Consider the following 57,671-nt stretch of genomic DNA (forward strand, 5'->3'; position numbering starts at 1 on the left):
TAGTGTGAGTTGCCCAGTATCTTTATTGATTAACTGCCCATTGACGGTAATGGCGTTATTAGCGATCAGCTCCCGTGCCTGGCGTAAGGAACTGGCCAACTTACTGGTCACTAACAGCTGGCTAAGTGAATGCTGCCCCTCCTCGGTGAGCGTGGTAAAAGGCATGCCGTCTTGGGCTAACTGTGCTAACTCTGACAAGGTTAACGCGGTAAAATCTCCTGAAAATAAGGCCTCACTAATCCGCTGTGCGCCCTGTAAAGCAGCCTCGCCGTGTACTAATTGTGTCAACTCTTGCGCTAATAAGCGCTGCGCCTGAGGGCGACCTTGGCAATGTGCATCGGTGCGTTCAATCTCGGCGATTTTTTCTAGGCTTTGCAGGCTATAAAAGCGCAAGAAGTTATACACATCTGCATCTGCGGTATTGAGCCAAAACTGATAAAAGGCATAAGGTGAGGTTTTAGCGGCATCTAACCACACGGTGCCCGTTTCGGTTTTACCAAATTTAGTACCGTCGCTTTTAGTAATTAAAGGTAGCGTTAAGCCAAACACCTGCTGCTGATTAAGCCGACGGGTTAAGTCGATGCCACTGGTAATATTGCCCCATTGATCATTACCGCCAATTTGCAGTGTGCAATGATACGCAGCATTTAGCTCGGCAAAATCGTAAGCTTGCAATAATGAGTAGGCAAATTCGGTAAAAGACAGGCCGTGGTCGGGGCGAGCTAAACGCTGCTTAACTGAGTCTTTGGCAATCATGGCATTGACTGAAAAATGCTTACCGATATCGCGCAAAAAGCTAAATAAGTCGAGCTTATTCATCCACTTTGCATTATCGAGCAGCTTCACCTTGGCTTGTTGCTCGAAAGGTTGCGCTAGACTCATGCCCAATAAGGGCGCAATTTGGCCTTGTAAGTCGGTTACCCAATCTTGCACTTGGGCCTTGCTATTAAGGTTTCGCTCACCGTCTTTAAAGCTGGGGTCGCCTATCATACCGGTGGCGCCACCGACTAGCGCTATCACCTGATGCCCCGCCTCTTTAAAGCGGCGCAACATTAATAGCGGTACTAGGTGGCCAATGTGCAAACTGCCTGCCGTTGGGTCAAAGCCGCAATACAGCGTGCGCGGCGCTTGATTTAAGTGATGATGGAGCGCTTGGCCATTAGTGGTTTGGGCAATTAGCCCGCGCTGTTCAAGCTCAGTTAATAAAGGATTAGGGGTGAATAAGTCAGTCATGAGTCACTCAAGCATAAAAATAAAGTCTTATGCTTACTAATTCGTACTGGCTTGCCTATGTCCCTAAAGGGATAGTTTTCGATATAATGTCAGCGCCAAGTACCCAGCTTAAAAATAAAGACTAAAAACTTCTTTGCCACGAAAAAATTAAGCCAAGATAAGACCGACCAAGACCTAACATATTAATAGTAAGAGCTCGCCTCGTTTAGGCTGCATGTTGGCTCGTCCATTTACTCTTTACGCTTCACTCCTCATCACTCCTGTGCGCTGTAACTTAAGGACGCTTATGTCGATAGCCAATGAAAATAAACAGCAGGCTTTAACCGAAGCGGTGCAAGCCATAGGGCGTCCCAGCTTTGCTCGGTGTTTAGCAAACCTAGTACAAGCCCAAGTAGCCAGTGATTGTTGCCTAATACTAAGTTATCAAGACTCGGGCTCACCGCTTTATTTATATGATAATTTAAGTCAACAGCGAGACTTATTATTTAGTCAGTATTTAAGCGGCTTATATGCTCAAGACCCTTTTTACCGCGCCTTACGCCAAGGTTTGGGCGAGGGCGTTTATTCTCTCCAGCAAGTACTGCAGCATGCCGGTGCGCCTATGCCCGAATATGCAGCAGGCTTTTATCAAGCCACTGGCTGGCAACAAGAGTTAGGCTTGACCATCTGCTTACCCGCAGGCCAATGGCTAACGGTATTTTTAGGGCGCTTTACGCGCCAGTCCTTTAGCGCAAACGAACAAACCTCACTGCGCCACCTGCTGCCATTATTACGTGCGCTTTGTCACCAGCATTGGCAAGCGCCGCTTAGCTCTTTTGTCGTGCCCTCTCAAGACATAGCGGCTAATTCCAAACAGGCAAACGATATGTATAGTCGTGTGCACCATGCACTACATAGCTTTGGGCACGCGCGTCTTACCGCTCGTGAGCAACAAGTGGCCAGAGGACTATTGCAAGGCTTAGATAATGACGCCCTTGCACACCAGTTGGGCATAGGGCAGGGCACGGTTAAAAATCATCGCAAGCAGGTGTATCGAAAATTAGCCATCGACTCCCAGGCCGCTTTGTTTGCGCGCTTTCTTAATCATTTGATCTCTGAAGACACAGCACCCCGCACCTAACGCTTGGCGCCAAGCACGACCCTTAGCTTAAAATTTAACGTTTAGCTCTAGATTTAACATCTAGAGAGCAAGATGTTTTTTGCTTCGCGCTTGCTGCTAGGCGCGGGGCGCTATTATTCTGTATACTGGCTCTCACTCTGGGCGCACTTAATACCAATAACAGGGAACTGGCCGTTATGATCCCAAGGATAGATCTGCAAGCGCAGATAACTCCCCTCTATTTTGAATTTTTAGACGCACTCGCTAATAGTGGCTTTCGTGGCGATATTGAGCGCAGTTATGCGAGTCGCTTAAGTGTGGCCACCGATAACAGCGTTTATCAAATGCTGCCCCAAGCGGTGGTGTTTCCTCGTTCCACGCAAGACTTAAGTTTGTTATTAAGCTTGGGCACGCGTTCTGAATTTCAAGAAGTGAAGTTTGCTCCGCGCGGCGGTGGCACGGGCACTAACGGCCAGTCATTAACGCAAGCGCTGGTTATCGACAGCTCTCGCTATATGAAACAGTTACTGACCCTAGATGTGGCTAAGCGTCGGGTGCGCGTGCAAACCGGTATTGTAAAAGACAAGCTTAATCAATTAGTGGCGGGGCACGATTTATTTTTTTCACCGGATCTGTCTACCAGTAACCGCGCCACGCTTGGCGGCATGATCAACACCGATGCCTCAGGACAAGGCTCTTTAGTCTATGGCAAAACCTCTGATCACGTATTAGGTGTCACTGCGGTATTAGTCGATGGCAGTATTATTGAAACCGGCCCCGTCAGTGGTTCGAAACTGGATGCCAAATTAGAAGAAGACAGCCGCGAGGGCGAGTTATATCGCTGTGTGTATGCCAGCGTCACCGAGCATGCCGGCGAGATTAATAAGCGTTTTCCTAAGCTTAATCGCTTCTTAACCGGCTATGACTTAAAGCATGTTTATGACAAAGCCAGCCACACCCTAGATTTAACTCGCATCTTATGTGGCAGTGAGGGCTCCTTAGCTTTTATTGCCGAAGCTTGGCTAGATCTTACGCCCATCCCGCCTTATCGCACCTTGGTTAATGTTAAATACGACAGCTTTTTATCGGCGCTGCGTAATGCGCCTTTTATGGTAGAAGCTCAAGCGTTATCCGTAGAAACCGTTGACTCCAAAGTATTAGGGTTGGCGCGAGAAGATATTGTTTGGCACTCAGTGAGTGAGCTTATTCAAGATGTGCCCGGCAAAGTCATGGAAGGCTTAAATATTGTTGAGTATGCCGATCACGACCTTGAGACGCAGCAAGCAAAAGTTAATGCTCTTTGTGAGCAACTTGATGAGCTAATGGCGCGTAATGAGGCGGGCATTATTGGCTATCAAGTGTGTGATGACTTGGCTTCACTCAATCGTATTTATGGCATGCGTAAAAAAGCAGTAGGCTTATTGGGCAATACTAAAGGCCGGCAAAAACCCATCGCCTTTGTCGAAGACACGGCAGTACCACCAGAAAACTTGGCGGATTATATCGTGGAGTTTCGCACCTTGCTCGACGCCCACCAGCTGCAATATGGCATGTTTGGCCACGTCGATGCCGGCGTGTTGCATGTGCGCCCCGCGCTAGATATGACGGATCCGGCGCAAGAAGTCACCTTGCGCAAAATATCCGATCAGGTTAATGCGCTCACCGCTAAATATGGTGGCTTAATGTGGGGCGAGCATGGCAAAGGCTTTCGCTCTGAATATAGCCCCACCTTTTTTGGTGAAGTGTTATTTATGGAGCTGCGCCGCATTAAGTCGGCTTTTGATCCCTTTAACCGTTTAAATCCTGGCAAAATTTGCACGCCGCTCGATAGCCTAGATCAGCTCGTATCCGTGGATGCCACTAAGCGGGGCTTTTACGACCGACAAATCCCCATTAATGTGCGCGATAGCTACACACCGGCCATGGATTGTAACGGCAATGGTTTGTGCTTTGACTTTGATGTGAACTCGCCCATGTGCCCGTCGATGAAGCTGACTTCAGACCGTCGTCACTCTCCTAAAGGCCGCGCCGGTTTAACTCGGGAATGGTTGCGCCAACTTTCTGCTCAAGGCTTTGATCCTATGGCCGAAGAAGCGGCCATTATGAGCGGGCGCACCAGCATGAAAGCACTAGTGGAGCGCATTAAATTTACTTGGCAAAAACGCCGTGGCGACTATGACTTCTCCCATGAAGTGAAAGAGGCCATGGATGGCTGTTTGGCGTGTAAAGCCTGCTCTAGCCAGTGTCCCGTTAAGGTGGATGTGCCAACCTTTAGAGCGCGTTTTTTACAGCTTTATCACCAGCGTTATCAGCGCCCGCCAAAAGATTATTTAGTGTCAATGGTGGAGTCTTACACGCCGTGGATGGCAAAAATGCCCAAGCTGATTAATCCACTCATGAACAATCGATTAGTCAAAGCCAGTGCCAGCTCGTTATTGGGTATGGTGGACATGCCATTGGTGAGTGAGCCAAGTCTTGCCAAGCAGTTAGAAGAAGGGGGCCATTCTCGGTTTGATTTAGCCGAACTTAGCCGCTTAAGTGACAGTGAAAAAACCAAAACCGTACTTATTATCCAAGATCCTTTTACTTCATTTTATGATGCTAAGGTGGTGTTCGACTTGGCAGAGCTGGCACGCCGTTTAGGCTTTAATCCAATAGTCTTACCCTTTAAACCTAACGGTAAACCGGCGCACGTTAAAGGCTTCTTGCGCCGCTTTGCCAATATGGCCGCCGACAGTGCTCAGTTTTTAAATAATTTGGCACGCTTAAACATTCCTATGATGGGTGTGGACCCGTCACTGGTGCTGTGTTATCGCGATGAATATAACAAAATCTTAGGCGCGGCAAGGGGCGAGTTTGAAGTACTCTTGCCTCAAGAGTGGTTATTACAGCAATTGGCGACCATTCCAGTGCGTGACAAAGCGGGGGAGCCTTGGTACCTATTTGCTCATTGCACCGAAAAAACCGCTAAGCCCACCACTCATCAAGACTGGGCTGGTATTTTTGCGCACTTAGGTGCTGAGCTTGAAGCGGTACCGGTGGGTTGCTGTGGTATGGCCGGCACGTATGGTCATGAGCGCGAACATGTGGAAGGCTCAAAACAGTTATACACCATGAGCTGGGCCGAGCCATTACGCAAACGCCCCACCGAGCGCTGTTTAGCCACCGGTTTTTCTTGTCGTTCACAAGTAAAACGTATCGAAGGGCAAGGTATTCAACATCCGGTGCAGGCGCTGTTGCATTTATTAAGGAGCGCCCAGCCACAATCACCCAGCACCGAAGTACCATAAAGAGCGCTGTTTGTTGTTTAGCCTTCATCCTGATAAGGCTCTGGTTTAAGGTTTGTATTAGCTAGGCGCTAGTGAGTTGTACATATTATCAACAATATTTTAAGGGAATAACATGGGGTTAATTTTAGGGTTAATTATTGGTGGCTTGGCCGGTTGGATTGCTGGCAAGCTCATGAAAGGCGAAGGTTATGGGGTATTAGGTAATATTTTACTGGGTTTAGTGGGCGGCTTTGTTGGCAGTATCGTCTTTAGGTTAGTCGGCATTGCCACTACTGGTGTAATTGGCTCTTTGATGATGTCCACTCTAGGCGCTGTGTTGCTTATCTATATTGCGAAAAAATTTAGAAGCTAATAATGAAAAAAAGAAGGGGGAATAGTGAGGAGTTAGCGGCCAAGAGGGGGCTGGCAACATTTAGGTATGACCTTAGTTCATGCCGTCCTTGAGCTATTCACCCCTTATGCTATAAGAGTGAGATGCTTTCACTACTCGCGAATGTCATGCTGTGATGTTTCACATCCCCAATCCCCAATAGACAAATAATGCTGGACATTCTGTGTCGTTTGACAGAGAATGCGCCCTCAGCCCAGAAGGGCATGACCTTTTGTGATGTGGGTCACGATAATTTAGCTATATGTAATAGCGCTAACTATCGTTATAACCCGCCTATTCGGCATGCTACAGATGAAGCATGGTTTAAATAAACCAGTTTCATTAAACCCTGGGTTTACGTAGCTGCCAAAGTATGTGCGTTGAAGCGGGTTATATTGCGTTTTTTAGGAACATAACGCATCACGTCCGCGCCAAACGACGCGACCCTTATCGGGTTGCCCGTCCCCTCCATTGGGCGCGACGACACAAGTCTGGCAGATCGACATTCATGATGAGAAAGACGCGCTGATAGTTAATCAGTACGTTCACCATGGCGGTGTTGAGACAAAAATGGCCAGATTAGCCTTGTGAATCTCAGTGTGTCACACACTCTGTAAAGGGAAGCCCTCACTTATGTGAGATGGGTTGTCCCTGGCCTTTTACTGTATCAGTCCGCCGACATTCTATTTATTCGGAACTGTTAAATGACAAATTCTACACTTGTACTTGCTGAAAATGCCCCTGCCTTTACTGAACTAGGTTTAGCTCCTGAAGTATTAAAAGCACTTGCCGATGCCGGCTATGTGAAGCCTTCTGCTATTCAGGCTGCTGCTATTCCTACTTTGCTGGAAGGCCGTGACGTTTTAGGCTTGGCACAAACCGGTACCGGTAAAACTGCAGCGTTTGCACTGCCGCTGTTAAGCACCATTACTGGTGGCAACGCCACTCCTCAAGTATTGGTATTAGCCCCCACTCGCGAGCTGGCTATCCAGGTTGCCGAGTCGTTTGAAGGCTATGCAAAATATCGTAAAGACATTCGTATTATGTCCATCTATGGTGGCCAAGCTTACGACACACAAATCCGCTCGTTAAAGCGCGGCGTTGATATTGTAGTTGGTACCCCAGGTCGCGTTATGGACCATATGCGCCGTGGCACTCTTAAATTGGATAATCTGAAAGCCTTAGTGCTGGATGAGGCCGATGAAATGTTGCGCATGGGCTTTATCGACGACGTTGAGTGGATTTTGGAGCAAACGCCTGCTACTCGCCAAATTGCTCTGTTCTCTGCCACCATGCCACCCGTTATTCAGCGTGTTGCTCAAAAGTACCTGAACAACCCGAAAGAAGTGCGCATTGAGAATAAAACTCGCACTAACTCCAGTATTCGCCAGCGTTACTGGTTTGTACGTGGCATGAATAAGCACGAGGGTTTATGCCGTTTGGTAGAAACCGAACAAATGGATGCCATGTTGGTGTTTGTGCGCACGCGTAAAGACGCCGAAGATTTGGCCGACATGATGAGCCGCGAAGGCCACGCCTGTGAAGCCTTGCACGGTGATATTCCACAAAAATTACGTGAAAAAGTGATTGAGCGTCTTAAAAATGGTCGCTTAAACATCTTGGTGGCAACTGACGTAGTCGCCCGTGGTCTAGACGTAGAGCGTATTAGCCACGTAGTTAACTTTGATATGCCACACGATAACGAGTCTTACGTACACCGTATTGGTCGTACCGGTCGTGCGGGTCGTGAAGGTGATGCCATCTTGTTTGTAACCGGTCGTGAAAAGCGCGGTCTGTTTAACCTTGAGCGCCACACTCGCCAACCTATCGAAGAAATGCAGATGCCATCAGCGGATGAGATCAATAAGATCCGCGCAGAGCGCTTTAAGAATAAACTGCGTGTAAGCGTAGAAGCCGATGAAAAATCATTAGCACCGTTCGCTGAAATGATCGCTTCTTTAGAAGAAGAAGGGCTCGACAGCTCGCAGTTAGCCGCCGGTTTAGCACGCTTGTTACAAGGCGACCGTCCATTATTTATGGAAGACCGCCCACAGGCAGCACGTCGTCCTGATGTTCGTGACAGCCGCGAGCGCAGTGATCGTCCTGCTCGTAGCCCACGTTCTGGTCGTGATAGTGTTGCCATGGAAACGTTTCGCGTTGAAGTAGGTCGTGTACACGGTGTTAAGCCAGGTCACTTAGTGGGTGCGATTGCTAACGAAGCCGATCTTGAGTCACGCTTTATTGGTCAAATTCAAATTCATGATGACTTCTCAACTGTTGATCTGCCACAAGGCATGACCTCAGAAGTACACAAAGTATTGCAAAACGTGCGTGTTTGTCAGCGCCCGTTAAACTTAGCTAAATACGAAGGTGGCCCACTGCCTCGTCGTGGTGCTGCTCCTCGTGGCGATGATCGCAAGCCGCGCTCACCTCGTCGTACCGAGCGCTTAAACGGCTAATACCGTTTAGCACGCACTAAAAAAGGCCTGTCAGCAATGACAGGCCTTTTTGTTTAGGTTGTTTGCAATACGTTCCTTAAGCCGGAACGTCAGGATCTCGCTGTTGCTCTTAATGACTGCTCTGCAACGAAGCCCGCTAAACCCATAAAAAAATGCCGCCCTCAAAGAGTGCGGCGTTTATTATTTAGCTGGGCGCTGGGCGCTGGGCGCTGGGCTCAAGCTTACTGAGAAAGTGACTCAGGTAAGTGCTCACGAATACCAGCTAGCATAATTTTTAATACTTTAGGATTCGCGCATACTAAGTTACCGCTGCGCTCAAAGTTATGGCCACCGGCAAAGTCGGTAACAATAGCACCGGCCTCACGAGCAATTAAGCTGCCAGCGGCAAAGTCCCAAGGTTTTAAGCCTAATTCCCAATAGCCATCAACGCGTCCCGCGGCGACATAAACCAAATCTAGGCTAGCAGCACCGGCGCGGCGAATGTCAGAGCATTGCACAAATAAGTCTTTAAACATGCCCATATAAGCATCGAGATGGTGTTTTTGCTTAAAAGGAAAGCCAGTGGCTAATACCGCATTGCTTAAGTCTTTGGCCTTACCTGTACGAATGCGATAACCGTTTAATTGCGCGCCTGCGCCGCGGCTAGCAGTAAAAAGCTCATCACGAATAGGATCGTAAACTACCGCTTGTTCGGTGCGACCTTTTACGCGCAACGCAATAGAAATGGCAAAATGCGGAATGCCTTTAACGAAGTTGGTGGTGCCATCAAGGGAGTCAACAACCCACTGATAATCAGGGTTGCTGCCGGTGAGCTCACCGCACTCTTCACCAATAATGGTATGCTCTGGGTAGGATTTACGCAGCGTGTTAACCACGGCGTTTTCTGCTTCTAAATCGATATTAGTAACAAAATCGTTCTGGCCTTTTCGACTAATTTCTACGTTATCGGGGTTGGCGAAACCTTTGACGATAACTTGACCAGCGTTACGCGCAGCGCGTATCGCGATATTGAGCATCGGATGCATATGAGTGAACTCACTTGATGTTAAAGAACGAAATTTGAGCGCCATATTATACCTGTGAACGAAAACTAGGCAAGATATAAATCCCGCTCGCTAAGCTGTCTTAATCAAGCACGCTTACATATTCTTAGAAAAAATTCTTATAGTCATTTTATCGAAAAAATAAGAAAAAAAGCCTAGCAGTTACTATCTTTAAAGCGTTGATAAATGACTAAATTATTAAGTGTTTGTTGAGTAACAACTAAGGAGTGGCTATGACCTTAGAAAATAATACTTCCTTATTAACTGCACGCTGGCAACGAGGAGCACGCTCAAGAAGACTGAGCGCGCTGGTTATTGCAGCTGTGTTACTGTCCCCTTTAGCGGCAGCTGAGAATAGCTTACGAGTGGGAGGGGGCGGCGGCTATGGCGCACACACTGTACAAATAGGTGGGCAGTGGACTCAGCAATGGCAGGGGCGCTTAAGCTATGGTGTGTTGGCAGAGGCGGCGGCTTGGCATGCCACTCATCATGATTTAGTGCAGCTAAGCTTAGTGCCGTTATTGCAATATAATTTTATGCCCAACGCAACTTGGCAACCGGTGCTGTTAGTAGGAGTAGGGCCGGCGTGGATAAGCGACACGCAGCTAGGGGAGCGAGACTTATCCAGTGCTTTTCAATTTAGTAGCCGTGCTGGCATAGGCTTAGTTAAAGAACGTCATAGTCTAATGGTGGAAGCGCGTCACTTATCTAATGCCGGCATCAAGCAGCCTAATCAGGGGATTAGCTATTGGAATTTAAGTTATGGTTATCGTTTTTAAACCGGTGAGAGCAGGGAGCACTAGCATTAGTCGCTGACATGATGCAGTAGCACAAATTTATCCCATAGCGCTTCTTCGCTTTCAACACGCTCCGGATCCACAATAATACAATCGATAGGACATACGCTGATGCAAGTGGGCTTATTATAATGGCCAACACACTCGGTACATAAATCGGGCTCTATTTCATAAATCTCTCGCCCATAACTAATAGCGTCATTCGGACACTCGGGCTCGCACATATCACAATTTATGCAGCTATCTTCGATAAGTAAGGCCATTTTTTGCTACCACACTATTCACGCTTTTCTAAAATAGCGCCTATTGTGCGGCCAGTACGCCTTAGCTTGCAATACTAATTACCCCTAGTCTGTGCATACTAGCTTTATCTGCGTGATAAGTAGTTAATCGCAAAGCGGGTATTTATTAAATACGATGAAAGGAGCATCTTGCTAATAGAGATGAGTACTAGCACAATAAATGATTACTTCGCTTGGGGTTTAGCAATGGAACTGGCCAACTATAGACGAGAATATTTACAAGGTGGATTGCGACGTGACGATTTGCCAACCGAGCCATTAGCATTATTTGAAAAGTGGATGCAGCAAGCCGTGACGGCCGATTTGATGGATCCCACTGCCATGGTAGTAGGTACAGTAGATGCACAAGGACAGCCTTATCAGCGTATTGTGTTACTTAAACACTTAGATGCCCATGGCTTTGTTTTTTATACCAATATGGGCAGTCGTAAAGCCAGCCAGTTGGCGAATAATCCTAAGGTAAGTTTGCTCTTTCCTTGGCATGTGTTGGAGCGCCAAGTGCATGTTACCGGTCAGGTTGAGCGCTTATCTAACTTAGAAGTAGTGAAATACTTTAGTAGTCGGCCAAAAGATAGCCAAATTGGCGCTTGGGTGTCACACCAATCAATGCCTATTTCGGCGCGCGGTGTCTTAGAAGCTAAGTTTTTAGAAATGAAGCAAAAATTTGCCAAAGGAGAAGTGCCGTTACCGAGTTTTTGGGGCGGTTTTCGGGTAAAGTTTGACTCGGTTGAATTTTGGCAAGGCGGCGCAAATCGCTTACACGACCGCTTCTTATATCAGCGCCAAGCGACAGGCTGGTTAATAGAACGCTTAGCACCTTAACTACGCTCTTAAAAGTAAAAGTCCTTTTGCCAAGCACTTTATTATAAGAGTCACACACCAGTACGGAGAATAATTTTTAAAGGTGTTTTATGCTGATTTGTCGAACCGAGCGCCCCGGTGATGGTGAAGAAATAGATGAGCTAGTCTGTGCTGCTTTTGGCCAAGAGCAAGCCGGTGATTTGGTCTGGGCACTGCGTGAACAAGCTGCCATTAGCTTAAGCCAAGTGGCGGAATATGATGGTGCCATTATGGGGCATTTATTAATGAGCTCGGTATTTATTAACGGGGAAGACAGCGGCTGGTTAGCATTGTCACCCGTGAGTGTATGGCCAGAGTGCCAAGGCCAAGGCATTGCCAGTGCTTTAATTCGCGCCGCACTAGATTGTGCCAATGAGCTAGACTGGGCAGGCGTTGTAGTCTTAGGTAAAAGTGATTTTTTTAGCCGTTTTGGTTTTAAGCCCGCCGCTGAATTTGGGCTTGAGTACTCTAGCGCTAACGAGACTTTAATGGCGATGGCTTTTAAACAGCCTACTATCCGTGGGCAGGTGACTTATCATCCGGCCTTCGACACCTTGCTAGAAAAGTGAAAAGTAAAGATAACACCTAAACCAGATCCTGACGTTGGTCAGGATGAGGGCAGAGCCAAGATTTTAATGTGCGCTAGGATGACGGCTATTTCTCGTCATACCGGACTTGCTCCGGTATCTTCCCTGTCGTCATACCGTGCTCGCTCCGGTATTTTACCTATCGTCATACCGTGCTCGCCACGGTATCTGCCATCCCGTCATACCGTGCTTGCCACGGTATCTGCCATCCCGTCATACCGTGCTTGCCACGGTATCTCGCTGTGAGTTTGTAAAGTCTAAAACGAGATCCTGACGTGCGTCAGGATGACGGCAGAGCCAAGATCCTAATGTGCGCTAGGATGACGGCTATTTCTCGTCATACCGGACTTGCTCCGGTATCTTACCTGTCGTCATACCGTGCTTGCTCCGGTATTTTACCTATCGTCATCCCGTGTTTACCACGGTATCTCGCTGTGAGTTTGTAAAGTCTAAAACGAGATCCTGACGTGCGTCAGGATGACGGCAGAGCCAAGATCCTAATGTGCGCTAGGATGACGGCTATTTCTCGTCATACCGGACTTGCTCCGGTATCTTACCTGTTGTCATACCGTGCTTGCTCCGGTATTTTACCTATCGTCATCCCGTGTTTACCACGGTATCTCGCTTTAGTTTTTAAAGTCTAAAACGAGATCCTGACATTCGTCAGGATGACGGCAGAGCCAAGATCTTTATTATTCTTCTTCAAAATACCAATAGCCTTGATTCACCAGCGGTAATAAGACTTCAAGCAAGGCTTGTGGCTCAGTTAAAAAGGCAATCTCGGGGCCGTGAATACGGGAGTGATCGCACAACAGCGTGATGGCGCCGGCATCAGGCTTGGCTAACTGATAGCGCTCACCATCTAAATAAAATACCGCCTGTTCACCGGCCATATAAAAGCAGCGAGCCCCAGCTAAGCGATATAAATAATCGCCGTGATCGAGACGCAACACTAGCTCTTCCAAACTATAAGCGGGCTCTGCAGCTTCAAGATCTAAGTCGTGCTTAGCTTCAGAGATCATCTCGCCAAACCAGTCGGCAAGGCGCTGGGGATCAGCTAATAGCTCGGTCATTAAGCTCTTCACTTGCGCCAATACTTGCGGCTCAATGCATCCGTGGGCGGTGGCGGCTGGCATATCAACATCATCAAAGCGGCGGCCGCCTAAGTCATTAGCTAATAGATGGTCGGCAAAGCTTGAGATTAAGTCCCGCGCATCGGGAGCACGAAAACCCACCGAGTAATTCATGGCCAGCGTTTGGGCATAACCTTCATGAGGGCAACCCGGCGGAATATAGAGCATATCGCCAGGCATAAGCACCTCATCGATGTCGGCGACAAAATCCTCACAATGGCGCAAAGTACCATTGGCGGCAAACTGCTCTAACTCCTGAGGTAAGCCTACTCGCCAACGACGACTGCCGGATCCTTGAATAATAAACACCCCATATTGGTCGATATGCGGCCCCACGCCGCCACCAGGGGTAGAGAAGCTGATCATGACATCATCAAAGCGCCAACCGGGGATAAAGCGAAACTCATCGGCAAGCGCCTGCACCTCGGGGTGCCATTGATTAACCGCTTGCACTAATAGCGTCCAGTCGGTTTCACCTAAATGATCGTAGCTTTCAAAGGGGCCGCTTTCGGCGTGCCAGCGATCGTCACTGCGCCATACGCGGCGCGATTCTACTTGGGGCTCCAAAGCTAGCCCTGCCAGCTCATCCGGGCTAAGAGGATCTTCAAAACCAGCAAAAGCCGACTTTAACAATAAAGGTTTTTTTTGCCAGTAATGAGCCAAGAAGTCCGTAATATCGAGATTGAATGCGCTGTGCATAGCTACCTATGGTCAAGGAAAATGTAAGATAAGAATAGTCAGCTATTATGCCAAGGCGTAGTAGAGATTGATAGATTAGGAAATACAGCGCCCAGCTTAGAGATTAAGAGCAGCGCCGAGCATCAAGCGCCCAGTTTAAAGATAAATAGCATTGTTCTGCAGGTTATGAATAAAAAAACCGAGCCAATTGGCTCGGTTTTTAGCTGGGCGCCTATTGCTGTAATTACAGCTTATCTGTCAGCGCGATGGCACTACCAATGTAATTGGCAGGGGTTAATAGCTTAAGCTCAGCCTTCACCGTCTCTGGCAGTTCCAGAGTATCAATAAAGATGTGCATGCCCTCGGCGTTCACGCGTTTGCCACGGGTCAACTCCTTTAGCTTTTCATAAGGCTTTTCAATGCCGTAGCGGCGCATCACGGTTTGAATAGGCTCGGCTAATACTTCCCAGTTTTGATCCAAGTCGGCGGCTAAGGCTTCAGGGTTGGCTTCCAACTTGCTGATGCCCTTAAGGGTTGCTTGATAAGCAATCACCGAGTAGCCCACCGCCACGCCTAAGTTGCGCAGTACTGTGCTGTCTGTTAAGTCACGCTGCCAGCGTGACACCGGCAATTTAACTGCCAAGTGGTTGAAGATGGCGTTAGCTAAACCTAAGTTGCCTTCGGAGTTTTCAAAATCAATAGGATTAACTTTGTGCGGCATGGTACTGGAACCAATTTCGCCTTCTACGGTGCGCTGTTTAAAGTAGCCAATAGAGATATAAGCCCAAATATCGCGGTCAAAATCCAACACTATAGTGTTGAAACGGGCGATGGCATCAAACAGCTCAGCAATATAGTCGTGCGGCTCAATTTGGGTAGTGTAGGGGTTAAAGTCTACACCAAGACTGGTGACGAAACGCTCGGCAAAGTCATGCCAGTCAATTTCTGGGTAGGCCGATAAATGCGCGTTATAGTTACCTACGGCGCCATTGATTTTAGCCAGCATTTCTACCGCTTTAATTTGTTTAAGCTGGCGCTCAAGACGATACACCACGTTCGCCATTTCTTTACCCAAAGTGGTGGGTGAAGCAGGTTGACCGTGAGTGCGGCTGAGCATTGGCACATCACGATAGCGAGTGGCCAACTCTTTTATGGCATCGATCAACTGCTGGCAATAAGGCACCACCACTTGGTCACGACCCGCCGACAGCATTAAGGCATGGGCGTTATTGTTAATATCTTCACTGGTACAAGCAAAGTGAATAAATTCACTGATGGCCGCCAGCTCGGGCAATACTTCTACTTTTTCTTTTAAGAAATATTCCACCGCTTTAACATCATGATTAGTGATGCGCTCAATGTCTTTAATACGCTGCCCATCGGCTTCATTAAAATTAGCCACTATGTTGTCAAGTAAGTCATTGGCCTTGGCCGACAGTGCAGGCACTTCAGGAATATCGGCATTAGCGGCTAAGGCTTGCAACCAGCGCACTTCTACTTCTACACGAAAACGCAATAAACCAAATTCAGAAAAGATAGCGCGCAATTCTGCGGTTTTACTGCCATAACGGCCATCAACCGGTGAAATAGCCGTTAATGCTGATAAGTCCATGAATCACAACTCCTAAATATGGGGGGGAATAATAAACAGTTCTATATTAATAGCTGGTTTGACTGGTGCAGCACAGCAGAAACCTTAAAGCTATTTTTGCCACGCAACGCATGAGTGAGTGTTGAGTTTTTAGTTATAAGGGTTGAGTTATAAGCACTGGACTAAAATTCAACACTCAACACTCAACACTCAACACTCAACACTCAACACTCAGCACTCAGCACTCAACACTCAACACTCTTTAGCGTATTCTGTGGCCAAGCAAATATTGTGTTAGTTAGCTAGCTCTCGCGTAAGGCGCTTTGGGCAAGCGCGACCATGCGCTTGCGATTAAATAAAATTTGTCGGCGTTGGCCACCCAGTTGGCGCCATAATACCGCGCTGCGGATACCGGCGAGCAATAAGGCGCGAATTTGATGCTGCACCAGTGATTGCTGTAGGAAGCTTGGCTCGCCGGCTACCTGAATACGCGGTCCTATGGGGCTGATAATGTCACTGTAAATGCTGGCAAAATTAGCAAGTACTTGCTCATCGAGTAACTCAAAATGGTGGCGCTGGCGCTTAACTTGATTAATGCGCTCGCCTAGCATGGCCATTAAATCTTTACGTTTCGCCAGCTTTCGCTCCAATGCTAAGGTGCCTACTAAATAGCGAGTAAGCTCGGCGTTTTTGCGGCTATCGTTATTACCCAGCTGATCCACAATCGTTTGGTAGCCTAACGTTAACTGGCCTTGGCCACCATAAATGTCGGCGGTGTTATCAGCATCGGTCACTAGAATACTGTTCAAGGTGGCGCTAAGGGGCGCCTTATCTTTAATGGTGCCTTGGCGAGCCACTTGTTGGACCAAACTCACCGCTTGGCAAATACCGGCAAAGGCTAAGGTTTTATTTTCCAGGCTATGGCTCACGCTAATTCCTCATTAAAACGGCTTTCAATTACACCGCCGCCCAAGCAACCCTCATCGGCATAAAATACGGCCGACTGGCCGGGGGTGACGGCTGCTTGAGGTTCATCGAAAATAACCCGAATAGTGTCATTATCTAGGGGCTCTACCACACAAGGAATGTCGGTTTGGCGATAGCGGGTTTTTACCGTGCAGCGCAGCGGCGCGGTTAAGGGAGTGCGATCTATCCAATGCAACTGGCGAGCAATTAACCCCTTAGAATACAAGCGCGGATGATCGCCTTGAGCCACCACTAACACATTACGCTCCAGCTCTTTATCTACCACATACCAAGGATCGTCACTGGCGTTTTTTAGCCCACCGATCCCCAGCCCTTTACGTTGGCCCAGCGTGTGATACATCAAGCCTTGATGCTCCCCAATTACTTCACCGTCTACGGTTTCAATTTTTCCAGGCTGAGCTGGCAAGTATTGGGCTAAAAAGTCGGTAAATTTACGCTCACCAATAAAACAAATTCCGGTAGAGTCTTTTTTCTTGGCCGTCACTAATTCCAGTTGCTCGGCAATGCGACGTACTTCGGGCTTTTCTAGCTCACCCACCGGAAACAAACTCTTGGCTACTTGGGCTGAGCTTAAGGTGTATAAAAAATAGCTTTGGTCTTTATTACTATCTAAGCCCCGCAACATTTTAGGCTGCTCATCAAAGGTACGGCGCACATAATGGCCGGTGGCAATAAAATCGGCACCTAAGTCTTCGGCAGCAAACTCAAGAAAAGCTTTAAATTTGATTTCTTTATTGCACAAGATATCGGGATTAGGAGTACGACCAGCTTTATATTCTGCTAAAAAATGCTCAAACACATTATCCCAATACTCGGTGGCAAAGTTGATGGTGTGCAGCTCAATGCCGAGTTTATCGCACACCGCTTGTGCATCGCGCAGATCTTCGGCGGCAGAGCAGTACTCGTCGGTATCGTCTTCTTCCCAGTTTTTCATAAACAGGCCTTCCACCTGATAGCCTTGGCTTTGCAGCAAATAGGCTGATACTGAAGAGTCCACACCGCCGGACATGCCGACAATCACTTTTAACTGACTGTTATCGCTCATTACTCGCCGCCACCTCATTGCAAAACGGCTGATATTTTAACAGACAAAGACCGCCAGCGGGAGGCCAAGCCGATAATTGATTCGCCTTGATTTGTATTGCGGTCGATTCGCGTAGCGCTTTAGGTATGTTTTCCCGTCATCCTGACGCACGTCAGGATCTTGGTTCTTGCGTCATCCTGATGAACATCAGGATCTATTGAAGTAGGGAGTGGTCTGCATGAGATACCGCGGCAAGCGCGGTATGACGAGAAATGGTTGTCATACTGACGCACGTCAGGATCTCGAATTGACCGTTATACGCCTTACGTTAAGCGCGGTACGAAAAGCTAAACTAGCGAGAATAAAGCTAAGATTTTTTTGCCACGGAATACACGGAAGAACACGAAAGAGGTTTTATTGTTAACAGAAAGACACTGTATTTTCTGTTGCGCAGTCATCCTGATGAACATCAGGATCTATTGAAGTAGGGAGTGATCTGTATGAGATACCGCGGCAAGCGCGGTATGACGAGAAATCGTTGTTATCCTGGCGCACGTCAGATCTCGAATTGACCTCGGTAGGAAAAAGCTGAACTCGTGTCTGCTTTAACTTATGGCGTATAGCGTATGGCGTTAATCGTATCGCCTTGTGTTAGCCATTATCCTGAGGTGAGTTGGGGTTTTCCTGTGGCTTATGGCTGTTAATCTTGCGTGCGGCAGCGCTCGGCGGGCACGCTTAAGGCTCGCAGTAAGTAGGCTTTAAAATCACAACTATAGGCTTGCTGCTCAAGCGCTTCTTGCATGCAGGCCAACCAAGCATCACGCTCGGCAATACCTATGGCTAAATGCGCATGGGCGCGCGGTATACTAATGGGGCCGTATTTTTCACGATATAAGGCAGGTCCGCCTAGCCAGCTAGTTAAAAAACGCGCTAATTTATCGCTACTCTCGCTTAAGTCTGTTGGATGCATAGCACGAATATGTGCGGCGTCGGCGCGGGTTTCCATGGCGTAGTAAAAGTCGTGGGCTAGTTGTTGTAAACCTTTAAAACCCCCGGCGGCCTGCAGTGAGCTATCACCTTGGCCAAAAGAAGAAGCTGTCATTATTTATGCTCTTAATGAATGCGCTGTGTTTATAAAATAATAAAGTTTAACCAGCTAACGGTGAGGTGTGCAAGGCTGTTAGAGTGGGTTGCTAGTGTCTAGTTGGTAATTTTAAAAGTCTATAAAAGGAGCAAGCATGCACGTAAGACTGGCCACTAAAGCTGATCTCAGCGCCATTGCCGCTTTAGAGCAGCGCGCCTTTGGTGAGCAGTGTTATCCGGATTTTTTATTTCGCCAATGCTTAGATCTATGGCCAAGTTTGTTATGGGTGGCGGTTAAAGAAGGCGTGGTGCTGGGCTATATTGTCGGCGGGAGCGGTGAGCAGGCTTGGGTGCTGTCGCTGGCAGTGGCTAACCATGCTCAAAGACAGGGCATAGGTAAAGCACTGCTTAACCAGCTACTTAGTGCCTTTGATAAGCTTAATTGTCCCCAAGTGCGCTTAACCGTACACCCCAATAATAGCGCGCAGCGCTTATACCAAGCGTGTGGCTTTGAATATGAAAATGAAGAAGCAGATTATTTCGGCGAGCAACAGCCGCGCCAAGTTTGGTTACGCCAAGCTAAATAAAGGCCACTTATTGCAAGCGCGCCGCCTGCTCTAGTGTTTTCCAATCGCTAAATAATTGCACCGGATCGCACAAAAGGTTCATGGCATGCAGTGCCGTGGCATACCCTAGCTGTAGGCCATAAATACGCACTCCTTGCTCATCTTTGGCACGCGTCACTTGTTTTTGTAGCGCCTCGCTGACTTGAAACTCACCATCGCTCACTAGCAAAATATCGGCTTGCTGCCAGGCTTGTTGTTGCAAGTTGGTTAAGGCTGCTTGTAAAGGCGCGTTAACATCGGTTCCGCCACTAAAAGAGCCGCGCAACATATCTAGCAGCTCGGGCAAAGCCAGCGTTTGATTATCTAGCGTTAATAGCTCATCACTGCCACCAAATAAATAAACGATGCAGCCCCGTTGTTCTTTTTTAGCTACTCTAAGCGCTTCTAGCACTAAGGCTTTAGAGACTTGCTCGGCCAGTCCATGCATAGAAGCTGAGGTATCTAAACACAAGATTATAGGGCCTTGTTGCAATCCTTGACCCTCGCCTTCACCTTTACCCGAGCGCGGTGCCGTCCAGTCATTACCCGAGTCGATAGGCATGACGCCGGCGACCGCATAGCTTAACAATCCTTGTTCGGCGCGCCGCGCATGCCACAGCATTTTTAAGGTGTCATGGCCCATAAATGCAGCTTCAAGAGGCAGCATGCGTGCTAAATTATCAGAGCGAGTAATGCCTTGAGTTTCCATAGGCAGCCCCGGGATCTTTCGCTCTCGAGGCCCACTGTCGGTGGGGCTCATTTTTTGTAATAAATGGCTAACGCTGGCACTTTGCTCAGGGTCGGGTCTTTGTTGACCTAATTGTTGAAGCAAGGTTTGTAGCGGTTGGATTTGTGCTATCCACTGACTTAAGCGTAATAAGTCAAACCAAGCGCGATCGCGAAGCTCACCACGATTTTGATCATTACCCACCGCCGGCGCTATGCCGAGCTCTTCAGCCACCTGATCCATAGACTGCCATAAGCTCACTCTGTGTTGCCATTGCTCGGCAAGCTTATGCAGTGCGCGCCAAGTATGGCGAGCCCGGGCTTTTTGTTCGCCAAGTTTGGCATCCATGCCATGCAATACCAAGCCGTTGGCTGTAGCGGGCCACTCTAGCTCTACTTGTTCAAGCGTTAGTAAAATATCTTGCACCACAGCGCGCGCCACTTCAGGAGTGTCTTGGCTATAATCCAGCGCCCCAGACTTTGCTAGCAGTACCCGGATCCGCCGCTCTGTACTGTTATTAAGCCAGTCTCCTGGCGGGGAAAGCTGCCCTTTATCTAAGCCCGCTAGCCAGTTGCTAATAGTAATAGCGCGCGGCAATAAACTGCCTAGCGGATGGGTGACCACTAGCGCAAACAAATTTTCCGGTAAGCTCGCCAGTGGCGTTAAGCCAAGTGGCAAAGAAGCAGCCATGCCTTAGCCCTCAACAGGCAAGTTGGCAAAAGCGTGATGCAAGTCTTGCAAGCGGGCTTTTTGTTGGCTGAGCTGCTGTTGTTGGCGCTCAAGCTGACGCTGGGCTTGCTCAGCCAAGTTTGGCTCTAGCCATAAATGGTTAGCCAAGCGCTCGGTTAAGCCCCTGAGCTGTTGCTCAAGCCACGCTAAATATTGGCCTAGCTCACTAATGCGCTCATCCAGTTGGCGCAGCCGAGAGGCAATATGAGCTGCCGGCCAAGCCTTGGGTTGTAGCGCACTTTGGCGCTGGTATTGCTCCATAATGGGCTGGTAGGTATCAAAATTACTGCCCAAATTTTTAATTTCATCTTCAGTAAAACTAGCATTAGGTACGCGCGGCTGATGGTAGAGTAACTCACCCAGTTCGTTGCGCTTTTGGCGCTGACCTTTTGCTTCTACTACGGTTTGGCCTTGTTCATCTAAATACAGCTGATAGCCTTGCTCATCCAGTGCCGGCACTATGGGATCGGCGTCTTGTTCTAATCTTTGTTGCCAGCTATCAACTAGCTCGGTAACAATTTGTGCATTAAAGCCAGGATCTGAGGCAATATTTTCAGTCAGCCAGTGGCTAAGGACGGCATATTGCTCAGGGTGTTGCCATAAGCAATGCGGTAGCAGCCAAGCATCATAGAGCCCGGCTTCACTGTCGCCATTACAAAAGGCAGAGACTTTAAGCAGCTTAACCACTTTGCGCCAACGGCGATCAGACACGACTATTTCTTGTTCACTTAAAAAATGGCGCAAGCTATGCAGTAAACGGATTAAGGCCGGTGATAAGTCTAGTGTACTGGCGCCTTCACGAATGGCCGTTAGATCGTCGTGGCTTAAACGCTGGCAATCGGTGGGGGCTTGGTAGCTATGATTAAGCGTTAGCAGCTCGGTAAAGCTGTCATCATTAACCGGCGCCACTTCATAGCGCAATAAGAAACGGTCATATAAAGCGTTCAGCTCTACGCCTTCGGGTAGCTCGTTACTGGCGGCAATCACCGAAATTAGCGGCACCTTTAAGCGCTGGCTGCCATTATCAAATTGGCGCTCGTTTAAGATAGTGAGCAAGCTATTTAAAATGGCACTGTTGGCTTTAAAGATCTCATCGATAAAAGCAATGGCCGCTTCTGGCAAGTAGCCTTCGGTTTGGCGCAAATATCTATCTTGCTCTAAGGCCTTAATCGATAAGGGACCAAATAGCTCTTCTGGCACCGAGAAACGAGTCAGTAATCGTTCAAAGTAACGACCATCTTCGACTAAGGTGTGTAAGCGCCGTGCTAGCTCACTCTTAGCCGTGCCCGGTGGGCCTAGTAATAATAAATGCTCACCAGATAGCGCGCCTAACAAGGCTAATCTGGCCGGTGTATCCCGTTCTAGCAGCCCTTGCTGTAATTGGGTGATCAGTTCAGCAATACGGGATTTAACGACCATGTATCCAACCTGTAAGTTAATTGTATTAAAATATTAGCAATAGTGTACGCAAATTACCGGGTCTGACCAAGGCTAAAAGCAGGCTTACGTCAGCGATAAAAATTGGGATGCAATAAATAAGTAGATAACCACCCCAGAAGCGTCACATACCGAAGTAATTAAAGGCGCACTGGCACTGGCGGGGTCAAAGCCCATTTTATTTAAGATAAAAGGCAAACTCATCCCAATAACACAACCAATTAACACCACGCACATCATGCTCATGGCTAAGATTATCGCCACCGTTGTGTCACCGCGCCAATAGCCCACTAAAGAGATGGCCACCGCCATGGTGCCGCCTAAACACAAGGCGACTAATGCTTCACGGCCTAATAAACTAAACCAGTCGCGCATTACCACCTCGCCGGTGGCCAGGGCACGTACCATTAGCGTGGCCGATTGAGAGCCGGCGTTACCGCCACTGTCTACCAAAAGCGGTAAGAAGAACACCAACACAATGTTAGCGGCAATCACATCTTCAAAATGGGCAATGCCGGCGCCTGAAAAAAGGTTACCAAACACTAACAGCACCAACCAAAACACCCGCTTCTTATAGAGCACGCGAATGCTGACATCTTTCATATTACCAATCATGGTGCTAACGCCCCCGGACTTATGAAAGTCATCGGTGGCTTCTTCGCTCATCACATCCATGGCGTCATCGTGAGTCACAATGCCCACAATAGCGCCATTTTCATCGACAATTGGCAGCGCAATTAAGTCATAGCGAGCGATAGTTTTGGCTACGTCTTCTTGGTCGTCATTCACTTGGCTATGAATAGGGTTACTGATCATTAAACTGTGCATCAAGGTGCCAGGAGCGGCCAAAATTAGCGCGCGCAGTGACACCACACCCACGAGTTTGCGCTGTGCGTCAATCACATAAGCGTGATAAATCGTTTCGGCATCGGGCGCTTCACGGCGCAGTGCCGCTAGGGCTTCATGCACATTCATATTGCCATCTAAAGTGGCATAGTCTGAGGTCATTAAGGCACCGGCCGTGCCCTCGCTATAGGAGGCCAGCTTTCTAATATTTTCTCGCTCCGCTTGAGCGAGTGCTGGCAGCAGGGCATCTTTTTGCTCTTGGTCGAGTTGCTTATATAAGTCGGCGCGCTCATCTGAGGGCATTTCACCAATTAAGCGTGCTAGGTTGCCGCGAGGATATTCTCGCGCTAGTTCCATTTGCACATCTATGTCTAGATAAGAAAAAATCCCCGCACGATCAGGGATTTTATCTAACAGTCGCCACGCGAGAGCAGGGCTGATCTCCGCTAAAATATCGGCAATGTCGACGGGGCGCATGCCTTTCACTTGCTCAAGGGCACTATCAAAGTCTTGCTGCTCAATGGCGTTGCCTAATACCAACGCGAGTTCTTGATGATCCATATTGTTGCTCCGCGTGATAGCCCAAGAGGCAATAATTAATTAGTTAAAAAAGCTGCTAATTGCGTATTTTTTAGACATAAAACTGGCAGCTATAGAATAAACAAATGCTAAGTGATTGATTTTTTAATAGCAAGGCTGGGCAGTGATTAGTGATGAATGTTGTTAATAAAGCAAACCACTGGCCACGATAGCCGCTAAAAGATAAGCCCAAGAGCTAATTTTCTTATTATTAACAGCCACTCACCACTTAGCGCTGCTGTTTGAGGCTAGAAAGGGCAAAGCGCGCGCCTGCTAGATAATCTTTAATAGACGCTAAAATCATTGGGCTGCGTAATTGCTCGCCTAAAGCTTCAATCTCACTAAGAGTCAGCCAATGGCAGCGAATAATATCGCCATCGGGATCTTGGGGCAGGGTAGCTAAGGGCTCAGCGACCTCCACACAAAAGGTAAAGCGTACAAATTCGGTGCCATTATCAGGCGCCGTAAACTGATAAATCGCCACTCCTTGCTCAAGCTTAAGGTTTAGACCGGTTTCTTCTAATAATTCGCGCTCGGCGCCCGCGATAATACTCTCGCCGGCTTCAAGGTGGCCAGCGGGCTGATTAAAGCGAATACGCCCTTGTTGCCACTCTTCTACCATTAAAAAACGCTCTGCGGCACACACCACATTAGCAACCGTTACCGCAAAAGGATGATGACTCATGTGCTCTCCAAATATTTTTCTTAAGATGTTTTCCTTTAAGACTAAAGATAATTGGTAACGAAATCCGCAAAAGCCACTAAAAGATCCCTATAACGGTAAAAGTGCGACATGAAAGTCGCCCTCAGTACAGCCTTAACCAAATTCTTATTTTACATCGTCATCTCGGACTTGCTCGGACACCTTCAACTCTGTCATACCGCGCTTGCCGCGGTATCTCGCTCGTTGGTTTTAATGACTAAAACATAGATCCTGATTGTCATCAGGATGACGGCAGTGATTAAGATCCTGATGTGCGTCAGGATGACTACATAAGCCACATTCCTATTCCCTGCCGTCATACCAGATTTGCTCTGGTATCTTCAATTGCGTCATGCCGCGCTTGCCGCGGTAACTCGCTCGTTGGTTTTAATGACTAAAACATAGATCCTGCTTGTCATCAGGATGACGGCAGTGATTAAGATCCTGACGTGTGTCAGGATGACTACAAAAGCCTAAAGTAAAAAACCTCGCCGGAGCGAGGTTTTAAATAGCAATTTTATTAGATTACGCAGCGCTTAGGCTTCTAAGTCACCGCAAAAGCGATAGCCTTCGCCGTGGATGGTGGCGATGATCTCTGGCGTATCAGGCTGAGACTCAAAATGCTTACGGATGCGGCGAATAGTAACGTCTACCGTGCGATCATGAGGTTTAAGCTCGCGACCGGTCATTTTCTTTAATAACTCGGCACGGCTTTGAATTTGCCCTGGGTTCTCACAAAAGTGGATCATGGCGCGAAACTCACTGCGCGGCAGCTTAAACACTTCATTATTAGGACTGACTAGCGCGCGGCTATTAATATCGAGTGTCCAGCCATTAAAGCGATAAGCGTCCACTTGGCGATCTTCTTCTGGCGCTTCTGGCACTTGCATGGTGCGGCTAAGTAAGTTGCGCGCGCGTATGGTTAGCTCGCGAGGGTTAAAGGGCTTAGTGATATAATCATCGGCGCCAATCTCAAGACCTAAGATCTTATCGACTTCGTTATCACGGCCGGTTAAAAACATCAGTGCCAAGTTATGCTGCTCACGTAGCTCACGAGCTAGTAACAACCCATTCTTACCTGGCAAGTTAATGTCCATGATCACCAGATTAATGTTGTTATTAGACAGCGCTTGATACATTTCATCGCCGTCAGTGGCCTCTAATACAGAATAACCTTCCGCTTCAAAAATACCTTTTAAGGTATTACGAGTCACTAACTCGTCTTCAACAATCAGAATATGTGGTGTCTGCATGTGCCTACCTGTTTATTAGATGTAAATAGAGTGGGTTGCCACTGTAGCCGGAGTAGGAAATGTAGATAATTTGTAGCTCATCTACTCGCTTACGCCACATTTTACGACACTCAAGGTAACCCAGTTGTCCTCGCTGTCGGTTATAAACTGTATTTATTTGCATGCCATGCAGTACCTGCTCTCTCAGCTTGTTAATGTTCTTGGCTGAAAAGATAACTAGCAAGTAAGAGTCCTTTCTTAAAAGTTACGCTATTTTAACAGTTAACAGGCGCATAACAATAGTTTAGCTCGGCAAATGTTAAATACTTTTAAAGCTAAGCTTGATCGAGGTCAAGTTAAATAACTCACCATTAGCTGTGGGCATTTGGTGAGTCGCCCTGTTTTATATCAAAGCGGTCTCGGCTTGGGCTAACAGCCGCTATGATTGAGCTTTAGCGGGGTAAACATTAGAGTTAATACATGAAAATTCAGTTGCTTAGGCTTTATTTAGCCGCTTAATACTCAATTATTTTTATAACCATGCTTTAAGGAGCCATTATGTTGGACTTATTACCGGACTTATGTGATGAGCACGAAAGTAAAATTACAATTTTAGAACCCATTTTTAAAGATTTTGGTGCGGCAGCCACCTTTTGGGGAAAAGTAGTAACGGTGCGCTGCTTTGAAGATAACTCTAAAGTACGAGAAGTATTAGCCACGCCCGGTACGGGCAAAGTATTGGTAGTGGATGGCGGTGGCTCCCTAGCCAGAGCGCTAATGGGGGATCAAGTTGCCGCCATGGCCATGGAAAATGGCTGGGCAGGAGTGGTCATTAATGGCGCGATTCGCGATGCCGGTGCTATTAGCGACATGGCCTTAGGCGTTAAGGCCTTGGCTGCGAGCCCCATGAAAACAGAAAAGCACGATATAGGCGATATTGACGTTGCACTTACTTTTGCGGGCGCCACCATCAACAGCGGTGATTACCTTTATGCTGATATCAACGGCATTATTGTGTCTCGCGAAGCGCTCACTCACTATTCGTTTTAGTCGCTAGTTTGTCATCCTGACGAAAGTCAGGATCTCGGTCTTTGGTGTCATCCTGATGAAAATCAGGATCTTAATTGCTGCCGTCATCCTGATGCACAGCAGGATTTATGTTTTAGTCTTTAAAACCAACGAGCGAGATACCGCGGCAAGCGCGGTATGACGAGATAGCTGATACCGCGGTAAGCGCGGCATGACGAGATAGCTGATACCGCGGCAAGCGCGGTATGACGAGATAGCTGATACCGCGGTAAGCGCGGTATGACGAGATAGCTGATACCGCGGTAAGTGCGGCATGACGAGATAGCTGATATCGCGGCGAGTGCGGCACGGCGGATCACATTTGTCATCCTGACGAAAGTCAGGATCTCGGTCTTTGGTGTCATCCTGATGAAAATCAGGATCTTAATTGCTGCCGTCATCCTGATGCACAGCAGGATTTATGTTTTAGTCTTTAAAACCAACGAACGAGATACCGCAGCAAGTGCGGCATGACGAGATGACTGATATCGCGGCGAGTGCGGCACGGCGGATCACATTTGTCATCCTGACGAAAGTCAGGATCTCGGTCTTTGGTGTCATCCTGATGAAAATCAGGATCTTAATTGCTGCCGTCATCCTGATGCACATCAGGATTTATGTTTTAGTCTTTAAAACCAAAGAGCGAGATACCGCGGCAAGCGCGGTATGACGAGATAGCTGATACCGCAGCAAGTGCGGCATGAGGAGATGACTGATATCGCGGCGAGTGCGGCACGGCGGATCACATTTGTCATCCTGACGAAAGTCAGGATCTCGGTCTTTGGTGTCATCCTGATGAAAATCAGGATCTTAATTGCTGCCGTCATCCTGATGCACATCAGGATTTATGTTTTAGTCTTTAAAACCAAAGAGCGAGATACCGCGGTATGACGAGATAGCTGATACCGCAGCAAGTGCGGCATGACGAGATGATTGATATCGCGGCGAGTGCGGCACGGCGGATCACATTTGTCATCCTGACGAAAGTCAGGATCTTAATCACTGCTGTCATCCGGATAAAAATCAGAGTCTATGTTTTAGTCATTAAAACCAACGAGCGAGATACCGCGGCAAGCGCGGTATGACGAGATAGCTGATACCGCGGCAAGCGTGGTATGACGAGATGGCAAAGATTAAAATTACCACTTATTGACCTTGGTCGACTTCCTGCGCTCTTGTCCTGGGCCGCTATCTCTGTGCAGACTTTTATGGCAAAATACGCCCCGTTTTGTTGGGGCAATGCTAAGGGTAGGCATGCAGCTGTATTTTGTACTTAAATCGCCAGCGCGGGCAGAAAATGTTGGCGCTGCGGCTAGAGCCATGAAAACCATGGGCTTTAGTCACATGCGCCTCGTTAATAGCTGTGTACACCAACAAGAAAAAGCCCATTGGGTCGCTCATGGGGCCCAAGAGATTTTAGATAACGCCGAGAGTTTTAGTGAGCTCAGTAGTGCGCTAGCAGATATGGACTTAGTCATTGCGACCACGGCCCGAGAACGCGGCCGTTATCGTTATTACCTGACGCCGCAACAAGCCATAGCGCAGGTGAAGAATAAGCAATTACAAAAAGTTGCGATTTTATTTGGCTGTGAAGAGTCCGGCTTGAGCAATGAAGACTTACTTCATGCCGATATTATTAGTTATTTACCGCTCGCCGCTAGCTACCCATCTTTAAATTTAGGCCAAGCGATTATGCTGTATGCCTATGAATTTAGTCAGGGTGTGAGTGTGACTCAACCGCGTGAGGCTGAGTCTAATTTAAACCCTGTTCAGTTAAGAGTGCTGCAAGAAAAAACAACTCAGTTATTTAATAGTATCGGCGTTACACAGCAAGAGACACTGGCGCAGTGGGTAGAAGATCGGCTGCCTTTACTGGCTCAGCGCGACTTAAATCTTTTACATTTATTGATTAAAGACTTAGCTGGCGCGCTGGCTAAGACTAAGAGCAGTTGACAAGCATGCGTCGTCGGGTTATTGCTATGCCATCATTTTGTAAACGTTGTTTGCTATGCACACTCATGCCACGCGTATTATCACCATTATTATTACCGGTACCACCACAGGTGGCACTGGGGCGGGCTGATGCGCTAACAACTTTTTTCAAATTTTAAAGCCCGTGTCCTCATCTGATACGGGCTTTTTTATTGCGATTTTTTGATTTTAAACCCTGGTGGTTTTCACATTTTGTTTAGCACTGTTTGTATAGCGCTTTTCGTCTAGCATAGGGAGTTATGAATGCGAGTCTTGAAATTTGGCGGCACCTCTTTGGCCAATAGCGAGCGATTTAATAATGTCGCCGATATCGTGGTCAATAATCAGCAGCAATCTCAGGTGGCGCTGGTGCTGTCCGCTCCCGCCAAAGTAACCAATCACTTGGTGGCCGTGGTTGAGCAAACTATTCGTGGTTTGGACTCAGCACCCGTATTACAAGAAATTGAGCAGATTTTTCACGCCATTATCGATGGCCTTAAGACACAATTTCCTACCTTTGACGATGCCGGCGTTAAGTCACGCGTTGAGCGCGAGCTCAGCCAGCTGGCGCGCTTGCTGCAAGGCGTGGGCCTGTTGCAGCAATGCCCAGATAACACCCAAGCCCATATTTTAAGCCGTGGCGAAGCGCTATCCATTGCTACCATGGCCGAGTTATTAAAAGCACGCGGTGAGCAAGTAGCAGTAATCAGCCCGCAAAGCATGTTGCTGGGCGAGGGCAGCTATTTAGAAGCCACTATTAATATTGAAGCTTCAAAGGCTCGCTTTAGCGAACAAGGCTTGCGCGGTGATTGCATTTATTTAATGCCAGGCTTTACCGCCGGTAATGCTAAAGGCGAAACCGTGACCTTGGGTCGTAATGGCTCAGATTATTCAGCCGCCGTATTGGCCGCCTGTGTGGGCGCTGAGTGCTGTGAAATTTGGACCGATGTAGATGGCGTCTATAACTGCGACCCTCGCCTAGTGCCCGATGCTAAGTTGCTAAAGCAATTATCTTATAAAGAAGCCATGGAGCTGTCTTATTTTGGTGCCAAGGTCTTGCACCCTAAAACCATTGCTCCTATCGCTCAGTTCTTAATTCCTTGCTTAATTAAAAACACCGCTAACCCACAAGGGGAGGGCTCGTTAATTGGTCCTGAGTGCAGTGATGATGAGCAACAGGTAAAAGGCATTTCCGATTTAGTCGGCATGACCATGATCAACATCTCAGGTCCGGGCATGAAAGGCATGGTGGGCATGGCAGGGCGTTTGTTCTCCTGTGTATCGCGCGCCGGTGTGAGCATAGTGCTCATTACTCAAAGCTCGTCGGAATACAGCGTCAGCTTTTGTATTCATAGCTTTGATCAAGCGAAAGCCCAAGCCGCCATTAATAATGAATTCGCTCTCGAGTTTAAAAATAAACTGCTCGAGCCAATGGAGCTCATTGACGATCTTGCCATTATCTCGTTAGTGGGCGATCGCATGCGCACCGTTAAAGGGGTGTCGGCCCGTTTCTTTACTGCATTGGCCGAAGCGTCCATTAATATTGTGGCCATTGCGCAGGGTTCAAGCGAGCGCTCAATTTCTGCGGTGATCCATAAAGCGAAAACCACTGAGGCCATAAAAGCCTGCCATCAAAACTTCTTTTCTAGCCGTCGTTTTATTGATGTGTTCTTAGTGGGTTGCGGCGGGGTAGGTGCCGAGTTATTAGAGCAAATTCGTCGCCAGCAACCGGTATTAGAAAAACAAGACATTGGTATTCGAGTAGTAGGCATTGCCAACTCACGCCAAATGACGCTAAACCGCGATGGCATTGATCTGGCCAATTGGCAAGAGCAGCTCAGCCAAGCTACCGATACTTTTAATCTTGCCCGCCTAAGCCGCATGGTCGATGACAGCCATTTAATTAATCCGGTATTAGTGGACTGTACCTCTAGCGATGACGTAGCTGAGCAATATGCCGACTTCTTAGCGGCGGGTTTCCACGTGGTCACGCCTAATAAGAAAGCCAACACTGCCAGCCTCGATTATTATCGCCAACTGCGCCGCGCCGCCCAGCGTACCCATCGTAAGTTTTTATATGAAACTACAGTGGGTGCCGGCTTACCGGTGATTGAAAACTTACAAAATCTGTTGCGTGCCGGTGATGAGCTCAAAGCCTTTGGCGGTATTTTATCCGGCTCTATGTCCTATATTTTCGGTAAATTGGATGAGGGCATGAGCTTTGCTGATGCTACGCGCATTGCAAGGGAAAATGGCTTTACTGAGCCGGATCCTCGCGATGACTTAAGCGGCATGGATGTGGCACGTAAGCTATTAATTTTAGCCCGTGAAGCTGGCATGCAATTAGACTTAGCCGACATTGAAGTAGAAGCCAGTCTGCCACCTGAATTTGATGACAGCGGCGACATTGACACCTTTATGGCGCATCTGCCAGAAGCGAACGCCTATTTTGAGCAGCGAGTGTCAGAAGCGGCAGCCGAGGGCAAAGTACTGCGCTATGTAGGTGAAATTGAAAATGGCCACTGTAAGGTTGCCATTAAGGCGGTAGACGGTGATGATCCGCTGTTTAAAGTAAAAGACGGGGAAAACGCCTTGGCTTTTTATACCCAATATTACCAGCCCATTCCCTTAGTATTGCGTGGCTATGGTGCCGGTGCCGATGTTACGGCAGCGGGCGTCTTTGCCGACTTATTACGCACCCATAACTGGAAGCAGGAGATTTAAATGAGTGTAGTAGCCTTTGCCCCTGCCTCTACCGCCAACGTTAGTGTGGGTTTTGATGTATTAGGGGCCGCCATGGCCCCCGTGGATGGCACCATGTTGGGCGATCGAGTATGGGTAGGAGACACAGACGGTGAGTTTAGTCTCACTACTGTGGGCGCCTATGCCCATAAGCTCCCAGAAGATTTTAGCCAAAATATTGTTTATGACTGCTATTTAGCCTTTGAAAAAGCTATTTTTGATAAGGGCGTGACCAGCAAGCCGCTGCAAATGACGCTAGAAAAAAGCATGCCGGTAGGCTCTGGGCTTGGCTCCAGTGCTACCAGCATAGTGGCGGCGTTTGTGGCCCTTAATGCCTTTTATAATGAACCCTTAAGCCAGCATGAGTTAATGCTGTTAATGGGTGAGCTAGAGGGCCAAATATCGGGCTCTTTGCATTACGATAACGTCGCTCCTTGTCATTTTGGTGGCTTGCAGTTGGTTATTGATGAGGCGGGCATTGTTAGCCAAACGCTCCCCAGCTTTGATGACTGGTACTTTGTGCTGTGTTATCCCGGCATTAATGTCTCTACCTCGGCGGCGCGCAGTATTTTGCCGGCGCAATATCGCCGCCAAGACTGCCTAACTTATGGTCGTCGCTTAGGGGGCTTTGTGCATGCTTGCCATACTCATCAAGAGCCGCTGGCAGCTGCCATGCTAAAAGATGTGATTGCCGAGCCTTATCGTGCCCAGCTCATTCCAGGATTTGATGCGGTGCGCGACCAAGCTGCCGCGCTGGGTGCATTGGCCACCGGTATTTCTGGCAGTGGGCCCACCGTATTTAGCGTGCTGAAAGATGTAGAGCAAGCCGAGAAGCTAAAAAGCTGGCTTGGTGAGCATTTTATTCAAAATGAAGATGGCTTTTGCCATATTTGCAAAATCGATACCCAAGGTGCTCGAGTAACAGGAACACAACTATGAAGCTGTATAACATCAAGGACAACTCAGAAACCATTAACTTTGCTGGCGCCGTTAAGCAAGGCTTAGGTCGTGATCAGGGGTTGTTTTTCCCTCAAGACTTAAGCCCCATGGAAAACATAGATGCGCTGCTAGAGTTGCCGCTAGTTCCGCGCTCGGTGGCAGTATTAAAGCATTTAATTGGTGATGAAATTCCTGAAGTCACCTTGAGCGCCATGGTCGAGCGCGCTTTTACCTTTCCTGCTCCCTTAGTCAAAGTTGACGAGCACACTTATGCGCTTGAGCTATTCCACGGCCCTACCTTAGCCTTTAAAGACTTTGGTGGCCGTTTTATGGCTCAGTGTTTGGCCACTCTTAGCACAGACGGCAAGAAGATTACTATATTAACGGCCACTTCCGGTGATACCGGTGCCGCCGTGGCACACGCTTTTTACGGCTTGCCTAATATCGATGTGGTTATTTTGTATCCCGAGGGCAAAATTAGCCCGCTGCAAGAAAAGTTATTTACCACCCTCGGCGATAATATTCGCACGCTGGCAGTAAAAGGCGACTTTGATGACTGCCAAGCGCTGGTTAAGCAAGCCTTTGATGATGAAGAGCTAAAAGCGGCAGTCGGCCTTAACTCGGCTAACTCCATTAATATCAGCCGCTTAGTGGCACAAGTTTGTTACTACTTTGAAGCCATTGCCCAGTTGCCAGCAAATCAGCGCCATAACGCCGTGATTGCAGTGCCTTCCGGTAACTTTGGTAACTTAACCGCCGGTTTAATCGCTAAAGCCATTGGTTTACCCGTAAAGCGCTTTATGGCTGCCACCAATGCCAACGATACGGTGCCGCGCTATTTAGCCAGTGGTAACTGGAGCCCTAACGCCACGGTAGCCACCTTATCTAATGCCATGGATGTAAGCCGCCCTAACAACTGGCCGCGAGTGGAAGAGCTATGCCGCGTGAAAGGCTGGAATTTAGCCGATATCGCCGCCGATGCGCTAGATGACGAGCAAACCAAAGATGCGCTACAGCGCTTGTTTGCCCAGGGTTATTTATGTGAGCCACACGGTGCCATTGGTTGGGACTTACTCAATAAAGAGCGCAGCCAAGATGAAGTGGGAATTTTCTTATGTACTGCGCACCCGGCTAAGTTCAAAGAAAATGTGGATGATATTTTAGGCCAAGACTTACCTTTGCCAGGTCCGCTAGCTAAGCACCTTGCTATGGAGCCACTCAACGGCACCATCCCCGCCGACTTCGCCGCTCTAAAAGCTGAGATGATGAGTAAGTAATAGCTTAATTCACCCCGCTAAACCCCAACGCCGAGCCACAAGCTCGGCGTTTTTTTAAAATAAGGCGAGTCGTTTAACACTGTACGTCATACGCCGTACGTTAAAGCAAACGCGAGTTTAGCTTTTTCGTACTTGCTCTTGTCTTTATGCCGTCATACCGGTACTGAATCAAGTTCAGCATGACGGCTTCGGTATCTCGTAATTTCGTCATACCGGACTTGCTCCGATATCTCCTGCAGACAACTCCGAGCCTTAAAAGATCCTGATGTGCATCAGGATGACCGCTAAAACCACCTCGTCGTCATACCGGTACTGAATCAAGTTCAGCATGACGGCTTCGGTATCTCGTAATTTCGTCATACCGGACTTGCTCCGGTATTTCCTGCAGACAACTCCGAGCCTTAAAAGATCCTGATGTGCATCAGGATGACGGCTAAAACCACCTCGTCGTCATACCGGTACTGAATCAAGTTCAGCATGACGGCTTCGGTATCTCGTAATTTCGTCATACCGGACTTGCTCCGGTATCTCCTGCAGACAACTCCGAGCCTTAAAAGATCCTGATGTGCATCAGGATGACGGATGAACATAAGATCCTGATGTTCATCAGGAAGACGGCTACAACAAGGCGATACGTTTAACGCTGTACGGCGTACGCTATACGTTAAAACAGACTCGGATTTAGCTTTTTCGCACCGCGGTTGGCGTAAGGTATATAGCTGTCTTTTCGAGATCCTAACGTGCAACCGGATAGCGGCTGAAGTGCGCCATACTGGTTTCGCTCAGGTATCATAACGTCATAGTGCACCAGATAAAGGAAATATATTGATGGCTAACAAGCCTTTTTCTCAAGCCTGTGAAAACAACAAACGGCCGCTTCTTGCAATGCTGGCGCGGGTGTTTGATCGGCCAGCTACCGTGTTGGAAATAGGCAGTGGCACTGGCCAGCACGGGGTGTTTTTTGCCGAGAGCCTGCCCCATCTGCAGTGGCAGCCGAGCGACCGGATCGAGAATATCCCCGGCATGTCGCTCTGGTTTAACGAAGCGGCTCTGCCCAATTTGCTGTCGCCGCTGGTGCTGGATGTAAGCCTGCCACACTGGCCAGCGGGGCAGTATCAGGGCGTATTTACCGCCAATACCCTGCATATTATGGCCTGGCCTGAGGTTAAGGCCATGTTTGCTGGGTTGAAAAGGGTGCTGGCACCAGGAGCAATAGTCTGTATCTATGGTCCTTTCAATTATGAAGGTCGCTTTACCAGCCCAAGCAATCAGGCCTTTGACGCTATGCTGCGCAGCCAAGCTTCCCATATGGGAATTCGGGATATTGCCGATGTGACCATGTTTGCCGAGCGGCACGGCTTAACTCTTCAGGCGGATCATGCCATGCCCGCCAACAACCGGCTGCTGGTGTTTAATTATCAGCAATAGGGCGCTGGTAGCCCAATAATTGATGGGCTTTCCTTGCCGTTATGCCGATACTGAATCAAGTTCAGAAAGACGGCTACAACAAGGCGATACGTTTAACGCTGTACGCTATACGTTAAAACAGACTCGGGTTTAGCATTTTCGTACCGCGGTTAGCGTAAGGCGTATAGCTATCTATTCCTGATCCAGACGTGCGTCAGGACGACGGCTTAAAACCAAGCTGGAATCTTGGCAATCCTCGCTTCCTAACCCCTAGTCCCTAATCTAATCCCTAATCCCAATTTCTCACTTCTCATGCTTAAATGGCAGCTGTTGTTGGCATTGTGCCTGATAATGTTGCATCTGCTGTTCTTCCCGTTGGCAGTAATCGGTAATGGCGTCATTAAAGCCCCGCTCAAATAGCTTAAAGTAGCCATAACAAAGGCGAGGCTCAAAGCCGCGTTGCAGCTTGTGCTCACCCTGAGCTCCGGCGTCGAAGCGGGTTAGGCCATGCTCGATACAGTATTCAATGCCCTGATAATAGCAGGCCTCAAAATGCAGAAATTCCAGTTCCTGCTCGCAGCCCCAGTAACGACCATAGAGGGTGTTATGTGAGCGAAAACACAGCGCGCCAGCCACCATGGTCTGATCTTTCCAAGCTGCAAACAACACGCAGTGATCTCGGCAGTGTTCGCCCCATAGCAACAGTGTTTTCTGGGTAAGGTAACCATTGTGGCCCGCCCGTTTTTGGTAGGTCCGCCGATAAAATCGGTAGAACTGTTGCCAGACTTTGGGAGTCAGCGCATCGCCGCTGAGGGTGGTAAAACGGACGCCGCTGTTGTGCACTCGAGCCCGCTCTTTTAGTAGGTTCTTGCGTTTGCGGGAGCTAAACCGAGCAAGAAAATCGTCCATATGGCTATAGCTTCTGTTTAACCAATGAAACTGCACATTGACCCGTCGTTGCCAATTCTGGCGTTGTAACGCCACTTCTAGACTGGGCTCGCAAAATAAACATTGGTAGCCGCTGGCGCCGATACGCTCGCTTAGAGTAAGCAGGCCTTGTTCAAACCAAGGCATCACCTGTACCGGTTGATAACCGGGTGACAGCCCTAGTCTGGGACCGGCAGCGGGCGTAAAGGGGATAGCACAGACCAGTTTGGGGTAGTAGTCCAACTGGTGGTGCTGGTAGGCCTCGGCAAAGGCCCAGTCGAACAGGTATTCTCCATAGGAGTGAGTCTTGATATAGCAGGGCATAGCGGCAATCAGCCGACCCTCCTGATAAAGGCAGGCATGCTGCACTAGCCAGCCGGTGTTTTTTCCTACGCTAGCGCCTTGCTCTAGCGCCTGCAAAAAACCGTGGCGAGTAAAGGGGTAGCCGTCGGTAAACAGCGCATCCCAGTGTTTGGCATCAATTTGAGAAATAGCGGGAATAAAAATCAATTCGGGGGAAGGCATAGCAACCTGCTTTATCAGTAAGAGGGAGACCTAAAAGTTTTGCCACAGCTCTTTACTGCGAGCAGCACCAAAGAACAGGGAGAATTGAGCTTACCTAAGATCGAAAAATACTGAAGTCTTATTAGGATGACGGGTGAACATAAGACCCTGATGTTCATCAGGATGACGGCTAAAACCACATCGTCGTCATCCCGAGCTTGACTCGGCATCTCATAATTTCGTCATACCGGACTTGCTCCGGTATCTCGCTCTCGTCACTAAAACCAGATCCTGATGTTCATCAGGATGACGGGTGAACATAAGATCCTAATGTTCATCAGGATGACGGCTAAAACCACATCGTCGTCATCCCGAGCTTGACTCGGTATCTCATAATTTCGTCATACCGGACTTGCTCCGGTATCTCGCTCTCGTCACTAAAACCAGATCCTGATGTTCATCAGGATAACGGGTGAACATAAGACCCTGACTTTCGTCAGGATGACGGCTAAAATCACATCGTCGTCATCCCGAGCTTGACTCGGCATCTCATAATTTCGTCATACCGGACTTGCTCCGGTATCTCGCTCTCGTCACTAAAACCAGATCCTGATATTCATCAGAATGACGGGTGAACATAAGATCCTAATGTTCATCAGGAAGACGGCGTAACAGAAAGCACAGTGACCTTTCTGTTACCAATAAAATTTCTTCCGTATTCTTCCGTGTATTCCGTGGCGAAAAATATTTAGGCGTTATCTCTTTATACTGGTCGAAGGTTTTTGTTAACTTGTAGCGATAATCTAAAAAAGGGGGGAAGAAGCATGCAAGCATTAGACGAGCTGTTAGCGTTGCTGGCGCTAGAGCAACTAGATGAAGGCTTGTATCGTGGGCAAAGTAGCGACTTAGGCTTTGGCGCCGTATTTGGTGGTCAGGTGATGGGCCAAGCTTTGGCAGCCGCTAACTATACCTTGCCGGCTGATCGCCAAGCGCATTCCTTTCATTCTTATTTTTTACGCCCAGGTGATGTAAATAAAGCCATTATTTATGATGTAGAAACTATTCGCGATGGCAAAACCACCTCCACTCGGCGCATCAAAGCGCTGCAACAGGGCAAGCCGATTTTTTATATGATGGCATCTTTTCAAGCGCCGATTGTCGGCTTTGAGCATCAAACGGCGATGCCAGAAGTTGCAGGACCTGAGGGATTAATAGAGGAAAGTGAGCATATAAAAGCGCTGGCCAGTCATTTACCGCCTAAGCTTCGAGAAAAATGGCTAAGCCCTAAGCCTATCTTAATGCGCCAAGTCAATTACGTTAACCCCATAGCACCAGAAAAAGCCGAGCCACTGCGCTACATCTGGCTAAAAGCCAATGGTGAGTTACCCAATGACCCCAGCGTTCATAAATATTTATTAGCCTATGCTGCCGATTTTAACTTCTTGCCTACCTCACTGATGCCTCATGGCCGCTCTTATTGGGAGCGAGAGTTACAAGTGGCTACCATTGATCACTCCATGTGGTTTCATCAAGATTTTCGTTTTGATGACTGGCTGTTATATGTCATGGAAAGCCCAAGAACCAGCAGTGGCCGAGGATTAGTACAAGGTCGCTGTTACACGCGCGATGGTGTGCTGGTCGCTAGCACCATGCAAGAGGGCATTATCCGACCACGAGCTGGCAGTGTTGAGTTGTAATTGTTGAATGCTGAGTTAAAAATAAGTTTAAAAACTAAATCGTCTTTGCCACGAAATACACGGAACACCACGGACCAAGGACAAAATGCACATAACTTGTAAGGTCTAATACAAAAAGGGTCTATTTACTCTAATTTCCGTGCAACTCCCTATATTCCGTGGCTAAAAACCTTAGCTTAATTATTGCTAGTTTAGTATTTTCGTACCGCGGTTAGCGTAAGGCGTATAACGGTCAATTCGAGATCCTGACCTGCGTCAGGATGACGGCGCAACAGAAAACACAGTGACTTTTCTGTTGCCAATAAAACCTCTTCCGTGTATTCCGTGGCAAAATTCTATATCTCTGATTTCTAAGGATTTCAATGATCAAAACTTGGCAACAACTTATCGAACAAGAACAGCAAAAGCCTTATCTGCGCCAGACTCTCGATTTTGTCGAGCAAGAGCGCCAAGCGGGTAAAGTCATTTATCCGCCGGCTGCAGAGGTGTTCAGTGCCTTTACCCTCACTCCCCTAAATAAAGTAAAAGTAGTCATCCTTGGCCAAGACCCGTATCACGGCCCCAATCAAGCTCATGGCTTAAGTTTTTCGGTAAAGCCTGGCGTTTTAATACCGCCATCACTCAGAAATATGTATAAAGAGCTCAGTACAGATATTGCGGGTTTTATCGCGCCTAAGCACGGCTACTTAAAAGAATGGGCTGAGCAGGGCGTGTTAATGCTTAACACGGTGCTTACAGTAGAACAAGGCAAGGCACATTGTCACGCTAAGCTTGGCTGGGAAACCTTTACTGATAAAGTAATGCACACTCTTAATGAACAAGGCTCGGGAATAATTTTTTTATTGTGGGGTGCTCATGCCAAGAAAAAAGGCGCGCTATTAGATAGCCAGCGCCATCATATTTTAACAGCTGCTCATCCCAGCCCATTATCGGCGTATCGCGGCTTTTTTGGCTGCCAACACTTTTCTAAGACTAACCAGTTGCTAAGCCAACAAAATCAGGCGCCCATCCGTTGGCAGCTTAGCCTGCATCCTTAACGCTCTTAAACGTAAGCTAATGTAAAGCAAGGCTTGTCAATAGTGTTTCATTTGAAACCTTGCATAGCACGACAATGCGGGTCGCGCACTGGCTGCGGGTCGCTTTTAAAGCCACCTCTATTCCCGTAGACTAACGCCAACCTAATGTGGCATATCCTTAATTTTGATATTTTTATAATATGACACATTGCTTAAATACTAATTTAAAAGAATGCTGAAACAATGCCTTACCTACTGCTAATAGCATAAATGGTAATGCCGATTATTAGCTAAGGCATTAATCAATGTCTTAAGCAGCTATTGTCTTGTTTGAGCATCAGCTTAAGGTATTGGGTAACGGCCTTTAGCTAAAAATACTCGTTAGAGTAATGATATAAAATATTTTATTGCCAGTTAGTATTTTAAAAAAATTGGCAAGTAACTTATTACTAATATAAATACCAATATTTACTAAGGAATAGCTGGTAAAATAATTATGAATAAAGATAAAAACGTAGGCATTATATTTGCAGGCGGCGTAGGCACTCGCATGAATTCCAAAGATAAGCCTAAGCAGTTTTTAGAGCTACACGGTAAGCCAATCATTATTTATACTTTAGAGCTATTTGAGAAGCATCCAGACATAGATGGCATTGTGATTGCCATCGTCGGTGAGTGGATGAACTATATGAAAGAGCTGATCGCCAAATATCAGCTGACTAAAGTGGTAGACGTAGTGCCAGGCGGCGATACGGGCCAGCTTTCTATCTTTAATGCCTTAGAAAGCGTAGAAAAGCATTTTCCAGAAAACACCACTGTACTTATCCATGATGGCGTGCGCCCATTAATTAACGAACACATTATTTCTGAAAATATTAAAGAAGTGAATCTTAGCGGTAATGCCATTACTACCTCTCCCACTATTGAAACCTTTGTGGTGGTTAATGATGACATGGTAGTAGAAGAAGTGCCCGCCAGAAAACATTCTCGCTTAGCTAAAGCGCCGCAGAGTTTTAAACTAAAAGATATTATTGCCACTCACCGTAAGGCAATGGCGGAGGGTGTAACTAACTCTATTGACTCTTGCACCTTAATGACGGATTACGGTTTTAACGTAACCTTAGTAGAAGGTCCGGTAGAAAATATAAAAATAACCACACCTACCGATTACTTTATGTTTCGCGCCATTGTAGAGTCTCGAGAAAACAGCCAAATATTTGGAGGCTAAGTAAAATGATTAACTATCAGCACCCGCAAGTTCAACAAGATATAGCTGAGCTAACCCAGCAAGCTATTCCTTGGCATGAGCTTAAAGATAAAACCGTGTTAATCACCGGTGCTACCGGTATGCTCGCCTCTTATGTTGGTTTTACATTATTATATTTAAATGCCGAGCTAAATCTTAATATAAAAATACTCTTGTTAGCGCGCAATCAAGACAGGTTAGCACAAGTCTATGGCAACCAAAAAAATGTAGAATGGTTAGTACAAGATGTATGTGCGCCCATTAACTATCCTGATACTGTGGATTATATTTTTCATGCTGCTGGTGCTGCCAGTCCTTATTATATAGTTAATGATCCGGTTGGTATTATTAATGCCAACGTGCAAGGTACACAAAATGCCTTAGAATTGGCGCGCCGTAGTAACACAAAAAATGTGGTGTTTGCCTCCACTCGCGAAGTGTATGGCAAAGTAGAAGGTAAAGCGTTTATTAATGAACAAGATATGGGTACGCTCGATCCGCTTAATGCGCGAGATTGCTACCCAGAAAGTAAACGCTTAGCGGAAGCACTGCTAATGGCCTATTACACGCAACACCACATTAACTTTAATAGTCTGCGAATTGCCCACAGTTATGGCCCGGGTATGCAAATCGAGGGCGACGGTCGAGTGATGTCTGATCTTATTAACGATGCCGTTCATGCCCGCGATATTGTGCTTAAAAGCACAGGAGAAGCCGAGCGCGCATTTTGTTATATTACCGATGCCGTCTCGGGTATATTTAGAGTGATGCTACAGGGCGAGCCAAGCCATGCCTATAACCTGGCTAATGAGCAAGAGACGATCCGCATTATTGACTTAGCTCACTTGTTACAAAAAATTGCTAACAAAGATAAAGGCGTAGTCATTGATATTCCTCAGCATCAAGCTGGCTATGCTAACTTTGGCCGTACCGCACTTGATACTACCAAGATTGAACACTTAGGCTGGGGCCCACAGGTCGCTTTAGCTGATGGCTTAACTAGAACATTAACTGCCTTTGGCATGGAGACTCGCTCGTGAGTGTATTAAACATTGATAAAGGCATGCTTAAAGATCGCCTTTATCATCTGATTCGTATTGGTTACGATCGCTTTTTTTCACTATTATTTTATTTTGCGCCTCTTAAAAAAAATAAAATCGTATTTAATAGTAACTATGGTAAAGGCTATGGTGATAACGGAAAATACATAGTCGAAGCGCTATTAAAGCAAGATCAAGACTACGATATTGTGTGGATGCTAGATAGATACAATATGGATCATGCGGTGATGCCAGATAAGGTGCGCCGAGTACGCTATGGTAGCATTCAATTTATCTATGAAATGATGACCGCTAAGGTATGGGTTGATAATAGCCGTTTAAAATATCATCTTTATAAGCGTAAGAGTCAGTTTTATATTCAAACTTGGCACGGTGGCTTAGGGCTTAAAAAAGTAGAAGCCGACACTGAACTGTGCAGCAAATACGTTAAAATGGCTAAGCGCGATTCTCGCTTAGCTAATTTATTTATTTCTAACTCTGGCCATTTATCACATATCTTTAAAAACGCCTTTTGGTATAACGGCGATATTTTAGAATGCGGTTCGCCAAAAAACGATATTTTGTTTGCTGATAAAACGCCTTTTAAAGAAAAGGTAAGAGCCGAGTTTCAATTACCAGCGACCAGCAAAATTCTGCTTTATGCGCCTACCTTTAGAGATAATAATAACTTTACTGCCTACGACATCGACTTATTACAAGTTAAAGCGGCACTTGAGCACAAGTATGACGAAAACTGGGTAATGCTAGTACGCTTGCACCCCAATATAGACAGTGAAAGTGTAGCGGAAATTTTCCCCGATAAACAAATTATCAATGCTTCGCGCTTTCCTGATATGCAAGAACTGATTTTAGGCTCCGACATGCTAGTCACTGATTACTCAAGCTGCATGTTCGACTCAGGCATGGCAGAAATCCCGACCTTTATCTATGCCTCGGATGTAGAAAGTTACGTCGATGAAAGAGGCTTTTACTTCACCATGCAACAGCAGCCTTTTGATTTTGCTACTGATACCCAAGGTTTAATTAACGCCTTGTATGCCTTTAATCAACCGCAATATCTGGCTAATTTGGCAGTATTTTACGACAAAGTTAAATTATATGATAAAGGCCAAGCCAGCACCGTGGTTGCTGGAAAAATCAAAAAAGTGATAAAGGGTCAGCAAATATCTATCACCGCCAACAGCCGCCTTGCAGCCAGCCAAGAGACGAATCGCTAATGGCGGGTGATTGAGGAATAGTGACTAAAAATTAAACACAGTGACTAAAAAAGGCCGAGCATATCTCGGCCTTTTTTATACACACTGAAAATTCAACAAGTCACTAATTATGTCGCCATCTTAACGCAGATCTTAGATCATGCTGTCATCCTGACGCACGCCAGGATCTGGGTTTCAGCCGTCATCCTCGCGCACGCCAGAATCTCAATCTCTCCCGTCATCCTGACGCACGTCAGGATCTCAATCTCTACCGTCATCTTGATGAAAATCAGGATCTCAATCTATACCGTCATCCTGACGAAAGTCAGGATCTTGTTTAGTCTTTAAAACAAAGAGCGAGATACCGCGGCAAGCGCGGTATGACTGGTCACTTTCGTCATCCTCGCGCACGTCAGGATCTTGTTTAGTCTTTAAAACAAAGAACGAGATACCGCGGCAAGCGCGGTATGACTGGTTACTTTCGTCATCCTGACGAACGTCAGGATCTCGTTTAGTTTTTAAAACAAAGAGCGAGATACCGCGGCAAGACGACAGGAAAGATACCGCGGCGAGCGCGGTATGACTGCTCACTTCCGTCATCCTGACGAAAGTCAGGATCTCAATCTCTCCCGTCATCCTGACGCACGTCAGGATCTCTTTCAAAAGTAAATAGCTCCACCCAATAAATACTTACTTATTAGCTGCAACTATACTCATACCTATAACTTAATCATGAGTATGGTTATGACTAAATCACCCACTATATATCTGCTGACTAATAAGCCTCAAGGTGTGCTTTATATTGGGGTTACGAGCCAACTTATACAACGTATCTGGCAGCATAAGAACCACCAAGTTTCTGGTTTTACCGCGCGCTATAATTTACATAAATTGGTTTATTTTGAAGTGTTTGATGATATGTATTTAGCCATAACGCGAGAAAAACAACTTAAAAATTGGAATAGAGCGTGGAAAGTCGATCTTATAGAGCAGACCAATCCGCAGTGGCGAGATCTTTGGGAAGATATTTGCGGATAGTAAATAAAGAGCGAGGTAGCGGAACAAGTCCGGTATGACGAGTCTCCGCCGTCATCCTGACGAACGTCAGGATCTCTTCTTCGGCCGTCATCCTGATGAACATCAGGATCTCGTTTAGCCTTAAAACAAAGAGCGAGATACCGCGGCAAGCGCGGTATGACAATAGGGCAGATACCGGAGCGAGTGCGTATGACGGGGGGTTGTTGGTTTTTGCCGTCGTCCTGATGTACATCAGGATCTCAATCTCTACCGTCATCCTGACGAAAGTCAGGATTTTGGGTTAGTCTTTAAAACAAAGAGCGAGATACCGCGGCAAGCGCGGTATGACGATAGTGCAGATACCGGAGTGAGTGCAGTATGACGGTAGGGAAGATACTGATGCATGTGCGGCATGACTGCTCACTTCCGTCATCCTGACGAAAGTCAGGATCTTGGGTTAGTCTTTAAAACAAAGAGCGAGATATCGCAGCAAGCGCGGTATGACAATAGGGCAGATACCGGAGCGAGTGCGTATGACGGGGGGTTGTTGGTTTTTGCCGTCGTCCTGATGTACATCAGGATCTCAATCTCTACCGTCATCCTGACGAAAGTCAGGATCTTGGGTTAGTCTTTAAAACAAAGAGCGAGATACCGCGGCAAGCGCGGTATGACGATAGGGCAGATACCGCGGCGTGACGATAGTGCAGATACCGGAGCAAGCGCGATATGACGAGGGGTTGTGGGTTTTTGCCGTCGTCCTGATGTACATCAGGATCTCAATCTCTACCGTCATCCTGACGAAAGTCAGGATCTAGGTTTAGTCTTTAAAATAAAGAGCGAGATATCGCAGCAAGCGCGGTATGACTGGTCACTTTCGTCATCCTGACGAAAGTCAGGATCTCGTTTAGTTGTTTAAAACAAAGAGCGAGATACCGCGGCAAGCGCGGTATGACTGGTCACTTTCGTCATCCTAATAAAAGTCAGGATCTTGTTTAGTCTTTAAAACAAAGAGCGAGATACCGCGGCGAGCGCGGTATGACTGCTCACTTCCGTCTTCCTGATGAACATTAGGATCTTATGTTCACCCGTCATCCTGACGAAAGTCAGGATCTCGTTTAGTTGTTTAAAATTAAAGAGCGAGATACCGCGGCGAGCGCGGTATGACTGGTCACTTTCGTCATCCTGACGAAAGTCAGGATCTCGTTTAGTTGTTTAAAACAAAGAGCGAGATACCGCGGCGAGCGCGGTATGACTGGTCACTTTCGTCATCCTAATAAAAGTCAGGATCTTGTTTAGTCTTTAAAAACCAAAGAGCGAGATACCGCGGCAAGCGCGGTATGACGAATCCTCCGTCATCCTGACGAAAGTCAGGATCTCGTTTAGTTTTTAAAATAAAGAGCGAGATACCGCGGCGAGCGCGGCATGACTGCTCACTTCCGTCATCCTGACGAAAGTCAGGATCTAGGTTTAGTCATTAAAATTAAAGAGCGAGATACCGCGGCGAGCGCGGTATGACTGGTTACTTTCGTCATCCTGACGAAAGTCAGGATCTCGTTTAGTTGTTTAAAACAAAGAGCGAGATACCGCGGCAAGCGCGGTATGACGAATCCTCCGTCATCCTGACGAACGTCAGGATCTCGTTTAGTTTTTAAAATAAAGAGCGAGATACCGCGGCGAGCGCGGTATGACTGCTCACTTCCGTCATCCTGACGCACGTCAGGATCTAGGTTTAGTTTTTAAAATTAAAGAGCGAGATACCGGAGCAAGCGCGGTATGACGTTATGTAGTTAGGCTATTAGCTAACACACTAAAAAGCGGTAGCGACTTTGGCTATTTCAAGCTCTTTAAATAAGGCTAAATCACTGGGGATACCTAAGCCATACATGCCATTCCTTTCGGCACCTATGTTATAAACGCCAATTTTATGTTTATCATTGGCCATAAAGCTAAACACGGGTGCCACATAAAACTCGCCTTTACTTCTAATATCATGCTCAATCATATAATCGGCATACTTACAAAAGTAATGACCTTGGGCAAAGTTATACACTCCCACCGTCGCTTCATCAGAGACCACCACTTTCTCAATCACCTCTGTTACATAGCCCGCATTATCTTGCTTGGCATAAGACCATTTAGGATCTGACGCTTTCATAGTGACCATGCCACCAGTGAGATCTCTACTTGCAAAATCAGCAAGGTAAGCGTTAATGTCCATATCTAACCATTGATCTGAGTTAGCAATCATGAGTGGGGATTCATTATCTATTAACGCTCGGGCTTTTAACACCGTAATAGCCGCGCCTTCGGTAATGCCATCAATACCTATCATTTCAAAGTTATCACAAATATTAGTGAAAGTTTCTGTAAGGTTATATTTTTCAATATGTTCATTTTGACATATAAAAATAAACTTATGAGGAGTATTAGGCTTTAAGTTATTAATCACCAATTCAATCATTTTTTTGCCAAGCACGTCAATTAATGGCTTAGGCTCTTTAAATCCCGCAGCTAAAAAACGGCTACCACTGCCCGCCATAGGTATTACAATATTAAGCATTACTACTTCCATTCAAATAATTTAAATTTTAAACTGTTCCCTGTTCCCTGTTCCCTGTTCCCTGTTCCCTGTTCCCTGTTCCCTGTTCCCTGTTCCCTGTTCCCTGTTCCCTGTTCCTTATTTCCTAATCACTATTCCCTCATCCCAATTACTTTAACCATTCACCGTATTATCTATGATTATATTATGCATGGCGGCTTGTGGGTTGCGTCTATCAAAGGGAACCTCCACATGCTTAAGGCGTTTATTAGCAAGCGTAGAGGTGGTTAACATCTCTGCTAAGTCCAGTGGTTGCTCTGAATTATATTTTTTGCGGATCACGTCTTTAGCGGCATCTACAAATAACGAGGCTGTAGAAAAGTAATAACTATTTTTTGAGGAGTTTTCTGCGCTAAATTTAGCTGCATCTAGCTTAAGATGTTTATCAGTCAATGCCTTAATATCACCAATTTGGCAAAAATTTATAATAATTAATGGCTTATCAAGATCGAGATTATCTAACGACATAAGAGCAGAAAAAATAGGTCCTTTAGTCTCATCGTGCAATTCACATACCACTGCAGAATGATCCAGCTGATTAAAAGTATCTGCTAAACAATAGTCTGCGGCTTCATATTTTGTAGTTACAAAAATAATTTTTCTTGAGCTAGTGACTGAGAGTAAACTTTTTTTAGCTTGCTCAGCAAATAGCGAGTCATTGATATCACCTAAGCACTCCTCGTACAGATTCACGGCTGATAACGCAGCCAGATCCTCTTTGCTTACTAATACAATAATATTAAGCATTACTTTCAAGTCCTTTAATGTAGTTTTTAATGTTGTCGTAGGTAACGTCGTACACCGAATTCACTTTAAAAACATGAGCGCCAGAGCCTTTCGCGGCGCGAAAACCAATGTCACTGTCTTCTACTATGAGTACGCTACTAGGGGGTAAGCCAAGCTGGGCAATCGCTTTTAAATAAATCTCTGAGTCAGGTTTGGGATTAACGACATCTTGATTTGATAAATAAAATTCCATAAAAGGTGCGAGCTGTGCTCGCTCCATCATCACTTCAATGGTGCGCCGAATAGAGTTAGACGCCACAGCTAACCGATAACCATCGCTTTGCAAGCGCGCCACCGCATCAAGGTGGTGGGGCAGTGGATGACAAAGCTTATGAACGATATCCATGGTAATGGACTGCTTCATTTCATTTATAAAATCATGTAAAGAAGTAGGCAAGCTTTTAGTTTGGCTAAGAATATTAAGTTTTTGGGCCGTAGAAAGACCATCAAAAGTAGAGAGATGCTCTTCTCGGCTAATGTTAAGCCCAAACAATGCTAATGCATCGTTAAACGCATCATAGTGCCAGTCTTGTGCATCAATTAGCACGCCGTCCATGTCAAAAACAATTGATTTAATTAAACCACTATTCATAAACAGTCCTGTGCTTTATTAAAATTGTTAACTCGCTTAATTTTTATTGTTGTTAGTTGTAAATTAATATTAGTTTTTACTTATAAATTTGTGCTTATTATGATCTAACTTACTCTAGTTAATAGAAGCTACTCTCTTTACTATGTAGATAGAGCAAACACTCTATCTACATAGAATAGTAATTTCCATCCGCCAATTAACAAATAGTGAGTAATCAGCAAAAAAGTAAACATGTGTGTGACAAGAGTGGTCGTTATTTGTTGTCGCTAATATATTGTATTTTATATGTTTATTAATAATTTAAGATTCATACGAGTCGATAATGATGGCGTCTTTGTAAAAGTTAAATAAACTATATAACTCTCCTTAAAAGCGAGAAAAGTCACCCTATAAGAAATAAAATAAACTAACTAGCCGTTTTGACGTAATATTTTGCTGTCTTACACTGCAACAGTTTATTCTGTTCGCTAAATGAGCAATCACAACAAAGACTTTTAAAAATTGTTAAAAGTCTTGTCCGATTAAGAAGCGCATTAATTAGCTAAAGCTCACTAACCCAAGTAGGTATTAAGAAGAGCAATAAATTGGCAAGTAGTGGCTATGAGCTCTCTGCTAAACCTATAGCAAGGCGGCAACTAATGGCTTTGGATTGCTAGGTTTGCGTTTTCTTGTGAGCTGTATCCACAAACTCTTCCCTCTCTACCTTTCAACTCAGGCTAAAATCTCGTAAACTTACGCACCAAAAAAATCCAACGGGCACGCAAAAAAAAGCCCAATAATACACCAGCCAAGGGGATTAGCCGGCGAAGCCTCATGGGCGGTAGCGTGCCAAAAATCTACATCTTACTTATAAAAGCAATATTTACCAAAGGATTACCCTAACAGTGACGGACAAAACTCCTCAACAGCGCGATGCCCAGTTTGCACAGCCTTTACCTGCTTACCCCTATAAAGATGACGAAATCTCCTTAGTGGATTTGGCAAGCACGCTGGTTAAGCGCTGGAGGCTAATGGCGCTAGTGTTTATAGCAATCGTGCTAGCCGGTTTTGCTTATGCGCTTACACTGCCCCAGCAATATGACTACGTTACTATTTACAGCAGCGCTAGGCTTAACGCAGATACACCGCTTGAGTCTGCAGAAAGCCTACAGTCGAAAATTAACGCCATTTATTTACCTGAACAAATCCGTGCCTTACAAAACGAAAAGCAGCTAGAAAATCTACCATTTAGCGTGCAAGTGAGCAGCCCTAAAGATACCCAACTTATTACGCTGACCAGTAAAGCGCAGCCAGAAGATAAAGAACTTGTGGCCACTTTGCACCATGCCATAGCGCTGCAGCTAAAAGCCGAACAAGATGAGCAGAGCGAGCAACGCATTATCTTATTGCAGCAGCGCTTAGAGGCCGCTAAACAGCAGCTAGAATTTGTGTTAGCTAATAATTCAAATAAATCCGGCGAAATTGCAGCCAGCTTAATGATTGACGCTAGCGAAATAGAGTCAAAAATTAGTGATTTTATTCCCGGTAAAATTGTAACTGAAACTAGCCAAAGCTTGAAACCTAAAGGGACGAGCAAGTCACTTATAATGGCACTGGCATTAGTGCTGGGGTGCATGTTAGCTGTAATTTCGGTATTTATTCGCGAGTTTTCTTCTCAGGTGTGCACTAGTCTAAAAACAGATAATAAATAAAATTTAATTTCATTATTTTGATGTTGGAAGTTACAGATATATTATTGTGTAAAATAAATTTTGGAAAATATTAACTTATGAAAATTCTAGTAACCGGTGGCGCCGGTTTCATCGGGTCTGCTGTTATTCGGCATATTATTACTAATACACATGACAGCGTAGTTAACTTAGACAAACTCACCTACGCCGGTAACTTAGAAAACTTAATCGAAGTGAGCAATAGCGAACGCTATGCTTTCGAACAAGTTGATATTTGTAACCGTGCTGAATTAGACCGTGTATTTGCCACACATAAGCCGGATGCGGTAATGCACCTAGCAGCAGAAAGCCATGTAGACAGATCAATAGATGGCCCAGCTGAATTCATCCAAACCAATATAGTAGGTACCTACAACTTACTAGAAGCTGCCAGAGCCTATTGGAACGAGCTGAATACTGAACGCAAAACAGCGTTCAAGTTTCACCACATCAGTACCGACGAAGTGTATGGCGATCTACCGCACCCGAGTGATAGTGTTGAGTGTTTAGTGGTGAGTGATGAGTCGAAGGAAAATGTTGAGTGTTCAATGTTAAGTGGTGAGTTGAAAGAAAGTGATGAGTGTTTAGTGTTGAGTGGTGAGTTAAAAGATCAATCACTCATAACTCAACACTCACAACTTAATACTGCGGAAGCTCCGCTTCCTCTTTTTACTGAGACTACCGCTTACGCTCCCAGCAGCCCTTACTCGGCAAGCAAAGCCAGTTCCGATCATTTAGTCCGTGCTTGGTTACGCACTTATGGTTTTCCGACGTTGATTACCAACTGCTCAAACAACTACGGGCCCTATCATTTTCCAGAAAAGCTGATCCCATTAGTGATTTTAAATGCACTAGAAGGCAAACCATTACCGATTTACGGCAAAGGCGACCAAATTCGCGACTGGCTATATGTAGAAGATCATGCCCGCGCGCTTTACAAAGTAGTGACTGAAGGCGAAGTGGGAGAGACCTACAACATCGGCGGCCATAACGAAAAAACCAACCTAGAAGTAGTACAAACCATCTGTAAAATTCTAGATGAACTAGCTCCAATGTCTTCGTCAAGTACTTCACTCAACACTAAGCACTCAACACTCAACACTGAAGAAACACTCAACACTGAAGAACAACTCAACGCTCAACACTCAAAACTCATCACTTACGTCAGTGATAGACCTGGCCACGACCGCCGCTATGCCATAGACGCTAGCAAAATCGAGCGCGAACTAGGTTGGAAACCCCAAGAAACCTTCGAGTCCGGTATCCGCAAAACCGTGCAGTGGTATTTAGATAATCAAGACTGGGTGAGCAACGTACAAAGTGGGGTTTATCAAAACTGGATCAGCCAGCAGTATGGTGGCGAATAATGCACATCTTATTACTGGGAAAAAATGGCCAAGTGGGCTGGGAGTTGCAACGTGCTCTTGCACCTTTGGGCACTGTCACTGCTCTGGATAGACACTCAGCAGATTACTGTGGTGACTTAACTCAACCAGAAGCGCTTGCCAATACCATACGTAGCCTTAAGCCTGATGTTATTGTTAATGCTGCCGCCTATACGGCAGTCGATAAAGCCGAAAGTGAGCCTATACAGGCGCGTCAAGTTAATGCCGATATCTTGGCCGTTATTGCTATTGAGGCCAACAAGCTGGGTGCGTGGCTGATCCACTACTCCACCGATTATGTCTTTAATGGCGAGGGGGCTAGCCCTTGGCAAGAAGATGATATTAGTGCACCTTTGAGTGTGTATGGCGCTACTAAGCTGGCTGGCGAAAACTTTATTACTCAAAATTGTAAACAATATCTTATCTTCCGTACCAGCTGGGTGTACGGCAGCCGCGGCAATAACTTCGCAAAAATCATGTTGCGTTTAGCTAAAGAGCGCGACGCCTTGAGCGTAATAAACGATCAAGTTGGGGCGCCCACTGGAGCTGATTTAATCGCCGATTGTACCGCTCACGCCGTTCGTATTGTGATGAGCTCAGGCTCTGCGCAAGCCCAAAGCTTGGCCGGCATTTACCACTTGGCAGCTAGCGGCGAAACCAACTGGCATGACTATGCGGCTTTGGTGTTTAAAGAAGCAAGAAACCATGGGGTAACGCTTAAGCTCAATAATCTAAATGCAATTAGTACTGTTGAGTATCCAACACCGGCCTCGCGGCCTCTTAACTCGCGGTTAAATACCGAAAAATTACGTACAGCATTTAATCTCAGATTACCGCCTTGGCAGCAAGGTGTAAGCCGCATGCTAACTGAAATATTGGAGCAGAACTCTTGAAGCAGCAACAAATGAGCACGCGTAAAGGTATTATTTTAGCGGGCGGTTCGGGCACCCGGTTATATCCTGTTACCATGACGGTGAGTAAACAACTGCTGCCGGTTTATGATAAGCCGATGATTTATTATCCATTGTGCACGCTAATGCTGGCTGGCATTAAAGACATTTTAATTATTAGCACGCCGCAAGATACGCCGCGCTTTGAACAACTATTAGGCGATGGCAGCCAATGGGGATTGAACCTAAAATATGCTGTGCAGCCAAGTCCAGATGGCTTAGCTCAGGCTTTTATTATTGGTGAAGACTTTATTGGTAACGATGACTGTGCATTAGTGCTTGGCGATAACATCTTCTTTGGCCATAACCTGCAACAAGAGCTAGAGCAAGCTGGCCGCCAAACCTCAGGCGCTACTGTGTTTGCCTATCATGTGCAAGATCCTGAACGATATGGAGTAGTGGACTTTAATGCACAAGGCCAAGCGCTCAGCTTAGAAGAAAAGCCCAGTGAGCCCAAGAGCAACTATGCGGTCACCGGCTTGTATTTTTACGACAATCAGGTGATTAACATTGCGAAAAGCATTAAGCCATCGCACCGGGGTGAGCTAGAAATAACCGATGTGAATAAAGTCTATTTAGAGCGCAAGCAGTTGTCGGTCACCACCATGGGCCGCGGTTATGCATGGCTTGATACGGGAACTCACGACAGCTTAATGGAAGCGGGTACTTTTATTCAGACCATAGAGCAGCGCCAAGGCTTAAAAGTAGCCTGCCCAGAGGAAATAGCCTATCGCAAAGGTTTCATCAATGCTGATCAAGTACAAAAGTTGGCACAACCTTTAGCTAAGAATGCTTACGGCCAGTATTTGTTCAACTTAATTAAACCAGGATACAGAGGTTAAAATGAATGTTATTAATACAGCTATTCCTGATGTGCTGATTTTTGAGCCTAAAATATTCGGTGACGATCGAGGTTTTTTTTATGAGAGCTTCAATCAGCAGCAATTTGAACAGTCTGTAGGCCAGGCGGTTAGCTTTGTACAAGATAATCACTCTCGTTCAAGCAAAGGGGTACTGCGCGGGCTGCACTATCAACTTGCACCTTACGCACAAGGCAAACTGGTAAGAGTAGTACAGGGTGAAGTATTTGACGTTGCTGTAGATATTCGTAACAGCTCACCTACTTTTGGCCAGTGGGTAGGAGCGAATCTATCGGCTGAAAACAAACGTCAATTATGGATACCTGAAGGCTTTGCCCATGGCTTCATAACGTTGAGTGACAGTGCAGAATTTTTATATAAAACCACCAATTACTATGCCCCAGCTTACGAAAGAACCATTTTATGGAGCGATCACGAATTAGCTATTAAATGGCCTACTTCTATTAAGCCTCATGTTAGTCAAAAAGATAAAGATGCGCTTTCTTTCAACCAAGCGATGCAGGAGAAATTATGAGCTTATTAGAGTTTATTAATTTCCCCCCACTAGGTGATGAGCGCGGTTCATTAGTGGCTTTAGAAGCTGATAATACAGTGCCTTTCGATATCAAGCGTGTCTATTACATCTTCAATACTCAAGCCGGTGTAGCAAGAGGCTTTCATGCCCACCATAACCTTAAGCAAGTAGCAGTATGTGTCACCGGTAAATGCCGTATGGTGCTTGATGATGGCAAAACTCGCGAAGACGTTTGGTTAGACTCTCCAACTAAAGGTTTATTAATAGGCGATTTGGTGTGGCGAGAAATGCATGATTTCAGTGAAGACTGTGTACTGCTAGTGCTAGCCAGCGAACATTATGATGAAACTGATTATATTCGTGATTATGAAGAATTTCTGAGGTGTTTATGAGTATCCACCCAACCGCAATAGTGTCTAATAAAGCAATAGTTGGTGCTAACGTTAAGATAGGTGCCTATACAATTATTTACGATAATGTTGAAATTGCTGAAAATACAGTAATTGAAGCGTTTTGTGAAATAGGCGTATCAAATCATCTGTCGGGTGGTGAAATATTATATATAGGCTCAAATTCACATATTAGATCTCACAGTATCTTTTATGAGGGCTCAGTGTTCTTAGAGTCATTAGTTACAGGTCATCGTGTGACTGTACGCGAAAAAATAAAAGCCGGTAAAAATTTACAAATAGGAACGCTATCTGATTTACAAGGGCATTGTGAAATTGGTGATTATGTTCGTTTTCATAGTAACGTGCATATAGGTCAGAAAAGTAAAATTGGTAATTATGTATGGATTTTTCCTTATGTCGTACTAACAAATGACCCGCATCCGCCAAGTGATACATTGCTTGGTGTAACAGTTAAAGATTTTGCTGTTATTGCAACTATGAGTGTGATTTTACCAGGTGCAATAATTAGCCGAGGCTGCCTAGTTGGTGCTCATTCTTCTATTAAGGGTATTACAGAAGAAGATATGATTTATGCTGGCTCACCTGCTAAAAAAATATGTTCCACCGCGAAAATAAAACTGCATGACAAAAGTGGAAGTGCATACCCATGGCGCAAGCACTTTCATCGAGGCTATCCAGAAGAGCTGGTTAAACAATGGATGAGTGAATTGTGAATATAAAAAAATCATTCGCTATAGAAGAAATTAAAGTTGGTATGACAGCATCCTATAGTCAGACAATTACAGATGCTGATGTAAAAGCTTTTGCAGGTGTTTCTGGTGATCATAATCCTGTGCACTTAAGTGAGGAATATGCAAAAGACTCTAGGTTTAAAGATAGAATTGCACATGGTTTATTAACAGCTAGCTTTTTTTCTGCAATTTTCGGAACAAAGCTACCTGGCGAAGGCTGTGTATATGCAGGTCAGAATTTGCAATTTAAAAGACCAGTTTATTTAGGTGACACGGTGATTGCTAAAGTAACTGTTACCGCAGTTGATGTTCTTAAAAAGCGTGTAACGTTTGAAACAGTGTGTACGGTTAAAGGAAAACCCGTAACAACTGGTACAGCCGAAATATTTATTCCCTAGGTATATAAAATGATCCCTTTCCTAGATTTAAAAGCCATCAACGCCCAATACCGTGATGAGCTTATAGAAGCCTGCACCCGTGTTATCGACTCTGGTTGGTATATCGCAGGTAATGAACTCACACAATTTGAACAAGCGTTCGCCAGCTACTGCGGCACTAAGCACGCGATTGGTGTGGCTAATGGCCTTGATGCACTTATTCTCACCCTGCGCGCGTGGAAAAAATTGGGCAAGCTCAAAGACGGCGACGAAGTCATAGTGCCGTCCAACACCTACATTGCCAGTATTTTAGCTATTAGCGCTAACGATTTGGTGCCAGTGCTCGTGGAGCCAGATTTAGCCACTTACAATCTATGCCCGAAACAAACAGAAGCTGCAATTACCACTAAAACCCGTGCCATTTTACCCGTGCACTTATATGGCCAATTAGCCGATATGCCAGCCATTATGGCTATTGCCAAGAATCATAATTTATTGGTGCTAGAAGACTCCGCCCAAGCCCACGGTGCCAGCGCTATTGATGATAAAGGAAAGAGCAAAAAAGCCGGTAACTGGGGCGATGCCAGTGGCTTTAGTTTTTACCCAGGCAAAAACCTCGGTGCCTTAGGCGATGCCGGCGCAGTAACTACCAACGACGATGAGCTAGCAGCAACCCTGCGTGCATTACGTAATTATGGCTCACACGAGAAATACAAAAATCTTTTCCAAGGTGTGAATAGCCGGCTAGATGAAATTCAAGCCGCCATGCTCAGCGTCAAGCTAACACACCTAGATACAGAAATAGCACACAGAAGAAAAGTCGCCGTAGCTTATCTAAAAGGCATCACCAATCCAGCAATCGTTTTGCCAACTCAACACTCAACACTCAACACTCAACACTCTCACGTCTGGCATGTGTTCGTCATCCGCTGCGAGCAGCGCGAGGCTCTGCAAAAGCACTTGCTAGAGCATGGCATTCAAACCTTAATCCACTACCCAATTCCACCGCATCAGCAACAGGCTTATAAAGAGTGGAATATGGATAGTTATCCGGTATCAGAAATGATTCATCAGCAGGTGATGAGCTTGCCGATGGGGCCGACTATTACGATGGATGAAGTCAAAAAAGTGATTACAGCCATAAATACATTCAAAATTTAAAATTACTCATTAAGAATTAATTCTGTGACACTGATAAAAACCAGCCTGCTTAACGGCATTGCGGTAGTGATAAAAATGCTCACTATGCTAGGGCTTAACAAGATACTCGCTATCTACGTTGGCCCTGCAGGCTATGCGGCGATTGGTAACTTTCAAAACGCTGCACAAATGATCACTACCTTTGCCAGCGGTGCGATTAATACCGGTGTCGTGAAATACACCGCTGAATACCATGATGATGAAGAAAAGCAGCGGCAAGTGTGGCGCACTGCGGGCACAATTGCTGTGCTGGGATCCGTCATTACCGGAATAGGCGTAGCTGTATTCAGCAAGCAAATCGCGCAATGGTTTTTGCAGGACGAAAGTTACAACACTGTTTTTATCTGGTTTTCAGTCACGCTGGTTTTCTTTATTTTTAATACGTTGTTACTGGCGATATTAAACGGTAAAAAAGAAATTCATCGTTACATCATTGCTAACATTGCAGGCAGCCTTTTTTCATTGGCCGCCACCAGTATTCTAGCGATCCAGTTTGGATTACTTGGTGCATTAACTGCATTAGCTATTTTTCCTTCTTTTGCATTTGTTGTTACTTTGTACCTTTGCTATAAGGCTGATTGGTTTAAATTCAGTTATTTGTTCGGCCGCTTAGATAAGCAAGTCGTTTTAAATCTCAGCAAATACACCGCCATGGCTCTCACCAGTGCAGCTTGTGTGCCAGTAAGTCATATACTCATTCGTACGCACCTTGCCGATACCTTAGGGTTGGATGCTGCAGGTTACTGGGAAGCCATGTGGCGCTTAAGTGGGGCTTACTTAATGCTCGTAACAACAACGCTAAGCCTGTACTACCTGCCTAAGCTATCAGAACTGAAAGATCCAAAAGAAATAAAGGCGGAAATCCTCCAGGGCTACAAGATTATCCTGCCCGTAGCTGCTGCCTGTGGTTTAGTTATTTACTTGCTGCGGGACTTTATTATCGGCTTGCTTTTTACCCAAGACTTTATACCCATGCGTGAACTGTTTGCTTGGCAAATGGTGGGCGATACGTTAAAGATTGGCAGTTGGATACTTGCTTACCTGATGCTAGGTAAAGCCATGATGAAGTTATTTATTGCCAGTGAAATTGTGTTTGCAGCAGGGTTTTATGGTTGGACGTATTTTTTTACAAGTATGTACGGCTTAGAAGGTGTCACCATTGCGCATGCAATTAACTACGCAATTTATTGGGTGGTGATGGGTGTGTTTATTGGTAAAGTTTTTTTAAGAAAGCAATCATAGTCTCTTGCCCTGCTCATCGCTGCGTTCAACTCTTTATTGTTAATGAAATTTTAACCATGAGTAAATTATAATGTTTTTATAAGGATTTAATTAAACAATGAAATATGTAAATAAAATTTCAATTGTTACGCTCACATATAAAAACTGGCACCTTTTAAATAATGCTATTAATTCATTGGCTAGCCAAGTAATAGATAAATATTATGAAGTTGAGTACATTATAGTTGACGACGGTACTGTTGGTTTCAACGTTAGCTATGTTGAAGATTTACTTTGTAAACTAAGAGCACTTAATTTCGAATGCCATTTAATCATTAATGAAAAAAACTTAGGAACGGTAGCATCATTTAATAATGCAATCAAAAAATCCACGGGTGACTTGATCGTCCCGTTATCAGCAGATGATGAACTATATGATGAAAATGTAATAGCAAAAATTATTGATAAGTTTAATAGCAATAAGTGTTTATTATTAACAGCATTAAGAGTGCCAGTAAGAAATGAAAAAGAGTTATATGTGTTACCCGAAAAAAAATATTGGAATTTGTTTCACTTTCCTAAGAAATTACATGAAAAGATTTCCCTAAATGGCAATATAATCTCTGGCGCGTGCACTTATTATCATAAAAATATTTTTAAAAAAGTTGGGATGTTTGATGAAGATTATCGTTTAATAGAAGATTATCCTTTTTATCTAGAGGTGCTTTCAAAAGGTATTAGTATTCCATTATTAAAAGTAAAAGCTATTAAATATAGTATGCAAGGTGTATCTACTAACCATAGAGTTAGCCCACTCTTTACTAAGGATATGAACTTGTTACTACAGAGAATACTTAAAGAAGGAGAATTT

Annotated in this window: 51 protein-coding genes (2 of these 51 cut by a window edge); 33 read left to right on the forward strand and 18 right to left on the reverse strand. The window is 46.0% G+C overall.

Features of this window, described 5'->3' with window-relative positions; genetic code table 11:
- Positions 1–1,233: the 5' portion of a tyrosine--tRNA ligase gene (gene tyrS, locus CBP12_RS00260; protein WP_086961849.1), read on the reverse strand. Its footprint begins 78 nt before the window's first position; 1,233 of the gene's 1,311 nt are visible here — the first part of the coding sequence; it begins with the start codon at positions 1,231–1,233; its stop codon lies off the left edge, out of view.
- A gap of 286 nt (positions 1,234–1,519) precedes the next feature.
- On the opposite strand from tyrS, the gene CBP12_RS00265 reads away from it, so the two are divergent.
- From CBP12_RS00265 to CBP12_RS00285, 4 genes are all read left to right on the forward strand, one after another.
- Positions 1,520–2,353: a helix-turn-helix transcriptional regulator gene (locus CBP12_RS00265; RefSeq protein ID WP_086961851.1), complete on the forward strand. Its 834-nt coding sequence runs from the start codon at positions 1,520–1,522 to the stop codon at positions 2,351–2,353.
- A 176-nt stretch (positions 2,354–2,529) separates the two neighbouring features.
- Complete coding sequence (gene ydiJ / locus CBP12_RS00270) at positions 2,530–5,622, forward strand: D-2-hydroxyglutarate dehydrogenase YdiJ (protein ID WP_086961853.1); 3,093 nt, start codon at positions 2,530–2,532, stop codon at positions 5,620–5,622.
- A 112-nt stretch (positions 5,623–5,734) separates the two neighbouring features.
- Complete coding sequence (locus tag CBP12_RS00275; protein ID WP_086961855.1) at positions 5,735–5,974, forward strand: GlsB/YeaQ/YmgE family stress response membrane protein; 240 nt, start codon at positions 5,735–5,737, stop codon at positions 5,972–5,974.
- Positions 5,975–6,696: 722 nt separating this feature from the next.
- Positions 6,697–8,451: a DEAD/DEAH box helicase gene (locus CBP12_RS00285; protein WP_086961857.1), complete on the forward strand. Its 1,755-nt coding sequence runs from the start codon at positions 6,697–6,699 to the stop codon at positions 8,449–8,451.
- 221 nt (positions 8,452–8,672) lie between these two features.
- Here the strand turns inward: CBP12_RS00285 and suhB are convergent, their stop codons facing one another.
- Entirely contained in the window at positions 8,673–9,476 is an 804-nt protein-coding gene (suhB, locus tag CBP12_RS00290; protein WP_086965236.1) for an inositol-1-monophosphatase, read from the reverse strand.
- Between the two features lie 251 nt (positions 9,477–9,727).
- Here suhB and CBP12_RS00295 point away from each other — a divergent pair, with 251 nt between their 5' ends.
- Positions 9,728–10,273, forward strand: a complete 546-nt coding sequence (locus tag CBP12_RS00295; RefSeq protein WP_086961859.1) for an acyloxyacyl hydrolase — start codon at positions 9,728–9,730, stop codon at positions 10,271–10,273.
- A gap of 26 nt (positions 10,274–10,299) precedes the next feature.
- Here CBP12_RS00295 and CBP12_RS00300 read toward each other — a convergent pair whose 3' ends face one another.
- Complete coding sequence (locus CBP12_RS00300; RefSeq protein WP_086961861.1) at positions 10,300–10,554, reverse strand: YfhL family 4Fe-4S dicluster ferredoxin; 255 nt, start codon at positions 10,552–10,554, stop codon at positions 10,300–10,302.
- 225 nt (positions 10,555–10,779) lie between these two features.
- On the opposite strand from CBP12_RS00300, the gene pdxH reads away from it, so the two are divergent.
- Positions 10,780–11,415: a pyridoxamine 5'-phosphate oxidase gene (gene pdxH / locus CBP12_RS00305; RefSeq protein ID WP_086965238.1), complete on the forward strand. Its 636-nt coding sequence runs from the start codon at positions 10,780–10,782 to the stop codon at positions 11,413–11,415.
- A gap of 89 nt (positions 11,416–11,504) precedes the next feature.
- Positions 11,505–12,002: a GNAT family N-acetyltransferase gene (locus CBP12_RS00310; RefSeq protein WP_086961863.1), complete on the forward strand. Its 498-nt coding sequence runs from the start codon at positions 11,505–11,507 to the stop codon at positions 12,000–12,002.
- Between the two features lie 710 nt (positions 12,003–12,712).
- Here the strand turns inward: CBP12_RS00310 and CBP12_RS00315 are convergent.
- The 5 genes from CBP12_RS00315 to CBP12_RS00335 form a co-directional block, all read right to left on the reverse strand.
- Positions 12,713–13,852: a ribosomal protein uL16 3-hydroxylase gene (locus CBP12_RS00315; protein WP_086961865.1), complete on the reverse strand. Its 1,140-nt coding sequence runs from the start codon at positions 13,850–13,852 to the stop codon at positions 12,713–12,715.
- Positions 13,853–14,075: 223 nt separating this feature from the next.
- Positions 14,076–15,443, reverse strand: coding sequence for an adenylosuccinate lyase (gene purB, locus CBP12_RS00320; protein ID WP_086961866.1), 1,368 nt, complete (start codon positions 15,441–15,443; stop codon positions 14,076–14,078).
- 281 nt (positions 15,444–15,724) lie between these two features.
- Positions 15,725–16,351 (reverse strand): high frequency lysogenization protein HflD, encoded by a 627-nt coding sequence (gene hflD / locus CBP12_RS00325; protein ID WP_086961868.1) that lies wholly within the window; start codon positions 16,349–16,351, stop codon positions 15,725–15,727.
- Positions 16,348–17,454: a tRNA 2-thiouridine(34) synthase MnmA gene (mnmA, locus tag CBP12_RS00330; RefSeq protein ID WP_086961870.1), complete on the reverse strand. Its 1,107-nt coding sequence runs from the start codon at positions 17,452–17,454 to the stop codon at positions 16,348–16,350. Before mnmA ends, hflD begins: the two co-directional genes overlap by 4 nt.
- A gap of 679 nt (positions 17,455–18,133) precedes the next feature.
- Positions 18,134–18,535, reverse strand: a complete 402-nt coding sequence (locus CBP12_RS00335; protein ID WP_086961872.1) for a group II truncated hemoglobin — start codon at positions 18,533–18,535, stop codon at positions 18,134–18,136.
- Between the two features lie 136 nt (positions 18,536–18,671).
- Here CBP12_RS00335 and CBP12_RS00340 point away from each other — a divergent pair, with 136 nt between their 5' ends.
- Positions 18,672–19,103 carry a GNAT family N-acetyltransferase gene (locus tag CBP12_RS00340; RefSeq protein ID WP_086961874.1) on the forward strand — a complete coding sequence of 144 codons (432 nt, stop codon included), beginning with the start codon at positions 18,672–18,674 and terminating at the stop codon, positions 19,101–19,103.
- A 7-nt stretch (positions 19,104–19,110) separates the two neighbouring features.
- Here the strand turns inward: CBP12_RS00340 and CBP12_RS00345 are convergent, their stop codons facing one another.
- The 5 genes from CBP12_RS00345 to arcA all read right to left on the reverse strand — a co-directional run bounded on the left by CBP12_RS00345 (position 19,111) and on the right by arcA (position 25,395).
- On the reverse strand, positions 19,111–20,538 hold the full coding sequence (locus CBP12_RS00345; RefSeq protein ID WP_086961876.1) for a vWA domain-containing protein: 1,428 nt from the start codon (positions 20,536–20,538) through the stop codon (positions 19,111–19,113).
- Between the two features lie 3 nt (positions 20,539–20,541).
- Entirely contained in the window at positions 20,542–21,996 is a 1,455-nt protein-coding gene (locus CBP12_RS00350; RefSeq protein ID WP_086961878.1) for an AAA family ATPase, read from the reverse strand.
- 84 nt (positions 21,997–22,080) lie between these two features.
- The gene (gene mgtE / locus CBP12_RS00355) at positions 22,081–23,421 is read right to left on the reverse strand and encodes a magnesium transporter (RefSeq protein WP_086961880.1); all 1,341 of its coding nucleotides are present in this window, start codon (positions 23,419–23,421) and stop codon (positions 22,081–22,083) included.
- Positions 23,422–23,668: 247 nt separating this feature from the next.
- Complete coding sequence (locus tag CBP12_RS00360) at positions 23,669–24,124, reverse strand: NUDIX hydrolase (RefSeq protein WP_086961882.1); 456 nt, start codon at positions 24,122–24,124, stop codon at positions 23,669–23,671.
- A 554-nt stretch (positions 24,125–24,678) separates the two neighbouring features.
- Positions 24,679–25,395, reverse strand: a complete 717-nt coding sequence (arcA, locus tag CBP12_RS00365; RefSeq protein WP_086961885.1) for a two-component system response regulator ArcA — start codon at positions 25,393–25,395, stop codon at positions 24,679–24,681.
- A gap of 537 nt (positions 25,396–25,932) precedes the next feature.
- On the opposite strand from arcA, the gene CBP12_RS00370 reads away from it, so the two are divergent.
- The 8 genes from CBP12_RS00370 (at position 25,933) to CBP12_RS00415 (ending at position 34,799) form a co-directional block, all read left to right on the forward strand.
- The gene (locus CBP12_RS00370) at positions 25,933–26,424 is read left to right on the forward strand and encodes a putative 4-hydroxy-4-methyl-2-oxoglutarate aldolase (RefSeq protein ID WP_086961887.1); all 492 of its coding nucleotides are present in this window, start codon (positions 25,933–25,935) and stop codon (positions 26,422–26,424) included.
- 496 nt (positions 26,425–26,920) lie between these two features.
- On the forward strand, positions 26,921–27,112 hold the full coding sequence (locus CBP12_RS00380; RefSeq protein WP_086961890.1) for a hypothetical protein: 192 nt from the start codon (positions 26,921–26,923) through the stop codon (positions 27,110–27,112).
- Positions 27,113–27,150: 38 nt separating this feature from the next.
- Entirely contained in the window at positions 27,151–27,333 is a 183-nt protein-coding gene (locus CBP12_RS00385) for a hypothetical protein (RefSeq protein ID WP_086961892.1), read from the forward strand.
- 363 nt (positions 27,334–27,696) lie between these two features.
- Positions 27,697–28,395 carry a tRNA/rRNA methyltransferase gene (locus CBP12_RS00390; protein ID WP_086961894.1) on the forward strand — a complete coding sequence of 233 codons (699 nt, stop codon included), beginning with the start codon at positions 27,697–27,699 and terminating at the stop codon, positions 28,393–28,395.
- Positions 28,396–28,677: 282 nt separating this feature from the next.
- Positions 28,678–31,137 carry a bifunctional aspartate kinase/homoserine dehydrogenase I gene (gene thrA / locus CBP12_RS00395; RefSeq protein ID WP_086961896.1) on the forward strand — a complete coding sequence of 820 codons (2,460 nt, stop codon included), beginning with the start codon at positions 28,678–28,680 and terminating at the stop codon, positions 31,135–31,137.
- Positions 31,138–32,094 carry a homoserine kinase gene (gene thrB / locus CBP12_RS00400; RefSeq protein WP_086961898.1) on the forward strand — a complete coding sequence of 319 codons (957 nt, stop codon included), beginning with the start codon at positions 31,138–31,140 and terminating at the stop codon, positions 32,092–32,094.
- Entirely contained in the window at positions 32,091–33,371 is a 1,281-nt protein-coding gene (thrC, locus tag CBP12_RS00405) for a threonine synthase (RefSeq protein WP_086961900.1), read from the forward strand. Before thrB ends, thrC begins: the two co-directional genes overlap by 4 nt.
- An 828-nt stretch (positions 33,372–34,199) precedes the next feature.
- Complete coding sequence (locus CBP12_RS00415) at positions 34,200–34,799, forward strand: DUF938 domain-containing protein (protein WP_086961904.1); 600 nt, start codon at positions 34,200–34,202, stop codon at positions 34,797–34,799.
- A 282-nt stretch (positions 34,800–35,081) separates the two neighbouring features.
- Here CBP12_RS00415 and CBP12_RS00420 read toward each other — a convergent pair whose 3' ends face one another.
- A complete protein-coding gene (locus CBP12_RS00420; RefSeq protein ID WP_086961907.1) occupies positions 35,082–36,230 on the reverse strand; it encodes a GNAT family N-acetyltransferase in 1,149 nt (382 codons plus the stop codon).
- Positions 36,231–37,033: 803 nt separating this feature from the next.
- Between CBP12_RS00420 and tesB the strand changes: the two genes are divergently transcribed.
- The 5 genes from tesB to CBP12_RS00445 all read left to right on the forward strand — a co-directional run bounded on the left by tesB (position 37,034) and on the right by CBP12_RS00445 (position 42,446).
- Positions 37,034–37,906, forward strand: a complete 873-nt coding sequence (tesB, locus tag CBP12_RS00425) for an acyl-CoA thioesterase II (protein WP_086961909.1) — start codon at positions 37,034–37,036, stop codon at positions 37,904–37,906.
- Positions 37,907–38,271: 365 nt separating this feature from the next.
- Positions 38,272–38,943 (forward strand): uracil-DNA glycosylase, encoded by a 672-nt coding sequence (ung, locus tag CBP12_RS00430; RefSeq protein ID WP_198341873.1) that lies wholly within the window; start codon positions 38,272–38,274, stop codon positions 38,941–38,943.
- A 475-nt stretch (positions 38,944–39,418) separates the two neighbouring features.
- Positions 39,419–40,150 carry an IspD/TarI family cytidylyltransferase gene (locus CBP12_RS00435; RefSeq protein ID WP_086961913.1) on the forward strand — a complete coding sequence of 244 codons (732 nt, stop codon included), beginning with the start codon at positions 39,419–39,421 and terminating at the stop codon, positions 40,148–40,150.
- A gap of 5 nt (positions 40,151–40,155) precedes the next feature.
- A complete protein-coding gene (locus tag CBP12_RS00440) occupies positions 40,156–41,208 on the forward strand; it encodes an NAD-dependent epimerase/dehydratase family protein (protein ID WP_086961915.1) in 1,053 nt (350 codons plus the stop codon).
- Positions 41,205–42,446: a CDP-glycerol glycerophosphotransferase family protein gene (locus tag CBP12_RS00445; RefSeq protein ID WP_086961917.1), complete on the forward strand. Its 1,242-nt coding sequence runs from the start codon at positions 41,205–41,207 to the stop codon at positions 42,444–42,446. Before CBP12_RS00440 ends, CBP12_RS00445 begins: the two co-directional genes overlap by 4 nt.
- Positions 42,447–42,722: 276 nt before the next feature.
- Here the strand turns inward: CBP12_RS00445 and CBP12_RS00450 are convergent, their stop codons facing one another.
- Positions 42,723–43,088, reverse strand: a complete 366-nt coding sequence (locus tag CBP12_RS00450; RefSeq protein ID WP_157420015.1) for a hypothetical protein — start codon at positions 43,086–43,088, stop codon at positions 42,723–42,725.
- 81 nt (positions 43,089–43,169) lie between these two features.
- Between CBP12_RS00450 and CBP12_RS00455 the strand changes: the two genes are divergently transcribed.
- On the forward strand, positions 43,170–43,463 hold the full coding sequence (locus CBP12_RS00455; protein ID WP_086961921.1) for a GIY-YIG nuclease family protein: 294 nt from the start codon (positions 43,170–43,172) through the stop codon (positions 43,461–43,463).
- A 1,786-nt stretch (positions 43,464–45,249) separates the two neighbouring features.
- Here CBP12_RS00455 and CBP12_RS00470 read toward each other — a convergent pair.
- From CBP12_RS00470 to CBP12_RS00480, 3 genes are all read right to left on the reverse strand, one after another.
- Complete coding sequence (locus CBP12_RS00470; RefSeq protein ID WP_086961928.1) at positions 45,250–46,002, reverse strand: glycosyltransferase family 2 protein; 753 nt, start codon at positions 46,000–46,002, stop codon at positions 45,250–45,252.
- 153 nt (positions 46,003–46,155) lie between these two features.
- Positions 46,156–46,788, reverse strand: a complete 633-nt coding sequence (locus tag CBP12_RS00475) for a glycosyltransferase family protein (protein ID WP_086961930.1) — start codon at positions 46,786–46,788, stop codon at positions 46,156–46,158.
- Positions 46,781–47,419: an HAD family hydrolase gene (locus tag CBP12_RS00480; protein WP_198341823.1), complete on the reverse strand. Its 639-nt coding sequence runs from the start codon at positions 47,417–47,419 to the stop codon at positions 46,781–46,783. Before CBP12_RS00480 ends, CBP12_RS00475 begins: the two co-directional genes overlap by 8 nt.
- 884 nt (positions 47,420–48,303) lie before the next feature.
- On the opposite strand from CBP12_RS00480, the gene CBP12_RS00485 reads away from it, so the two are divergent.
- The 11 genes from CBP12_RS00485 to CBP12_RS00535 all read left to right on the forward strand — a co-directional run.
- Positions 48,304–49,110 carry a Wzz/FepE/Etk N-terminal domain-containing protein gene (locus CBP12_RS00485; RefSeq protein ID WP_086961932.1) on the forward strand — a complete coding sequence of 269 codons (807 nt, stop codon included), beginning with the start codon at positions 48,304–48,306 and terminating at the stop codon, positions 49,108–49,110.
- A 77-nt stretch (positions 49,111–49,187) separates the two neighbouring features.
- Positions 49,188–50,495, forward strand: coding sequence for a GDP-mannose 4,6-dehydratase (locus CBP12_RS00490; protein ID WP_086961934.1), 1,308 nt, complete (start codon positions 49,188–49,190; stop codon positions 50,493–50,495).
- On the forward strand, positions 50,495–51,406 hold the full coding sequence (rfbD, locus tag CBP12_RS00495) for a dTDP-4-dehydrorhamnose reductase (RefSeq protein WP_086961937.1): 912 nt from the start codon (positions 50,495–50,497) through the stop codon (positions 51,404–51,406). The genes CBP12_RS00490 and rfbD overlap by 1 nt, the downstream gene beginning before the upstream one ends.
- 11 nt (positions 51,407–51,417) lie before the next feature.
- Positions 51,418–52,305, forward strand: a complete 888-nt coding sequence (rfbA, locus tag CBP12_RS00500; RefSeq protein ID WP_086965242.1) for a glucose-1-phosphate thymidylyltransferase RfbA — start codon at positions 51,418–51,420, stop codon at positions 52,303–52,305.
- Position 52,306: 1 nt separating this feature from the next.
- Positions 52,307–52,858, forward strand: coding sequence for a dTDP-4-dehydrorhamnose 3,5-epimerase (gene rfbC / locus CBP12_RS00505; protein WP_086961939.1), 552 nt, complete (start codon positions 52,307–52,309; stop codon positions 52,856–52,858).
- Positions 52,855–53,250: a sugar 3,4-ketoisomerase gene (locus CBP12_RS00510; protein WP_086961941.1), complete on the forward strand. Its 396-nt coding sequence runs from the start codon at positions 52,855–52,857 to the stop codon at positions 53,248–53,250. The genes rfbC and CBP12_RS00510 overlap by 4 nt, the downstream gene beginning before the upstream one ends.
- Positions 53,247–53,984, forward strand: a complete 738-nt coding sequence (locus CBP12_RS00515; RefSeq protein ID WP_086961943.1) for an N-acetyltransferase — start codon at positions 53,247–53,249, stop codon at positions 53,982–53,984. The genes CBP12_RS00510 and CBP12_RS00515 overlap by 4 nt, the downstream gene beginning before the upstream one ends.
- Positions 53,981–54,400 (forward strand): MaoC family dehydratase, encoded by a 420-nt coding sequence (locus tag CBP12_RS00520; RefSeq protein ID WP_198341824.1) that lies wholly within the window; start codon positions 53,981–53,983, stop codon positions 54,398–54,400. The genes CBP12_RS00515 and CBP12_RS00520 overlap by 4 nt, the downstream gene beginning before the upstream one ends.
- A 9-nt stretch (positions 54,401–54,409) precedes the next feature.
- Positions 54,410–55,540 (forward strand): DegT/DnrJ/EryC1/StrS family aminotransferase, encoded by a 1,131-nt coding sequence (locus CBP12_RS00525; protein WP_086961945.1) that lies wholly within the window; start codon positions 54,410–54,412, stop codon positions 55,538–55,540.
- Between the two features lie 24 nt (positions 55,541–55,564).
- Positions 55,565–56,821 carry an O-antigen translocase gene (locus CBP12_RS00530; RefSeq protein WP_086961948.1) on the forward strand — a complete coding sequence of 419 codons (1,257 nt, stop codon included), beginning with the start codon at positions 55,565–55,567 and terminating at the stop codon, positions 56,819–56,821.
- Between the two features lie 97 nt (positions 56,822–56,918).
- Positions 56,919–57,671, forward strand: partial view of a glycosyltransferase gene (locus CBP12_RS00535; RefSeq protein ID WP_086961950.1) — the 5' portion only. It continues 144 nt past the right edge of the window; 753 of the gene's 897 nt are visible here — the first part of the coding sequence; the start codon lies at positions 56,919–56,921; its stop codon lies off the right edge, out of view.

Source organism: Oceanisphaera avium (assembly GCF_002157875.1).
Classification (GTDB): Bacteria; Pseudomonadota; Gammaproteobacteria; order Enterobacterales; family Aeromonadaceae; genus Oceanimonas; species Oceanimonas avium.

Excerpts from the sequence above, each read along its gene's own strand:
- CBP12_RS00515 (WP_086961943.1), top strand. The coding sequence starts at position 53,247 with ATGAGTATCCACCCAACCGCAATAGTGTCTAATAAAGCAATAGTTGGT.
- CBP12_RS00380 (WP_086961890.1), top strand. The coding sequence starts at position 26,921 with ATGACTGATATCGCGGCGAGTGCGGCACGGCGGATCACATTTGTCATC.
- thrC (WP_086961900.1), top strand. The coding sequence starts at position 32,091 with ATGAAGCTGTATAACATCAAGGACAACTCAGAAACCATTAACTTTGCT.
- CBP12_RS00335 (WP_086961872.1), bottom strand. The coding sequence starts at position 18,535 with ATGACAGCTTCTTCTTTTGGCCAAGGTGATAGCTCACTGCAGGCCGCC.
- CBP12_RS00350 (WP_086961878.1), bottom strand. The coding sequence starts at position 21,996 with ATGGTCGTTAAATCCCGTATTGCTGAACTGATCACCCAATTACAGCAA.
- CBP12_RS00370 (WP_086961887.1), top strand. The coding sequence starts at position 25,933 with ATGTTGGACTTATTACCGGACTTATGTGATGAGCACGAAAGTAAAATT.
- CBP12_RS00385 (WP_086961892.1), top strand. The coding sequence starts at position 27,151 with ATGACTGATATCGCGGCGAGTGCGGCACGGCGGATCACATTTGTCATC.
- CBP12_RS00340 (WP_086961874.1), top strand. The coding sequence starts at position 18,672 with ATGCACGTAAGACTGGCCACTAAAGCTGATCTCAGCGCCATTGCCGCT.
- tesB (WP_086961909.1), top strand. The coding sequence starts at position 37,034 with ATGCAAGCATTAGACGAGCTGTTAGCGTTGCTGGCGCTAGAGCAACTA.
- suhB (WP_086965236.1), bottom strand. The coding sequence starts at position 9,476 with ATGCATCCGATGCTCAATATCGCGATACGCGCTGCGCGTAACGCTGGT.
- CBP12_RS00490 (WP_086961934.1), top strand. The coding sequence starts at position 49,188 with ATGAAAATTCTAGTAACCGGTGGCGCCGGTTTCATCGGGTCTGCTGTT.
- CBP12_RS00435 (WP_086961913.1), top strand. The coding sequence starts at position 39,419 with ATGAATAAAGATAAAAACGTAGGCATTATATTTGCAGGCGGCGTAGGC.
- CBP12_RS00525 (WP_086961945.1), top strand. The coding sequence starts at position 54,410 with ATGATCCCTTTCCTAGATTTAAAAGCCATCAACGCCCAATACCGTGAT.
- CBP12_RS00310 (WP_086961863.1), top strand. The coding sequence starts at position 11,505 with ATGCTGATTTGTCGAACCGAGCGCCCCGGTGATGGTGAAGAAATAGAT.
- thrB (WP_086961898.1), top strand. The coding sequence starts at position 31,138 with ATGAGTGTAGTAGCCTTTGCCCCTGCCTCTACCGCCAACGTTAGTGTG.
- ydiJ (WP_086961853.1), top strand. The coding sequence starts at position 2,530 with ATGATCCCAAGGATAGATCTGCAAGCGCAGATAACTCCCCTCTATTTT.
- CBP12_RS00390 (WP_086961894.1), top strand. The coding sequence starts at position 27,697 with ATGCAGCTGTATTTTGTACTTAAATCGCCAGCGCGGGCAGAAAATGTT.
- CBP12_RS00510 (WP_086961941.1), top strand. The coding sequence starts at position 52,855 with ATGAGCTTATTAGAGTTTATTAATTTCCCCCCACTAGGTGATGAGCGC.
- CBP12_RS00440 (WP_086961915.1), top strand. The coding sequence starts at position 40,156 with ATGATTAACTATCAGCACCCGCAAGTTCAACAAGATATAGCTGAGCTA.
- CBP12_RS00345 (WP_086961876.1), bottom strand. The coding sequence starts at position 20,538 with ATGGCTGCTTCTTTGCCACTTGGCTTAACGCCACTGGCGAGCTTACCG.
- CBP12_RS00470 (WP_086961928.1), bottom strand. The coding sequence starts at position 46,002 with ATGCTTAATATTGTAATACCTATGGCGGGCAGTGGTAGCCGTTTTTTA.
- mgtE (WP_086961880.1), bottom strand. The coding sequence starts at position 23,421 with ATGGATCATCAAGAACTCGCGTTGGTATTAGGCAACGCCATTGAGCAG.
- purB (WP_086961866.1), bottom strand. The coding sequence starts at position 15,443 with ATGGACTTATCAGCATTAACGGCTATTTCACCGGTTGATGGCCGTTAT.
- CBP12_RS00420 (WP_086961907.1), bottom strand. The coding sequence starts at position 36,230 with ATGCCTTCCCCCGAATTGATTTTTATTCCCGCTATTTCTCAAATTGAT.
- CBP12_RS00275 (WP_086961855.1), top strand. The coding sequence starts at position 5,735 with ATGGGGTTAATTTTAGGGTTAATTATTGGTGGCTTGGCCGGTTGGATT.
- CBP12_RS00480 (WP_198341823.1), bottom strand. The coding sequence starts at position 47,419 with ATGAATAGTGGTTTAATTAAATCAATTGTTTTTGACATGGACGGCGTG.
- CBP12_RS00475 (WP_086961930.1), bottom strand. The coding sequence starts at position 46,788 with ATGCTTAATATTATTGTATTAGTAAGCAAAGAGGATCTGGCTGCGTTA.
- rfbC (WP_086961939.1), top strand. The coding sequence starts at position 52,307 with ATGAATGTTATTAATACAGCTATTCCTGATGTGCTGATTTTTGAGCCT.
- rfbA (WP_086965242.1), top strand. The coding sequence starts at position 51,418 with ATGAGCACGCGTAAAGGTATTATTTTAGCGGGCGGTTCGGGCACCCGG.
- thrA (WP_086961896.1), top strand. The coding sequence starts at position 28,678 with ATGCGAGTCTTGAAATTTGGCGGCACCTCTTTGGCCAATAGCGAGCGA.
- CBP12_RS00455 (WP_086961921.1), top strand. The coding sequence starts at position 43,170 with ATGACTAAATCACCCACTATATATCTGCTGACTAATAAGCCTCAAGGT.
- CBP12_RS00265 (WP_086961851.1), top strand. The coding sequence starts at position 1,520 with ATGTCGATAGCCAATGAAAATAAACAGCAGGCTTTAACCGAAGCGGTG.
- CBP12_RS00415 (WP_086961904.1), top strand. The coding sequence starts at position 34,200 with ATGGCTAACAAGCCTTTTTCTCAAGCCTGTGAAAACAACAAACGGCCG.
- CBP12_RS00315 (WP_086961865.1), bottom strand. The coding sequence starts at position 13,852 with ATGCACAGCGCATTCAATCTCGATATTACGGACTTCTTGGCTCATTAC.
- CBP12_RS00295 (WP_086961859.1), top strand. The coding sequence starts at position 9,728 with ATGACCTTAGAAAATAATACTTCCTTATTAACTGCACGCTGGCAACGA.
- CBP12_RS00285 (WP_086961857.1), top strand. The coding sequence starts at position 6,697 with ATGACAAATTCTACACTTGTACTTGCTGAAAATGCCCCTGCCTTTACT.
- pdxH (WP_086965238.1), top strand. The coding sequence starts at position 10,780 with ATGGAACTGGCCAACTATAGACGAGAATATTTACAAGGTGGATTGCGA.
- CBP12_RS00300 (WP_086961861.1), bottom strand. The coding sequence starts at position 10,554 with ATGGCCTTACTTATCGAAGATAGCTGCATAAATTGTGATATGTGCGAG.
- CBP12_RS00360 (WP_086961882.1), bottom strand. The coding sequence starts at position 24,124 with ATGAGTCATCATCCTTTTGCGGTAACGGTTGCTAATGTGGTGTGTGCC.
- rfbD (WP_086961937.1), top strand. The coding sequence starts at position 50,495 with ATGCACATCTTATTACTGGGAAAAAATGGCCAAGTGGGCTGGGAGTTG.
- arcA (WP_086961885.1), bottom strand. The coding sequence starts at position 25,395 with ATGCAGACACCACATATTCTGATTGTTGAAGACGAGTTAGTGACTCGT.
- mnmA (WP_086961870.1), bottom strand. The coding sequence starts at position 17,454 with ATGAGCGATAACAGTCAGTTAAAAGTGATTGTCGGCATGTCCGGCGGT.